Genomic DNA, 56,152 nt, shown 5'->3' with positions numbered 1-56,152 from the left:
GAGGCGGTGCTTGCAAGCGGCATCAAAACGAACATAATCGAACCGAACCACGATCAAGGCCCGCCATGTCGCAAACCTTCCGCCAGCCCGATATTCTCGAGATTGCCCGCGCCGAAGGCAAGGTCATGGTCGAGGACCTCGCCGAACGCTTCGCCGTCACCGTTCAGACCATCCGTCGCGACCTCACCGAACTGGCCAATGCCGGCAAGCTGGAGCGTGTGCACGGCGGCGCGATCCTGCCCTCAGGCGTCAGCAACATCCTCTACGAGGAACGCCGCCGCCTGAATGAGCCCGCCAAACAGGCCATCGCCCGCGCCTGCGCCTCTGCTATCCCGGATGACGCGTCGCTCTTTCTCGATATCGGCACCACGACCGAGGCGGTGGCGCGCGAATTGATGGATCACCGCAACCTGATGGTGGTCACCAACAACATGAACGTGGCGCAGATCCTGCTCGCCAATACCGATTGCGAGATCGTCGTCGCCGGTGGTGCGCTGCGGCGCTCTGACAATGGCCTTGTCGGCAACCTGACCGCGCGCACCATCGAGAATTTCAAGTTCGACTACGCGATTCTGGGCTGTTCGGCGATGGATGAAGACGGCGACATGCTCGATTTCGACATTCAGGAAGTGGTCGTCGGCCAGACCCTTCTCAATCGCTCGCGCGAGGTGTTTCTGGTCGCCGATCACTCCAAGTTCCAGCGCAGCGCGCCGGTGCGCATCGGCTCGCTGCGCGATGTCGACCAGATGTTCACAGACGCCACCCTGCCCGCCCGCCTGACCGAGAATTGCGTCGCGTGGGGCACGCAGGTGCATGTCGCGACGCCGAACCCCTGATCCCGGCTTCATCTTGCCAAAAATATTCCGGGGGAGTCGCGCTTTCGCGCGACGGGGGCAGCGCCCCCAACCCGGTCAGCCCCCCAGAAAACTGCCGAACGGGATATAGCGCACCGGATCGCCGGGCCGGATTTCCGCAGGCCCATCGGGCAGTTCCACCAACCCCTCGGCCCAACTCAGCCCGCTGATCCGGCCTGAGCCTTCGGATTTGAACACCTCGGCGCGACCATCCCGGATACGCGCGCGCAGGTATTCCCGCCGCCCCGGCTTCTTGCGCTTCTCGAAGCCCGCAGGCACGTCGAACCCCTGCGGCACATGCCAGCCTGCGCCCGACAACACCGCCATCGCAGGACGCGCAAAGATCAGCGTGCACACGAGGGCCGCCACCGGATTGCCCGGCAGACCAAAGACCGGCACACCGCCCCACATTCCCAATGCCAGAGGCCGCCCCGGCTTGAGCGCGATCCGCCATTCTGCCATCGCCCCCGCCTCGTTCAACAGTGCCGAGACGTGATCCTCATCCCCCGAGGACGCCCCGCCCGAGGTCAGGATCACATCCGCCTCCTTCGCCCCCCGGTCAAGCGCGTCGCGCAGGGCAGCGCGATCATCGGACACCCGCCCAAGATCGACCAGATCATAGCCCATCTGCTGCACCAACGCGCCGAGCATGGGCCGATTTGCATCGTAAATCTGCCCCGCGCGCGCCTGCGTTCCGGGCTCGATCAACTCATCCCCGGTCGAGATCACCGCCACGCGCAAACGCGCGAAGACCGGCAGATCGTCCAGCCCCACGGCCGCGCAAAGCGCCAGATCGGCAGGCGTCAGCACCCGCCCTGGCTCCAGCACGGTCGCGCCGGCCTCCACATCCTCACCCGCGCGCCTTGTATTGGCCCCGGACCTCACGCCTGCGCGAAACGCGATGCGCCCCTCGCCGACGGTCACATCCTCCTGCAGGATCACGGTATCCACGCCATCGGGCAGCGCCGCGCCGGTCAGCACCCGCACCGCATGCCCCGGCGGCACCGAACCGGGATACGGCACCCCCGCCGCCGCGCGCCCCTCGACCAGCGACAAGACCTGATCGCCCTTGGTCAATGACGCATAGGCAAACCCATACCCGTCCACCGCCGTGTTGGCCTCTGGCGGGTTCGCCCGCCGCGCCGTCACCGGCGCGGCCAGCACCCGTCCGGCGGCGTCACCAAGCGGCAGCACCTCCTGTCCAACCACCGCGCGCAGCCGCTCGCGCAGCAGCGCCAGCGCCTCCTCTACCGGCGTCCAGTCCACGCCCGCAGGCAGCGCGAAACAATCGTCGCGCAGCGGCGGCGGCGTCAGCGTGTCGTCGCAGGTCGCCATCAATTCCTCTTCATGCCCGAGGCCCAGGATCCAGCCTTCCTCGGGCGCATCCACCGCCAGCATCTCGGCCAGCCGGTCATCCGGCAATCGCGCCAGCGCACGCGCCAGCAGCCGCACCTGATGCGCATCGCGAATGCCGCCCTCGGCCTCGGCGCGTTTCACGGCGGCATTGATCAAGCCCGGCCAGATTTCGACCACCGCCACAGGCTTGTCCAGCACCTCGAACGGCCACACCGCCACCTGCCCGTAGAACATTCGCCGCAACCGGTTGAGCACCGGCAACCCGGTCAACACCTGCCCGCCGACCGCCCCGGCGCCGCCCATCTGCCAACAGGTAAAGGTGCCCGGCGCCTGTGCATCCGCCACGCGCCGCTCAGCCATGCCATGCCCCGCCCGCGTATCCTTGCGCGGCAGATCGGCGATCTCGCGCTGCAGCCCGTTGAACCAGAACGGCCCCACCCCGGGGAACCGCCCGTTGATCTCGCCCGCCACGTCAAAACGGTTATTGCCGTCCGGCGCGTCCTCGATCACCGTTTCCAGCCAGTCCCAGACCGCGAAAGGCGTGTCGGCGCCAGTCAGGGCCTCCGCAAAACCGGCCGGAAATCCGAACGGAAAATCCACCCCGATCAGCAGCCTGCGCCCCGCCGCGCCCTCTTCCTCGATCAGGCGTGCGAGCGCCGCCTCGGCCTCTGTCCGGTTGCGCAGGTAGCGCGGGGCCTCGTCCACCCCGTCGCGCGTGACCCCCAGCCAGATCGCATCCCGGCAGGGGGTTGGCCCGGTATCGTTGCCGCCCGACCAATCCAGCATCGCGAATGTATTAAATCCCGTCAAAGCCCCACCTCTGCCAATATGAAATCCGCGATCACGCCCGTGTCGTTCAGATCGAAAACCGGCCGGTCCAGATCGAGCGGCGCATCGCTTGCCACCGCGCGGATCGTCGGATCATCGGGGGCAATGAGCGCATTGCCCGTCTCGGAGCGGAATGCCTCGATCTTGGGGTGGCGGTCGCGCTTGTAGCCCTCGACCAGCACCAGATCGACCGGGCTCAGCTTTTGCAACAGCACCTCCAGCGTCGGCTCTGCCGCCTCGCGCAACTCGTGCATCAGGGCAAAGCGGTTGCGCGAGGCCAGCAGCACCTCGCGCGCCCCCGCCACCCTGTGGCGATGGCTGTCCTTGCCCGGATGATCCACGTCGAACGTGTGATGCGCGTGCTTGACCGTCGAGACGCTGTAGCCGCGCCCGGTGATCTCCGCCACCAGCCGCTCCATCAGCCCGGTCTTGCCCGCATTCTTCCAGCCGGTCACGCCGTATAATCTCATGCCGCCGCCCTCCGTTGTGCCTCGGCCAGATCCTCGGGCGTGTTGACGTTGAAAAACGCATCCGCCTCGTCAAAAAGCGCCTCACGCCCGCCATGTTTATCCGTCCAGAGCACGACCTTGCGCAGCCCGTCCTCCAGCGCGGCGCGCAGATCGTCGCGCAGCGCCACCGGCCAGAGGCCGAAGGTCGGATGCCGAACCTGCCCGCCACGGCTCATGGACTTGGTCTCTTCATCGCCGCGCGGCGTGGCGGCAAGGACCAGCGGATGCGCCATGCCCGCCGCTGCGCCTTGCAACGTCGCCACCAGATCACGCGGGAAGAACGGCGTGTCGGCGGCCACCGTCACGATCGCCTCGGCCCCCTCGCCCGCCGCCCAGTCGAGCCCGGCGAGAACGCCCGCCAGCGGCCCAGGATAATCGGCAATCGGGTCGGGCAGCACCGGCAGGCCGAACCCCGCGAACCGGTCCGGGGCGCCATTGGCATTGAGCGCCACCGCCCCCACCTGCGGGCCCAGCCTTGCCAGCACATGGTCGAGGATCACGCCATCGCCCAGCGCCAACAGCCCCTTGTCGCCGCCGCCCATCCGCGTCGCCTGCCCCCCGGCAAGGATCACCCCGAGCGGCGCACTCATGCCTCGCCCCCCTTGCGGCGATGCTTGGGGCTTTCCTCATCGACGCTCGCGGGGTCCGCGTCGCGCAGCACCCGCTCTTCGCCCGCGAGACAGACGAACCGCTTGCCCCGCATCCGGCCAATCAGCGTCAGCCCGACCTGCCGCGCGATCTCCACCCCCCAGGCGGTAAAGCCCGAGCGCGAGGCCAGCACCGGGATGCCCATCATCGCGGTCTTGATCACCATCTCCGAGGTCAGCCGCCCGGTGGTGTAGAGCGTCTTGTCGCCCGCGCTCACCCCCTCACTCAGCATCCAGCCCGCGATCTTGTCCACGGCATTGTGCCGGCCCACATCCTCCATGTAGACCAGCGGGCGCGCGCCCTGACACAGCACCGTGCCATGGATCGCCCCGGCCTCAAGATACAGCGACGGGGTGCGGTTGATCTTCGAGGCGAGCGCATAGAGATCCGAGGTCTTCACCTCCACCTCAGGCAGGCGCACACCCTCCAACCCCTCCATCATGTCGCCAAAGACCGTGCCCACGGCACAGCCGCTCGTCCGCGTCTTCTTCTTCAGCTTTTCCTCATAGGTGGTCTGCCCGTCGGTGCGCACCACGACCGTCTCGAGGTCCTCGTCGTAATCGACCCCGCACACCACCTCGCCCGTCGCCAGCATCCCCTGATTGCGCAGGAACCCAAGCGCCAGATATTCGGGATAATCCCCGATGGTCATCGCCGTCACGATTTCCTGCCCGTTTAGAAAGATCGTCAGCGGGCGTTCCTCTACCACCGAGATGCGAGACGGATTGCCCTCGTGGTCCACCCCCTCCACCACCCGCGTCAGGCGCGGCGCGGCAGGGTCCGGCGCGATCACATAGCCGGATAGGTCATCGCTCTGGGCCAATTGCATCTCCTCCTTGCATTGGATAGGCGGTGTCGGGACAGGCGGTCATTCAGGGGCGGACGGTGCCAACTCAAACCACCAAATCGATCTATTGGCAAGGCGTGCGCGACGGCGCACCCTTCATCCTCGTGATCGTGCCGTTCTCGCTGCTGTTCGGCGTGGTCGCCACAGAGGCCGGGCTCAACATACTGGAAACCATGAGCTTTTCCGTGCTGGTCATCGCAGGCGCCGCACAGTTCACCGCGCTTCAACTGCTGGGCGACGGCGCGCCCACCCTGATCGCGCTCATCTCGGCGCTCGCGGTCAACCTGCGCATGGCGATGTATTCGGCCTCGCTGACCCCGTGGATCGGCGAGGCCACGCTCGGCCAACGCGCGATTGCCGCCTATTTCACGGTGGATCAGAGCTATGCCTGCGCCATCACCGCCTTCGAGCAAAACCCGGGCTGGAGCATCGCGCAGCGTCTGGCCTATTTCTTCGGGGTGGTCACGCCGATCTGTCCGCTCTGGTATCTCTTCACATTTGTCGGCGCACTTGTGGGCACCTCGATCCCGCAGGGTCTGGCGCTCGATTTCGCGCTGCCGATCACGTTTCTGGCGATGATCGGCCCGATGCTGCGCACCCCGGCCCATGTGCTGGCGGCGCTGGTCTCGGTCGTCACCGCACTGTGCTTTGCCTTTCTGCCCTACAATCTCGGCCTGCTGGTCGCAGGCGTCGCGGGCATGATGACCGGCGCACAGGCCGAACTCTGGCTGGAGCGCCGCAAGGCGGCCCGCCAATGAATATCGAAACCGCAGACCTCTGGTTCGTGATCATCGGGCTTGGCCTCGGCAGCTTCGGGCTGCGCTTCGTCTTCACCGGGCTTGTCGGCAACCGTCCCTTGCCGCCCTGGCTGCTGCGCCACCTGCGCTACACGGCCGTGGCGGTCCTGCCCGGTCTTGTCGCGCCCCTCGTGGTCTGGCCCGCCGCCACCGGCGGCAGCCTTGATGCCCCGCGCATGGCCGCCGCCCTCGTCACCCTCGCTGTGGGCTATTTCCTGCGCAACGTGATCGTCGCCATCGTCCTCGGCGGGGTCACGCTCTATGGCGGTCTGGCCCTGCTCGGCTGACGGCTTCATCTTGCCATAAATATTCCGGGGGAGTCGCGCCCGGCGCGACGGGGGCAGCGCCCCCTACTCTTTCGGGGCCGCCGCGCGCCGCAGCCGGTCGTTGATCGCCCGCCCCAGCCCGGTCTCGGGGATGGGCGAGACGGCGATGCCCTCGGCGCCCATCCCGTCAAGCGCGTGCAGGTGATGAAAGAGATTGGCCGCAGCCTCGGTCAGATCGCCCGCCCGCGACAGGTTGAGATCGGCCTCGACCGGACCAAAGCCCAGCATCATCTCGCCCGGGCGCGGTGCCTCGGCCTCCAGCCGCACCTTTGCCCCCGGCGCGTAATGCGAGCGCATCTGCCCCGGCGCGCTCAGCGCCGCGCCTTCGGCGCGCCGGCCAATGGGCTGGCCAAGTGCTGCCTCCAACGCCTCGACCGGCACGCCGCCGGGGCGCAACAACACCGGCTCGTTCGCCAGCCCAAGGATGGTCGATTCCAGCCCCACCGGACAGGCCCCACCATCGACCACCGCCTCGATCCGTCCGGCAAGGCCCGCCATCACATGCGCCGCCTCGGTGGGGCTGATCCGGCCCGACGGGTTGGCCGAGGGGGCCGCCACCGGCCCGCCGAACGCCTGCAACAGCGCGCGCGCCACCGGATGCGCGGGCACCCTCACCGCCAGCGTCGGCAAATCGGCGGTGACCAGCGGCGACAGCCCTGCCCCCTCCCGCAATGGCAGAACCAGCGTCAGGGGCCCCGGCCAGAACGCGCTCGCCACGATCTCGGCCATGTCCGACCATTCGACAAAATCCCGCGCACGCGCCGCACTCTCCACATGCACGATCAACGGGTTGAAACGCGGCCGCCCCTTGGCCTCGAAAATCCGCGCCACCGCCAGATCGTCGCGCGCATCCGCGCCTAGCCCGTAAACCGTCTCGGTCGGAAAGGCCACGAGGCCACCGGTGCGCCAAATCTCCGCAGCGCGGTCAAATCCCGCAGCTTCGGCTTGCAATAGTTTGGTTGCATTTGGCATATACGTCCCCTGACCTGACGCCGCGTTTTGGTTGTCGTCCCGGCACCTTCGGCTACTCTAAGCCCTGCGCCGGGTTGATTACAGCCGTTCAGAACGGATGCCAAGACGCGCCAGAAACAGCAAAGGATGGATGGACATGCCCTATCGCGCGCCGGTCTCGGAGTATCAGTTCCTCTTCGATCACGTCATAGGCCTTCATCAGGTGACCGCGACCGAGCGTTTCGCCGAGGCTACCCCCGACATGACCGCCGCCATCCTCACCGAGGCGGGGCGCATGTGCGAGGAGGTGCTCTATCCCCTGCAGCGCGCCGGTGACCTGCATCCCGCGCGGCTGGAAAACGGCGTGGTGCGTACCCCGCCCGGCTTTGCCGAGGGCTACCGCGCGATTGCGACAGGCGGCTGGGTCTCGATCAGCGCACAGCCCGACCATGGCGGCATGGGCCTGCCGATGACCCTGACCACCGCCGTCAACGAGATGATGTCCTCGGCCTGCCTGTCGCTGCAACTCGCCCCGCTGATGACGCAGGGCCAGATCGAGGCGCTGGAGCATCACGCCAGCGACGAATTGAAGGCGCTCTACCTGCCCAGGCTGGTGAGCGGCGAATGGGCCGGCACGATGAACCTGACCGAGCCGCAGGCGGGCTCGGACGTGGGCGCGCTGCGCACCCGCGCCGAGGACAATGGCGACGGCAGCTATGCGATCACCGGGCAGAAGATCTACATCTCCTGGGGCGACAACGATTTCACCGAAAACGTCTGCCACCTCGTGCTCGCGCGCCTGCCCGACGGCGTGCCCGGCACCAAGGGGATCAGCCTCTTTCTGGTGCCGAAACTCATCCCCGACGAGAACGGCAATCCCGGCGCGCGCAACAGCCTCAATGTCGTGAGCCTTGAGCACAAGATGGGCCTGCATGGCAGCCCCACGGCGGTGATGCAATATGACGGGGCCACTGGCTGGCTGGTGGGCGAGGCGCATCAGGGCATGCGCGCGATGTTCACCATGATGAACAATGCCCGCCTCGGCGTCGGCGGTCAGGGCATCGGCGTGGCCGAAGGCGCGTTTCAGCACGCGCTCGCCTATGCGCAGGACCGCAAGCAGGGGCATACCCCCGACAAGGACAATCCCGACACGATCATCGGCCACGCCAATGTGCGCCGCATGCTGGCCGGCATGAAATCCGAGATCTTCGCCGCCCGCGCCATCGCCCTCGCCTGCGCGCAGGCCATCGACATGGAGACGGCGACGGGGGCCAAACACTGGGCCGCGCGCGCCGCCCTCCTGACGCCCATTGCCAAGGTCGGCGGCACCGAAACCGGCATCAATGTGGCCAATACCGGCGTGCAGCTGCATGGCGGCATGGGCTACATCGAGGAAACCGGGGCCGCGCAATACCTGCGCGATGTCCGCGTCACCGCGATCTATGAGGGCACCAACGGCATTCAGGCGATGGATCTGGTGGGCCGCAAGCTGATGGACGGGGGCGAGGCCGCCTTTGCCCTGATCGACGAGATGCAGGCGGCGGCAGAGGCGGCGCGCGGCGGTCTGCCCGATCTGGCCGAATCCGTCTGGCAGGCGACCGAGAGCCTGCGCGAGGCAACCGACTGGATGCTGGCGCAGGACGACATGACCCAGCGCTTTGCCGGGGCGATCCCTTACTTGCGCGGCTTTGCCCGCATCCTCGGCGCGCATTTCCACCTGATGGCCGCGCAGGCCGAAGGCGGCGATGGCGCGCGCACGCGGCTGGCCCGGTTCTTCATCACCCGCCTCTTGCCCGAGCATGCCGGGCATCTGGCGCATGCCACGGCGGGCGCTGCGGACCTCTACGCGCTCACGCCTTCGGATTTCGCAGCTTGATGGATGGCGGCGCGCATATCCGCCACCCGTGGGCAGAGCCGCCCGCCCAAGGCGAGGCGACCGAGGTCGCGCCGGGCGTGCTGTGGCTGCGCCTGCCGCTGCCGATGGTGCTCGATCACGTCAATGTCTACGCGCTCGACGAGGGCGACAGCTGGACGCTAGTAGACACCGGCATCCACTCCAAGCGCAGCGTCGCGCTGTGGGAGAGTATTCTGGCGGGGCCCCTTCAGGGCAAGCCGGTCAGTCGCGTGATCCTGACCCATCACCACCCCGACCATATCGGCATGGCGGGCTGGTTCATGGAACGCTTCGGCGCCGATCTCTGGGCCTCGCGCACAAGCTGGCTTCTGGCGCGTCTTCTGATCCTCGATGTCGAGGAGCGCCCCACCCCGCAGGCGCTCGCCTTTTCCCGCGCAGGCGGGATGGACCCGGAGATCTACGAACACCGCAGGCACGAGCGCCCCTATAATTTCGCCGATATCTGCGCGCCGATTCCGGTGGGCTATACAAAGATGCAGGAGGGCGACGTGATTCGCGCGGGCGGGCGCGACTGGGATGTGCGGATGGGCGGCGGGCATGCGCCTGAACATGTCACGCTCTGGTCACGCGACGACAATCTGGTCATCGCGGGCGATCAGATCCTGCCCGGCATCAGCCCCAATATCGGCGTCTACCCGACCGAACCGCTGGCCGATCCGCTATCGGACTGGCTGGCGGCCTGTGACCGGCTGGCGGTGCATGCGCGCGACGATCATCTGGTGCTGCCCGGCCACAAGCTGCCCTTCTCCGGCCTGCCCCTGCGCATGGCGCAACTCAGCGGCAATCACCACGCCGCCCTCGACCGGCTACGCGCGTTTCTCAAAGAACCGCACACCGCCGCCGACTGCTTTGCGCTCCTCTTCAAGCGCCGCATCGACCGGGGCACCTACGGGCTCGCGCTGGTCGAGGCCGTTGCGCATCTCAACCATTTGCTGCACGCTGGCGAGGTCACCCGCTGGCGCCGCGATGACGAGGCCTGGCTCTGGCAGATCAAGGACGCGTAGCCGGGAGGAGACCCCGATGGGTAACGAGATCGACACCAGCGCCGAACATGCTGAAGCCGCCGCGATGCCGCGTGCCCACGAGGTGCATTCCGACCCCGACCAGCCCTGTATCGAGACCGCCGCCAAGTCGCTGTCGCAAAAGCCGATGGACGGCAAGAGCGTCGCGCAATGGGCCTATGAACGGCTGATCCTCTATATCCAGAATTTCGAGAAGACCCTGGACGAGGAACACGAGGTCGCGATGGGGTTCGCCGGGGGCGATGCGGGCGTGATCCGGATCGAGGGGATGGGCTATTTCGATCCCGACATCATTACCTTTTACGGGCAGGATCAGATGGGCATGCGCACGCAGCTTGTCCAGCATGTCAGCCAACTCAACGTGATGCTGCGCGCCCTGCCGAAGAAGGCCCCGGCCGAGGCCCCGACGCGCATCGGCTTTCGCCTCGCGCAGGATCTCGAACAGGGCTGAGATATGTGACAGCTTGGGGCGTGACAGGCTGTGGCAAATGCAGTAATGACGAGCCGAAACATGGGTTCAGCGAACAAGGGAACACGCGACATGGCCGAGCACAAGCATGGTGAGATGAATACCGACGTTCAGGAAAAGACATTCGAGGGCTTCATCAAGGCCGTGACATGGTCGGCGGTTGTGATCGTCGGGCTCCTGCTGTTCATTGCGGCGGTCAACGGCTGATCCAGCCGCCCCCGAACGCGCGCGGGAGAGATGTGATGCGGTCATTGGTACTGGCGCTTGGCGCCATGGTGTGTCTTGCGGGCTGTGCGACAGAAACGGTCTGGGCGCCGGATGATGCGGTGGCGCGCGCCGCCTACCGGCATGACGGCCCGCCACGCCTGACTGTCTATACGATGATCAACAACAATTCCGGCGGGGGCGCGCATACCTCGCTGATGATCAACGGCTCGCAGCGGGTGATCTTCGACCCCGCAGGCAGTTTCAAGCACGACACCATCCCGGAGCGCAACGATGTGCTCTTCGGCATCACCCCGCCGGTCGAGGACGTCTATACCCGCTATCACGCGCGCAAGACCTATCATGTGCAGATCCAGCGGCTCGACGTGTCCCCGGAACTGGCCGAACGCGCGATCCAGCTTGTGAAGGCCAATGGCCCGGTGCCCTCGGCGCAATGCTCGCTGGCGACCTCGCGCATCCTCGGAGAGTTGTTCCCCGGCCAGATCCGCTCCTCATGGTTCCCGCGCAAGACCGCCGAGGATTTCGGCAAGATCCCCGGCGTGACCGAGGAAAAGCTCTATGAATACGACGGCGACGACAATTCCAACGTTCTCGCCGCATGGGACCCGGCCCGCGCCAAGGCGCAGTGAGGCAGGCCTCTCACGGCGCAAAAGATTGATCCGGAGCGGCGGACCGGCATTCTGGTGAGAATGGTCTTGAGCGAAACTCTAGTGTCAACTCGATGAGCCGCGCAGCGCCCGACCGCCGGGTGGGCGCAGCAACCTCGGTGGACCGCACTTTATGCCCGCCAAGCACTCCCGCGTTTTCAATGGCTTGATACGTTGCATAAGCGCCCGCCCGAGGGGGCGGTCGGGCGCTGCGCGGCGGTGCCTGCGGCACCTTGATTCCGCGCATTGGGGCTGTACCTGAACGGAAGCTCAAGGCTATTCCACCCCCCAAACCAAAACCCCGCCCGCGCAAGGCGGACGGGGTTTCGCATCTTTCAATCAAGCGCCGGTCACTCGGGCTGGTTGCCGCCCATCACCGACAATCCACGCAGGATATCCACGGCATAGGCCAGCTGGTAATCCTCCTCGCGCAGCTTGGCGGCCTCTTCGGCGCGCGCGCGGTCCTCTTCGATCTGCTTGATCTCGTCCTCGCTCAGGCTGTCATTGTTCAGACGGCCCCGCAGATCAGCCTCGGAGCGACCGGGACGGGTCTCCTCCTCTTCCGCCGTCTGCTCGCTGCGCGGCGGCTGCTGCACAAGGATATCGGGGCTGACCCCGAGCGCCTGAATGGACCGGCCCGACGGCGTGTAATAGCGCGACGTGGTCAGACGCATCGCGCCGTTGCCACGCAGCGGCATCACCGTCTGGACCGAACCCTTGCCGAAACTCTTGGTCCCGACCACGATGGCCCGGTGATGATCCTGCAAGGCCCCTGCGACGATCTCGGACGCGCTGGCGGAACCGCCATTGATCAGCACCACGATGGGCTTGCCGCCCGCCAAATCGCCCGGCGTCGCGTTGAAGCGCTCGCCGTCCTGCGGATCGCGCCCACGCGTGCTCACGATCTCGCCCTTGTCGAGAAACGCATCCGACACCTTGATCGCCTGCGTCAGCAGACCGCCGGGATTGTTGCGCAGATCAAGCACGATGCCGCTGACATTCTCCATGCCACCCAGCGCCTCGACCTGCTCTTTCAGACCGCTTTCGAGATTGGGAAAGGTGTTGTCGTTGAAGGTCGTGACCCGCAGCACCACGGCATCGCGCTCGGTGCGGGCGCGCACCGCCGTAAGCTCGATCGTGTCGCGAATGATCGACACGTCAAAGGGCTCGGGCTGGCCCTCGCGCACCACGGTGATCACGATCTCGCTGCCCACCGGGCCGCGCATCAGGTCGACCGCTTCGTTCAGGGTCAGGCCCAGCACGCTTTCGCCATCGACATGGGTGATGAAATCGCCCGACTCGATCCCGGCCTGATCGGCGGGGGTGCCGTCCATCGGCGAGACCACCTTGACGAAACCGTCCTCCTGCGTGACCTCGATGCCCAGACCGCCGAACTCGCCGCGCGTCTGCACCTGCATGTTCTCGGCATCATCCGGCGAGAGATAGCTGGAATGCGGATCGAGCGAGGTCAGCATGCCGTTGATCGCCGCCTCGATCAGCTCGTTGGTCTCAACCTCCTCGACATATTGCGCGCGAATGCGCTCGAAGATATCGCCGAAAAGATCAAGCTGCTCGTAGACATTGCTCGATTTCTCGCTCTCCTGCGCCAGAAGGGGGGCCGCCACCTGTGTCGTCGCGATCGCCCCTGTCAGGATGCCAACGGAGGCGGCCATCAGGAATTTTTTCATGTCTCACTCTTCCTTGTCGGTTCTGAACCACGTCAACGGGTCCACCGGTGAATTGTCTTGACGCACTTCGATATAGAGCGTCTGGCTTCTTTGGGCACCCGCCTGTGACATATCTGCGGCCAAAAGCAGATCGCCTTCCGCGCCCGCCCCACCCATAAGGCCCACCGGACTGCCCCCGGGCAGGACCTGACCGGTCTGACCATAAACAACATCAAGCCCGGCGAACACCAGAAGAATCCCGGCTTGCGGCTCCAGAATGATCACATTTCCGTAGTCGAGCAAGGGGCCGCGATAGCGCACCGTCGCAGGTGCCGGCGTGGTGACCAGGGCACGCGGGCGCGCCGCCACCACGATGCCGGGCCGGGTGATGCCCGCCGCGTCCGCCTCGCCTGCCCGGCGCAGGATCACCCCCCCGACCGGCAGCGCCAGATTGCCCTTGCGCGGGGTGATCTCGGGCAGGCTGCCGGGGGCCTCGTCCACCGCGATCTCACTCAGCCCGCTGGCAAAGCCCTCCAGCGTCTCGGTCGAGGCAATGAGCAGCGCGGTCTTGACCGGGTCCTCGGTGAAACGGCGCGGCAGGCTGGTGCGCTCGGCCATGGCCTCGCTCAGCGCGGTGCGCGCCGCCTGCACGCCCTCCAGCCCATCCTGCAACTTGTCCGCCGCGCTCTGCTGCAAGGCGCGCAGCACGCTCAGTTCCTGCACCTTGTCGCGCAGACCCATCGCGCGGGCATCGAGCGCCGGGGCCACCTCGGACAGGATCATGCCCGCCCGCGCCGTGCCCACCGGTCCCGCCGGGTGCATCATCAGCACCGGCACCGGGGCCGCGCCCATGGTCTGCAACACGCCCAGAAGCTGCGCAATCTCGTCGTCGCGCGCCTGCAATTCCGCACCCAGCGCCTGTTCGCGCAGTGCGGCCCGGCGCAGCCCCTCGCGCATCGCCTCCAGCCCGTCCTCATAGGCCCCGATCACCTGCGTTAGCGCCTTGACGCGGTTCTGCGCACCCTCGGCGCGTGCCAGTTGCTCGGCCGCCCGGTTCAGCTGATCCGCCGCCGCGCGCGCCGCGACCGATGGCTCTTCTGCCGCGACCGGCATCGCGGCCAGCGCAAACCCGATGACGCAGGCCAACAGCGCCCTCATGTCAAAAGGCTTTCGCCGGTCATCTCAGCGGGCTGCGGCAAGCCCATCAGCGCCAGCACGGTGGGGGCCAGATCGGCGAGCCTGCCGCCCTCGCGCAGATGCACGCCGCCGGGCCCGCCCACGAGGATCACCGGCACCGGGTTGAGCGTATGGGCGGTATGCGGCCCGCCGGTCTCGGGATCGACCATGAGCTCGCAATTGCCGTGATCGGCGGTCACGATCATCGCGCCGCCCGCCGCCTCCAGCGCCTCCAGCACCCGGCCAAGCCCCGCATCCACCGCCTCGCAGGCGGCCATCGCGGCCTTCAGGTCACCGGTATGGCCGACCATGTCCGGATTGGCATAGTTGACGACGATCAGGTCATAGCCATCCTCAATCGCCCCGACGAGGTGGTCGGTCACCTCCGCCGCCGACATCTCGGGTTTGAGATCGTATGTCGCCACATCCGGCGACGCCGCCATGTAGCGCGCCTCGCCCGCCTCGGGCTCTTCCTTACCGCCGTTGAGGAAAAAGGTCACATGCGGGTATTTCTCGGTCTCGGCGAGATGAAACTGCCGCAACCCGTGATCCGCCACCCAAGCCCCCAGCGTGTTGACGATATCGCGCGACGGAAACACCGTGTCGAGCCACGCATTATGCGCGTCGGAATATTCCACCATGCCCAGCGCCGCCGCCCATTCGGGCAACGCACCGCGCGCGAAGGCGTCGAAATCAGGATCGACCATCGCCTGCAATATCTCGCGCGCCCGGTCGGCGCGAAAGTTGAGACAGAACAGCCCGTCACCCGGGGCCACGCCGCGGAAATCGCCGATCACCGTGGCGGCGATGAACTCGTCACTCTCCGAGCGGGCATAGGCATTGGTCACGGCCATGCGCGGATCGGCGGCGCGCAGGCCCTGCCCCCGCACCATCGCCTCAAAGGCCTCCTGCACCCGCGACCAGCGATTGTCGCGATCAAGCGCGAAATAGCGCCCGGTGACGGTGGCGATACGCACCCCCTCGGGCAGGTCCTCGATCAGCCGCGCCAGATGACTGCGGGCCGAGCGCGGGGCAACGTCGCGCCCGTCGGTGATCGCATGCAGGATCACCGGCACGCCCGCCTCGCGGATCACCCGGGCGGCGGCCACGATGTGGCGCAGGTGCCCGTGCACCCCGCCATCCGACACCAGCCCCATCAGATGCGCCGTGCCGCCACTCTCCTGCAACTGCGCAATGAACCGCTGCAACGCATCGTTGCGCGCGAAACTGCCATCCTCGATGGCAAGGTCGATCTGCCCCAGGTCCATCGCCACAACGCGCCCCGCGCCGATATTGGTATGGCCGACCTCCGAATTGCCCATCTGCCCGCGCGGCAGGCCCACATCGGGGCCATGGGTGATCAGCGTGGCGGTGGGGCAGGTCTGCATCAGACGGTCGAAATTCGGCGTATGTGCGAGGTGCGGCGCATTGGCCTCGGCGCGCTCGCTCAGCCCCCAACCATCGAGGATGCACAGGACGACGGGTTCGGACATGCTCTCTCCTGCCTTGCTTTGGCAGCCTTCTAGCCTGTCGGGGCGTCAGGGTGAAGCGGGTTTGCGGTAACGGTGCCGTGGCCAGCAGCGATCAGCCGCGTGCGGCCCCGCCCGACCGCCTGCGCGCGCACCACAGGATCAGCTTGTCGAGGACAAAGCCCGTCACCAGCACCGCCAGAAACCCGAGCGTCGCCCAGATCACCATGAACACCCACAACAGGTTGACCGCCCCCATCACGAGGGCGGCATTGGTGTAATTCGGGGCCGCTTTCAGGTTTCCACGTCGCATGGGCGGAGTGTACCGCAAGAATCGCCCCTGTCAGGTGAAATTTTTTACTGCGACGCCGACGCGCAGCTATCCGCGCGCCTCGGCCAATGCCTCCGGCAACGCCTTGGCCAACACCGCCAGATCGTCGGCCCGCCCACAGCTGATACGGATGCAGCGATCCTGCGGGATGACAAAAGGCATGCGCACAAACACGCCGCGTGCCACCAGCGCCGCCAGCACGGCGCGCGCGAAATCTCCGTCGCGCCCGCAATCGACGGCGACGAAATTGGTGGCCGAGGGGATGGCGCGCAGCCCGTTTTCGCCCGCGATGCGCGCAATCTCGTCGCGCGCGCGGGCCACCTCGGCCTGCACATGCGCCAGCCAGTCGGCATCGTGCAGCGCCGCGAGCGCGCCGGCCTGCGCCATTCGGTTCATGCCAAAATGATTGCGGATCTTGTCGAAACTCTTGATCAGGTCCGCCGCCGCCACCGCATAGCCGATCCGCGCCCCGGCCATGCCGTAAGCCTTTGAAAAGGTGCGCATGCGGATCACGCGGGGGTCGTCTGCGGGCACCTCTGCCGCCGTGCCCTCGGGGGCGAACTCGACATAGGCCTCATCAAGGCAGAGCAGACAGCCCTCGGGCAGGTCGTCGAGCGCGGCCAGAACATCCGCGCCCCGCGCACATGTTCCCATCGGATTGTCGGGATTGGCGTAATAGATCAGCTTGGCATCCACCTCGCGCGCCCTCGAAATGAGCGCACCCAGATCCTCGCGATCGTCGCGATAAGGCACCTTTTGCAACGCGCCGCCAAAGCCCGCGACATGGTAGTTGAAGGTGGGATAGGCCCCGTCCGAGGTGACGACCGCATCGCCGGGCGCCACCAGCAGACGCACCAGATTGCCCAGAAGCCCGTCGATCCCCTCGCCCACCAGCACATTCTCAACCGCGACACCCATGTGATCCGCCAGCGCCGCGCGCAGGTCGTGGCTCGTCGGATCGCCGTATTTCCAGACCTCCTCCGCCTCGGCCCGAATCGCGGCAAGCGCCTTGGGCGAGGGGCCAAACAGGCTCTCATTCGCGCCCAGCCGCGCGGCGAAGGGCGCGCCGCGCGCGCGCTCCTGCTCCTCGGGGCCGACAAAGGGCACGTTGGCGGGCAGGCTCTCGACAAGGGATGTGTAACGGGGTCCGGTCATGGGGGCAGTTAACGGGATGGAGCGCGGCGCTGCAAGGGTCTGCCGCCACGTTCCGCTGGCCTGCGCCGCACGGCCCGTGTTTCATACGGCCAGAGGAGGACCCCCCATGCCCCGTGTCACCACCGAAATCCGCGATCACATCGCCCATGTCACCCTGACCCGCCCCGACAAACGCAACGCCGTCGATCCGGAGATGGCCGAGGCCATCGTTGCGGCCGGACAGGCGCTGACCGAGGCCGATATCCGCGCCGTCGTCCTCTCGGGCGAGGGGCAGTCGTTCTGCGCCGGGCTCGACGTGATGAGCTTTGCCGCGCTGGCCCGTGGCGATCCCGAAGCGCTGATCCTGCCGCGCAGCCACGGCAATACCAACCTCTTTCAGGAGGTGGCGATGGTCTGGCACCGCCTGCCCGTGCCGGTCATTGCTGCGTTGCAGGGGGCGGTCTATGGCGCGGGCTTCCAGCTTGCGCTCGGGGCCGATATCCGCATCGCGTCACCGGAGGCGCAACTGGCCATCATGGAGATGAAATGGGGGCTGATCCCCGACATGGGCGGCATGGCGCTCTTGCCGCATCTCACCCGTTCCGACGTGATCCGGCGGCTGACCTATACCGCAAGCCCGATCCCCGCCGCGCAGGCCGAGGCGTGGGGGCTTGTGACGGAGGTGTCCGACGATTCGCTGGGTGCCGCTCGTGATCTGGCACAGGAGATCGCCACCCGCAGCCCCTCCGCGATCCGCGCGGCCAAGCGGCTGATTGCCGTGGCCGAGAGCGGTGCGGGCGAGGATGCGGTGCTGATGGAGGAAAGCCGCGAACAGGCGGCGCTGATCGGGCAGCCCGACCAGATGGAACAGATCGCCGCCAACATGGCCGGGCGGGTGCCGGTGTTCGGCGGAAATGGGTGAGAGGCGCGGTGGGCGGTGGGGTGATTGGCCTTCAGCGAACATAAGCACCAACCGCGCGAAACGCACCGAAGGTGCCGCGCGATCGCCGGGCCGTCCCGCGGCCTGGCGATTTGGAATGGCGCGTAACGTGTTGAGTTTAGAATGACTTGGCTGGAATAAAGTGCGGGCAACAACCGTTGCATCGCCAGTCCCCGGCCCTGCGACCGCGCGGCACCTTCCACGGGTCATTCAACGACCGCTCCAGGCCAACCTTGTCAGGTCGCAAACCCCACAGCCTCACCCGCCGTAAACCGCGCTCCAGCGTTCGATCAACGCCTGTTGCAATTGCTTCGATCGCCGGTTCCAGCCGCGCGCACCGGGCGGGCGCTCGTCGCGCTTGGGGTCGATCCGGCTGCGCAGGCTGTCGCTTGCGGTGAAGATCGCAAAGGCCAGCTCGGCCCCCTGCGGCGTACGCACATAGCCCGCAAGGCTGCTCACGAAATAGAGCGTGCCGGTCTTGGCCACGACCTTGACCGGATGATTGCGCTGCTCGCGCCCGTTTGCGTCGCGCATCCGGTGCTCGCGCAAGAGCGGCCGCAGCAACCCCGCGTCATGCGCCCGCGCCAGCCCCTTGGCCATCGCCGCCGCGGTCAGCCGCGACCGGTCGCTCAGGCCCGAATGGTCGCGCAACGCCGTGCCGGTCATCCCGAGGCGCTGCGCCGCCCACTCGTTCATCGCCTGCGCCGACCGCTCCAGCGGCAAGGCACGGCCCTTCAGCTTTGCGGTGGTCATCAGACCCACCATCTCGGCGGTGAGATTGGTGGAATATTTCAGCATGTCGCGCAGGATATCCCGCAGCGGCGCGCTGTGATGGGTCACGACCACCCCGCCCTGCGGCGCGCTGTCCTGCAGCGCGGGCTTGCCAAGATCGATGCCGTGCGAGCGCGCGAAGGTGGCAAAGACCTCGGCCGCGTAAAGCTCGGGCTTGCGCACCGGCAGCCAGCGCGCACCGCCACTGCCCAGTGCGCCGCGCGCCACCGTCCAGTCATCGCGCCCGCCCGCATCGCGATAGGTATAGACCGGCCCGCTGCGATCGGCGATCTGCATCCGCGCCACGGTCACATCCGGGCGATAGCGCGCGGTGCGCGCATCCATCGAGACGGTATATTTTCCGCCCGCGCGCTTCCACTCGAAATGCACCCGGTTGTAATTGAGGTTCAGCCCCGAGATCGCGGGGTTATAACCGACATGCTCGGGCTGGCCCTCGTCGATGGCGCGCTTGAACGGCACCGCCCCGCCCCAGACGCGGAACTGCCCGCGCAGCTCGCGGACACCGGCCTTTTTGAGCCCCGCCGCCAGCGCAGCCAGCGCATCGGTGTCGAGCGTCGGATCACCGCCCCCTGCAAGCACCAGATCGCCCTTGAGCACGCCGCCCTCCAGTACGCCGGTGGCGAACAGCCGGGTCTCGAACCGGTAGCCGGGACCGAGCGTATCCAGCGCATAAAGCGCCGTCACCGCCTTGGTGACGCTGGCGGGCGGCAGGCCGGTCGCGCCGTCGCCCTCCTCCAGAACCTGGCCGCTCGCGGCATCGGCCACCGCATAGCCCACCTGACCCGATAGCTGCGCCTCGGCAACCAGCGCCTCGGCGCTTGGGGCCAGCCGCGCCGCGCCGCCACCGGGCCGCGCCACCGGGCGCAGCGAGACGGCAGGCGCCCCGCCAAGGGCCGCACCCGCCATGCCCGAGAGCGCCGCACCAAGGAACAGACGTCTGGTAAATGGATGTCTCATGAGCCCGAGTTAAACGCAGCACGCCGCGCGGTGCAATCGCGATTCGGCGCGCGCCGTATCACGTTTTACGACCCGCCTCAGAGCCCCCCTGCGCACGCAGCGCGGTCGAGGAAATATCCATCATCGGCACGTTGACGAAACACCAGGCCGGGGCCGTCGCCCGCCCCAGAAGACGGCTTGCCCGGGCGGGCAGAAAGGCATGGCGATAGATCCGCGCAGCGGGCGACATGCGCGCCGAAATACGCTCTCCGGGGCGGGCCAGCACGCCCACCGGCACGCTCTCGATGATGCTCTGCCAATCCTGCCAGCGATGAAACTGCGCCAGATTATCGGCCCCCATCAGCCACACGAACCGCACCCCCGGCGCGGCATGGCGCAGCGCGATCAGCGTCTGCGCGGTATAGCGCGTCCCGGCATGGGCCTCGACATCGGTGACGGCCATGCGCGGATGATCCACCATCGCGCGCGCCGCCGCCATACGCTCGGCCAAGGGTGCGGGCCCGTGCGGCTTGAGCGGGTTGCCCGGGCTCACCAGCCACCACAGCCGATCCAGCCCGAAGCGGCGCAGCGCCTCGCGGCTGATATGGAGATGGCCGGCATGCGGCGGATCGAACGACCCGCCCAGAAGGCCCACCACCTGACCGGCGCGGATATGTGGCAAGGCGTGTCTCATCCACCCCTCACTGCCACAGAGCGATGCGAAGTAAAGCGAAAACGGGACCGGGCTGACAGCCTCTCAATAGACGTCCTGCCAGTCATCCTCGTGAAAGGCCGCGCCAATCGCCAGCCAGCGCACCCGCACCCGCGCTACGCGCGTGTCCGACCATGTCCGGAACACCACGTCGAATCCCGTGCGCGTGATCTTTTCGGCGGTCACGTCGGCACGGGCATTGGTGGCGCTGTCCATGTCCCAGAGCGACATCGAGACATGCACGACCGGCTCGTCCTTGAACTCGGTCGCGAACGTAATCTTCTTGCGCCGCTCACGCGCGCCGGAACCGGTCCACATCGTGCCGCCATCCTCGTAATCCGAGAACAGCACGTCGTCCCCCTGATCCACGCCGATGGCCTGATTGATGAATACCTGCATGTCCGCGCCTTTGCTATCCTGCCTGAATTATTACGGATTTCTGGCAGAATTGAGAACCGAAAAAGAAAAAAGGGCCGCGATGCGCCAGCCCTTTGCAATAAATGATGCAGCGCGGAGCTGAGAGCCGTTCAGGGCAACACGATGACAAAGATCCAGCTTCCGAAGATTTCTTCGGGAGGTGGATGCGATGACTGTCGGCTGTGCGAGACGAAGCTGCTCTTGGTGAAAGTCGGGATCAAGGTCGGCCATTGGCGTGGAGCTGCCGTTAGATTGAGGCACCTGCGCGGAACAAGGCCGAAGGCCGCCGCGCATCGCCGGGCCGCCCCCCGGCACGGCGATTTGGCTGTAACCTGCGCATCGCGTGGATGTTTTCCTGACGTGGCAGAGATAAAGGCCTGCAGAACAGACGTTGGATCGCCGTACCGCGGCCCGTCGATGCGCGGCTCACGTCAACGGCAGCTCCCGGCCAATCCAAGCCGAGGTTCATTTCCAACGCAATCGACAGTCTGGGATCTCACCGGACCTTAGCCGCAAAGCGCCCCGATGACAGCTATGCGGGACTTTGCTGCCGTTGGCCTTCAGGCCACATTTGGATTCCGAGTGGCGTGATTGTAAATGAGCTAAATCGAAAAACGACCTTCCCCCACTACGCAGAAAGGGCGTTGTTCTGCCTCGCTCAGTTCAGTTTTCTTTGTTGCAGAATCTGCTTCTGCTTTTTTGAGCGCAAAGGCCAATTGTTCAGTCAAAAGCTGCAAAAAACCTTGAAGCGCTTCATGTGCTCGAGAAACCTGTAGGCAGTCGCCAAAAGCAAAGAGCGCAAGGTGGTCAAATGGCTTAGTGTTCACATCAATACCGTCGGCTGTTGGAATTTTGAACGACTTCAGCATTGGATCAACCGTAAAGATTTGGAGGCTGATCACGACTTCTTCGCCTTCGACTCGAGGATTGAAGGTCCACCTCACAAGTCCATTTATTGGTGAAAGGTATTGACTGTTAGCGAAGTTTTCGATCCGCTGCGCGATATGGTCTTTCGCGTTACGCAGATTTGAAACGGACGGTACGAAATTTGGCAGGTTAGATTTTTCGTAAGCAAAGCCCAACATGTCTGGTTCGCATCTACAAACCTTTTCGATGAAGTACAGAGTTGAGACAGTTGCCCATAGGGATGCCAACATCTCGTTGCGTTCAGTGATTGACAGTTCTTCATCGCCCTTCCCGGAATGCTCCTGCATGAACTTTCTCTGAAAGTAGTCTTGCGAAAGGACGTGATCTAAAAGGTGAGAAAGCGTCGAAAAAGCTATCTGCTGCTTGTGGTTAAGAACATATGGGAAGGACCGCAATAGTGAAATGGTGTACATGGGTCGGAGTCTTTTGATCGCCGAGGCCGACAGATTGCCTCATGGTTTGCCGTCAGAGTTAGAACACCGCGTCAGTTTCAGGTCTCCTTCATACACCACAGGCTGACTGGGAGGTAGCAAGGGCTCGAAGCGGTCATTGCGCTTCGAGCCCACTGCGGGTTCTCACGTGCCTCATTTACTGCAAGGGGCCGGCGCGATGCGGCCCTTTCACCTAGCGATTGCGGACCTGTGGCTCAGTTCGCCGAGAGCCCGATATGATCGCCGATCGCCACCATGTCCGACAGGAGCTTGGCCGCCTCGTCCACCGGGCCGGGCTCGTTGACATAGGTTTCCTGCGCGTTGGCCAGACGGTCGGTCGCCTCGGCGACCATCGCCTTGTAGGCCTCCTGCGTCATGTCATCACGGGCCACGGCACGTTCCGCGAGGATCGAGATGCTCTCGCCGTTGATCTCGGCAAAGCCGCCGGTGACGACATATTCGGTGTCGCCCTTGGGCCCCGACACCCGGACGATACCGGGGCGCAGCGTGGTGATGAGCGGCGAATGATTGGGCATCGCCGTCATGTCACCTTCGGCCCCGGGGATCTGCACCTCACGCGCCGCCACCGAGGTCAGAAGACGCTCGGGGCTCACGAGATCGAATTGCACTGTCTCAGCCATATTGGCCTCCTCTTGCAGTGAACGGCGGGGGACGCCCCCCACCCCACACTTACGCCGCGTCTGCCGCCATCTTCTCGGCCTTGGCGATCACATCATCGATCCCGCCGACCATGTAGAACGCCCCTTCGGGCAGGTGATCGTATTCACCGGCGACCACGGCCTTGAACGACTTGATCGTCTCTTCCAGAGGCACCTGAATGCCGTCGGAGCCGGTGAACACCTTGGCCACGTCGAAGGGCTGCGACAGGAAGCGCTGGATTTTCCGGGCACGGGCCACGGTCAGCTTGTCCTCTTCGGAGAGTTCGTCCATCCCGAGAATGGCGATGATGTCCTGAAGCGACTTGTAGCGCTGCAGAATACCCTGAACATCCCGCGCCACGGCGTAATGCTCTTCGCCCACGATCTGCGGGTCCATCAGGCGCGAGTTCGAGTCGAGCGGGTCCACGGCGGGGTAGATGCCAAGCTCGGAAATCGCACGGCTGAGAACGGTCGTGGCGTCGAGGTGGGCGAAGGTCGTGGCAGGTGCCGGGTCGGTCAGGTCGTCCGCAGGCACGTAGACGGCCTGAATCGAGGTGATCGAGCCCTGCTTGGTGGAGGTGATGCGTTCCTGCATCGCGCCCATGTCGGTGGCCAGCGTCGGCTGATAGCCCACAGCAGACGGAATACGACCCAACAGCGCCGACACCTCGGAACCCGCCTGCGTGAAGCGGAAGATGTTGTCGACGAAGAAGAGAACGTCCGAACCCGACTGATCGCGGAACTGCTCGGCCAGCGTCAGGCCGGTCAGGGCGACACGCGCACGCGCGCCCGGAGGCTCGTTCATCTGGCCGTAGACCAGCGCAACCTGGCTCTCTTCCAGATTGTCGGGCTTGATCACGTTCGATTCGATCATCTCGTGATAGAGGTCGTTGCCCTCACGGGTCCGCTCGCCGACACCGGCGAAGACCGAGTAGCCCGAGTGCACCTTGGCGATGTTGTTGATCAGCTCCATGATCAGAACGGTCTTGCCGACACCGGCACCGCCGAAGAGGCCGATCTTGCCGCCCTTGGCATAAGGGGCCAGCAGGTCCACCACCTTGATGCCAGTCTCGAGGATCTCGGAGGCGGTCGACTGCTCCGCGAATTCCGGCGCGGGCTGGTGGATCGAACGATATTCGCTCGCCTTGATCGGCGCACCCTCGTCCACCGGCTCGCCGATGACGTTGAGGATACGGCCCAGCGTGGCGTTGCCCACCGGGATCGAGATCGGCGAGCCACTGTCCTTGACGGCCTGACCGCGAACGAGACCTTCGGTCGCGTCCATCGCGATGGTGCGCACGGTGTTCTCACCCAGATGCTGCGCCACTTCGAGCACCAGCTTCTTGCCGTTATTGTCGGTTTCCAGCGCGTTCAGAATGGCTGGCAGATCGCCGTCAAAGTGAACGTCCACAACGGCGCCAATGACCTGTGTCACCTTGCCTTTTGCATTTGCCATGTTTCGTCTCCGGTTTTTCTTACAGCGCTTCCGCGCCGGAAATGATTTCAATCAGCTCGTTGGTGATCACGGCCTGACGCGAACGGTTGTATTCGATGGTCAGCTTGTCGATCATATCGCCCGCGTTGCGGGTGGCGTTGTCCATCGCGGACATCCGCGCCCCCTGTTCCGAGGCTCCGTTTTCCAACAGCGCACTGAAGATCTGCGTCGCCACGCCACGCGGCAGAAGATCGGCGAGGATCGCCGTCTCGTCGGGCTCATACTCGTAGAAGGTCTCGGTATCGGCCTCGTCCAGATCGCCCACGTCAGCAGGGATGATCTGCTGCTTGGTCGGGATTTGCGTCACCACGTTCTCGAACTGCGAGTAGAAGATCTTGGCCACATCGAACTCACCGGCGTCGAACCGGTTGAGCACATTGGCCGCCACCGCCTGCGCATCGGCATAGCCCACGCGCTTGACCTCCGTGAGATCGACGTGATCCACGAAATACTGGCCATAGTCGCGCTTCATCGCGTCCCGGCCCTTCTTGCCGACGGTGATGATCTTCACGGTCTTGCCCTTGCCCAGCAGGTCCGCCGCCTCGGCCTTGGCCAGCTTGGCGATATTGGCGTTGAAGCCACCGCAAAGGCCACGCTCGGCGGTCATCACCACCAGAAGATGCACCTTGTCTTCGCCCGTCCCGGCCAGAAGCCGCGGCGCGTTCTCGGCGTCACCCACCGAGGCCGCAAGTTTCTTCATCACCGCGTTGAAGCGTTCGGTGTAAGGCCGCGACATTTCCGCGGCCTCCTGAGCGCGGCGAAGCTTCGCCGCGGCGACCATCTGCATGGCCTTCGTGATCTTGCGGGTCGATTTGACCGACGAGATCCGGTTTTTCAGGTCCTTGAGATTCGGCATTGCCTTATCTCCCCCTTACGCGAAGTCAGCGGCGAATTCGTCCAGCGCGGCCTTGATCTTGTCTTCGGCCTCACCCTTGATCTTGGGATCTTCCTTGGTGATGTGATCCAGCAGATCCTGATGCTTGCCGCGCAGATGCTTGAGCAGACCCTGCTCATAGCGGCCCACATCGCCAACCTTGATCTTGTCCAGATAGCCCTTGGTACCCGCATAGATCACGCAGACGATCTCGGCGTTGGTCAGCGGCGAATACTGCGCCTGCTTCATCAACTCGGTCAGACGTGCGCCACGGTTCAGCAACTGCTGCGTCGCCGCGTCGAGGTCAGAGCCGAACTGTGCGAAGGCCGCCATTTCGCGATACTGCGCAAGCTCAAGCTTCACCGGACCGGCAACCGATTTCATCGCGTTGGTCTGCGCCGAGGAGCCCACACGAGACACCGACAGACCGGTGTTCACGGCGGGGCGGATGCCCTGATAGAACAGTTCGGTTTCAAGGAAGATCTGACCGTCGGTGATCGAGATCACGTTGGTCGGAATGAACGCCGAGACGTCACCGCCCTGGGTTTCGATGATCGGCAGCGCCGTCAGCGAGCCCGAGCCATTGTCCTCGTTGAGTTTGGCGGACCGCTCCAGCAGGCGGGAGTGGAGGTAGAACACGTCACCCGGATAGGCTTCGCGGCCGGGCGGACGACGCAGAAGCAGCGACATCTGGCGGTAGGCCACGGCCTGCTTCGAGAGGTCATCATAGACGATCAGCGCGTGACGGCCATTGTCGCGGAAATGCTCGGCCATCGCGGTCGCCGAATAGGGCGCGAGGAACTGCATCGGCGCGGGGTCGGATGCGGTGGCGGCCACGACGATGGAATATTCGATGGCGCCGCTCTCTTCGAGCTTTTTCACAAGCTGCGCCACGGTCGAGCGTTTCTGCCCCACAGCCACGTAGACGCAATAGAGCTTCTTGCTCTCGTCGTCGCCTGCGGCCTCGTTATAGATCTTCTGGTTGAGGATCGCGTCGAGCGCCACGGCGGTTTTGCCGGTCTGACGGTCGCCAATGATCAGCTCGCGCTGGCCACGGCCGATCGGGATCATCGCGTCCACCGACTTGAGGCCGGTCGCCATCGGCTCGTGCACCGATTTACGCGGGATGATGCCGGGGGCCTTTACGTCGGCCAGACCGCGGGTTTTCGTCTTGATCGGGCCCTTGCCGTCGAGCGGGTTGCCAAGACCGTCCACGACGCGGCCCAAGAGTTCGTCACCGATCGGCACGTCCACGATGGACTTGGTGCGCTTGACGGTGTCGCCTTCCTTGATGTCACGGTCGGACCCGAAGATCACGACACCAACATTGTCGGCCTCGAGGTTGAGCGCCATGCCCATGATCGAGCCCGGAAACTCGACAAGTTCACCCGCCTGGACATTGTCCAGACCATGAACCCGCGCGATACCGTCGCCCACGGACAGAACCCGACCGATCTCGGCAACTTCGGCCTCCTGGCCGAAATTCTTGATCTGGTCCTTCAGGATCGCAGAAATCTCTGCTGCTTGGATACCCATTTATCCGACCTCTTTCATTGCATTCTGGAGGGAATCGAGCCGCGAGCGGATCGAGGTGTCGATCATCTTCGAGCCCACTTTGACAACAAGACCGCCGATGAGGCTTTCATCAACGGTCGCATTCAGTTTCACATCGCGGCCGATCTGGGCCTTGAGGGTTTTCGCCAGCTTGTCGGACTGTGCCTTGGTCAACGCCTTGGCGCTGGTCACTTCGGCCTTCACCTCGCCCTTGTCCTCGGCGATCATCTCGTCAAGCTGGGCAATCAGTTGCGGCAGCACGAACAGGCGCCGCTTGGCGGCCATCAGCGCCATACCATTGCGCAGTTCGGGGACCAGCCCCATCTTGTCTGCAATCGCGGCAATCGCCCTGCCCTGCTCGTCACGGCTCAGCACCGGAGAGGCGATGACATCGCGCAGCTCAGCGCTTTCGCCAAGTGCTGCGGACAGGTCATTGAGGTTTGCTTCAAGCTTGGCCAGCGATTTGGCCTCTTTCGCAAGCTCGAAGATCGCAGTGGCATAGCGCGCGGCAATGCCGGAAGAAATCGAAGCTGGTTCGGACACGTCCACCCTTCCGATAATCTGGCCCCGGTTGAGCAGCTGTGACGGCGGGTCACATCCGGGGGCGTTGGCATACGATGAAACTTGCGAAACATCGAAATTCGGCTGGGGTGTAGCAGAGCCTTCCGTGTCGGGCAAGCCGCTTGAAATCAATTGTATACTATAGAATACCGCTTGCTTTCAAAGGCTTACCCCAAGTGCGACCGAATGCGCGCTTTTTACCCGGCAAAAAACATCACATTTTCTTACGAATTTGCGATTCCCGCACCCCGGACCCTGCCCAAACCCCCGGCAGACGTTTGCGCTATCAGCGCGAGAGGGGCGAAAACCGCCCCGCTCTTTGGTGTCACGACCGCTTGAGCAGCGCCAGCAACTGCTGCGACGGCAGCCCGTCCTGCGCCGCCCCCACCGACCGTTGAAAGGCCCGGATCGCGGCCACGGTATTGGGCCCGACGATGCCGTCGATCTTCTCCACGGCAAAGCCCTTGCGTCTGAGGCGGCGCTGCATCTCCTTGCGCTCGTCGAAACTCAGCGGATCATAGCCGCGCGGCCAGCTTGCCTGGATCGGCGGCCCGCCCGCGATCCGGTCCGACAGGTGCCCGACGCCCAAGGCATAGGCATCGGCGTTGTTGTAACGCTTGATCACGTCGAAATTGGCAAACACCATGAAGGACGCGCCCGCAGGCCCCGCCGGTTGCAGGATACGCGCCGAGCCGAAATCGCGCACCGGTCGCCCGTCAATGCCCACGACACCCCGCGCCGCCCAGTCCGATGGCATCCGGCTCGTGCCGCCGTAGGACGCGCCGCGCGGCACCCGCACCTCGACGCCCCAAGGCATGCCCTTGCGCCAGCCGAACCGCTTGAGATAGGCGGCGGTCGAGGCCAGCGCGTCAGTCGGATCATCCGACCACACGTCGCGCTTGCCGTCGCCGGTGAAATCCACCGCATAGGCCTCGTATGACGTGGGCATGAACTGCGTGTGCCCCATCGCCCCGGCCCAGGAGCCTTTCATCTTGTCGGGCGTCACATCGCCCGATTGCAGGATCTTCAGCGCCGCGATCAGTTGTTTCTCAAAGAACGCCCCGCGCCGCCCGTCATAGGCTAAGGTTGCCATCGAGCCGATCAGCGGCAGATCACCCAACCGCTCGCCATAGGTGCTCTCCATCCCCCAGACCGCCGTCACGATCTCTTTCTCGACACCGTAATGCGCCTCGATCCGCTCCAACGCGCGGCGCTGCTGACGCAATGCGCGCTGCCCGTTCTCGACCCGCACGGGCGACGCGGCACTGTCGAGATAATCCCAGATTTCGCGCTTGAATTCGGATTGGTTGCGATCCTTGGCCACGACCTCGGGATCGTAGCGCACGCCGCGAAAGGCGCTGTCAAAGACCCGCCTGCTGATCCCTTGCGCCGCCGCCCGGCCCCGAAACCCGGCGATCCAGCGGTCAAAGCCGGGGTTGGAGGTGATAGGGATGGCGCGCAGCCCATCGGGGCGCTGTTGCGGGCGCAACACGCGCACCGGCGCATCGTTCACCACAACCGCCGCCGCCGTGATCAGCCCCGACCCGGGCCGCAATTGCGGGCGCAGCGACTCCTCTACCGCACCCGCCGCCCATGACGGGCCGATCCCGGTCAAAAGAGCTGAAAGCCCCAACATCACTGCTCGCATCACCTGCCCCTTATTGCGTGGCTATTTGTTCTTGATGATACCCCGATTGTTTCCGAATCGAAAGCAATCTGACGTGTGCCTGCGGTGTATTGCCGATCCGATCCGCCGCCAAAGGCCGCACCACAGGCAGGCTACGCGCGCGCCGCCCTTTCGCGGAACGCCGTGATCATCTCCTGCGGGTCGCGGTCGGCGTCGATCGCCAGACGGCGCAGGCCGAAATGCACATGCGCCATATCCTGATAATATTGCGTATAGGCGTAATTCGTGGCCGCCCCGGCCGCCGCACCCAGCACCGGCACGGTCTGCGCCGCCAGCTTCTGCCCCAGCACCGCTGCCAGACGCGGGGCCACACGGGCAATGAGCGCGCGCATCGCCGAGCCGGTCAGCGTCACCCGCGTGCCGATGAACCCCAGATTGGCGCCGTCATCCTCCGACAGCGGCCCGGCGGCGCCGAACACCTCGATGGAGTCGAAGCGCACGGCAGGCTCTGACGGATCAAAGCCGTGCTCGCTCGCGACGTCCTGAATGGCGCGCAACAGGATGGTCGTGGTCGCGGGCAGTTCCGCCAGCGCGGTGGGCAACCCGCCAAAGCCGCCCGCGGCTCCCATCACGGTGGTCAGCGCCCGGATGCGCCAGGCTGGCCCCTCACCCATCACATCGCGCGAGCGATGCGCGGCCTCGGCGGCATGGCGCAGCGCCTCCTCAGTGGCGGAATTGAGCCGCATCCGCGTGGCGGCGGGCAGCCGATCAAGCAACCCCTCGGCCTGCCCGCCAATGAGGTTCAGCACATCCATCACCGAATTTCCGGCCCGCGCATTGCGCTGCACGAGCGCATCAAGCCGCGCCTGTGTCGTGGTCTCGTCAATCGGTCGGCCCAGAAGTTCCATCGCCCCGCCCTGTCAGCTCTTTACCCCGATCAAGCTGCGCATCGCCTGCGGAAAAATCAAGCCGCGCGCGTCACCTCTCCGCGCACACCCTCCCACGCGCCGGGCTGCAAGGCCAGCCCCAGCACGCGCTCGGGGTTGGTGGGCGGCGGCATCAGGACACCCGCCAGCCGGGCAAAGCCGAACCGCCCGTAATAGGGCGCATCCCCCACCAGCATCACGCGCAGCCAGCCCGCCGCCCGCGCACGCTCCACGCTGTCACGAATGAGCCACGCACCCAGCCCCTCGCCCTGATGGGTGGGATGCACCGCAACGGGGCCCAAGAGCAGCGCGCGCGCCGCGCCCACCCGCACCGGCCAATACCGGATCGCGCCCGCCACGATCCCGTCCTCGCACGCCACGAGGCACAGGTCGGCGACGGGCGGCACCCCGTCCCGCAGCCGGTAGGACGACAACGCCTCGCGCCCCGGCGCGAAACACAGGTCATAGAGCGCCTCGACCTCCCAATGATCCTCTGGCCCCTCGGGCCGCACATCCAACATGGCGCGCCACACCTTCGCGAATATCGACTGGCAAAGCGCGTAGCACGGCGTTACGGCTGGCACAAACCGGATCACCCCGAGAGGAGAGCGCGATGTTCTACAAACCCGAGGAGGGCCACGGCCTGCCGCATAATCCCTTCAACGCGATCGTCACCCCCCGCCCGATCGGCTGGATCTCGACCCGCGATGCACAAGGCCATGACAACCTCGCGCCCTACTCGTTCTTCAACGCGGTGGCCTATGTGCCGCCGCAGGTGATGTTCGCCTCGACCTCCGCCAAGCCCGACCGCGACGGCACCAAGGACAGCGTCGCCAATATCCGCGACACCGGAGTGTTCTGCGTCAATATCGTCAGCGAGGCGCTGCGCGACGCGATGAATCAAACGTCGGGGCCGTGGGGTCGCGAGGTCGACGAGTTCACCGATGCGGGGCTGGAGAAAGCGCCTTGCGACACCATCGACTGCGCCCGCGTGGCCGCGAGCCCCGCCAATCTCGAATGCAAGCTCACACAGATCGTGCAACTGCCCGGCGAGGCGAATTTCGTGGTCTTCGGCGAGGTCACCGGCGTGCATATGCGCGACGATTGCATGGTGGATGGCCTCTTCGACGTCACCCGCTTCACCCCGCTGACCCGGCTGGGCTATCAGGATTACTCGGTGATCCGCGAGACCTTCAGCCTGAAACGCCCGGAATAGGGCGCAGAAGCGGCTTGCAAGCCGCTTACCCGCGCTTGGTTGGCGGATCGAGACCCGATGGAGGACGGCGCGATTGACAGTGGTGGCAACGCAGGACCGCGACACCTCGCGCAAATCTCTCAGCCGGGGCCTGACCGTGCACGGTTTTGCGAAGCCGTTAGACTTCGGCACGCAGGTCGGGCGGTTTCGGCAGGATAAGGGCGGGCAGGACGCGGGCGTCCTGCAACGTGCCGCGCCCGTCCGCACCCGCCTGAAAAACCTCCCTATTCACAGCCCTTCCGTTTGCGCATATGTCACCCGCATGATCCGTCTCGCCCTCATCACGGTCCTCACCCTCGCCCCCGCCCTCGCGCGGGCCGATTGCGTCGTGCTGCTGCATGGGCTTGCCCGCAGCGATGCCTCGTTCCTCGTGATGCAGGAGGTGCTCGAGGCGCAGGGCTATGACGTCTTCAGCCCCGATTACCCCTCGACCGAAGAGGATATCGCCGAACTGGCCGAGGAAACCCTGCCCTTCGCGGTGCGGGTCTGCGGCGAGACCCGCATCCATTTCGTCACCCATTCCATGGGCGGCATCCTGCTGCGCGTCTGGCTGGCCGAAAACCGGCCCGACACCATGGGTCGCGTCGTCATGCTCGCCCCGCCCAATCACGGCAGTGAACTGGTGGACGAGCTGGGCGGGCTGGAGCTTTTCAGATGGCTCAACGGCCCGGCCGGGATTCAGCTTCAGACCGGGCCGGGCGGCGTGCCCGAAAACCTGCCGCCGGTGGATTTCGAACTGGGCGTGATCGCGGGCACCCGCTCGCTCAACCCCTATTACTCGTCGCTGATCGAGGGGCCAGACGATGGCAAGGTCTCGGTCGCCTCGACCATGGTCGACGGCATGGCCGATCACCTCACCCTGCCGGTGACGCATACCTTCCTGATGAACAATCCGCTGGTGATCGCGCAGGTCGAGGAATTTCTTGAACGTGGCCGGTTCGATCACGATCTCACGCTCGGCGACGTGCTCTTCGGGCGGCGCGGCGGATGAGCGCGGCCCTCACCCTGCAGGGCGCGCAGGTGCTCTGGCCCGAGGGGCCCGAGGTGCGTGATCTCACGATCGCCGATGGCCGTGTCACCGACGCGCCCACGGGGCGCGGCGTGGACCTCTCGGGCTACATGATCCTGCCCGGTATCGTCGATATCCACGGCGACGGGTTCGAGCGGCACCTCGCGCCCCGGCGCGGCGCGATGAAGGACGTGGATCAGGGCCTCATTGCCACCGAGGCGGAACTGGCCGCCAACGGCATCACCACCGCCACGCTGGCGCAATTCTACAGCTGGGAAGGCGGCATGCGCGGGCCGGAGTTTGCCGAGAAGGTCTTTGCCGGGCTCGCCACCATCCGCCCGCAGGTGGACACAGACCTGCTGGTGCAACTGCGGTTCGAGATCCCGATGCTCAACGATTACGCCGCCGTCGAGGAGATGATCGCCCGCCACGCGATCCCCTACGTGGTGTTCAACGATCACCTCCCGCATGAGGAGCTGAGCAAGGGCAAGCGCCCGCCCCGCCTGACCGGGCAGGCCCTGCGCATCGGGCGCAACCCCGAAAAGCACCTCGCCTTCATGCAAGACCTGCACGCCCGCATGCCCGAGGTGGAACCCGCGCTCGACGCGCTCAGCGCGCGGCTCATCGCGGCGGGGGTGCGCCTCGGCAGCCATGACGAGGCGACCGCAGCGGCACGCGCGAGGAACCGCGCGCGCGGCATCCACATCGCGGAATTCCCCGAAACGCTGGCGGCCGCCGAGGCCGCCCGCGCAGGCGGCGACAGCATCATCATGGGTGCCCCCAACCTGGTGCGCGGCGGCTCGCACAAGGGCAATGCAAGCGCGCTGGAGATGGCCGCCATGGGCCTGATCGACGCGCTCGCCTCGGATTACCATTACCCGTCGCTGAAGCGCGCGGCGTTCCTGCTGGCCGATGGCGGGGTCTGCGATCTGGCAGCGGCGTGGCGGCTGATCTCGCTCGGCCCGGCGCGCATTCTGGGCCTCGAGGATCGCGGCGAATTGCGCCCCGGACTGCGCGCCGACCTCACGGTGATCGACCCGGCAAGCCGCCGGATCATGGCCACGATGGCAGGCGGGCGGATCAGCTACATGAACGGCGCCGTGGCGGCGCGATTCATGGGGCTGTGATGGGCCTGTTTCTGCCGTTGCCGTGAGCCGCGCATCGCCGGGCCGCGGTGCGGCGATCCAACGCCAGTTTTGTAGGGCTTTATCCCCGCCAAGCCCGAAAAAGAACTGATCGCAGAACAGGTGGCAGCCAAATCGCCGTGCCGGGGGGCGGCCCGGCGATGCGCGGCGGCCTTCGGCCGCGTTTCGCGCCGGGTACTTCAATCAAATATCTGCTCAAGGACAATCGCCCGCCCCTCTGGACAACACCCCTTAGGCAGGGTCTACATCCCCGCATGACAGACCCGATCTACGCCATCCCCGATATCCACGGTCAGGACGCGCTGCTCGACGCCGCCCTCGATCTCGTCACGCAAGACGGCGGGGCGCAGGCCCGCATCGTCTTTCTCGGCGATCTCGTGGATCGCGGCCCCGATAGCCGCGCCGTGATCGACCGGCTGATGCAGGGTCAGGCCGACGGTCGCCCCTGGACCGTGCTCAAGGGCAATCACGATCAGCTTTTTCTCGATTTCATCGACACCGGCCAAATCCGCTCGCCCCAGGTCCGCTCCGGCCTCACCTGGCTCAACCCCCGGCTTGGCGGCGCGACGACGCTGGCCTCCTACGGCGTCAGCGCGTCCGAGGACGCCCCCGCATGGGACGCCGCCCGCGCCGCCGTGCCGCAGGCGCATCGCGACTGGCTGGCCCGGCTGCCCCTCTACAAGGAAACGGGCGGCTTGCTCTTCGTCCACGCGGGCATCCGCCCCGGCTTGCCCCTCGCGGACCAGAGCCCGACCGACCTGATGTGGATCCGCGACGGCTTTCTCGATCACGACGCGCCGCACCCCTGGCTCGTCGTGCATGGCCACACCGCGCTCGACCGGCCGCAGCATTTCGGCAACCGCATCGACCTCGACGGTGGCGCGGGCCAAGGCCGCCAACTCTGGCCCGCCGTGTTCGACGGCCCCAGCTGCCACCTGCTCACCGACACCGGACGGCAACCGCTCACGCCCACCGGATGAAGAATAAACCGCACGACCACCCGCTGAGTTTCACAAAACTCCGCCCTGACACCACGTCCGCGTTGCCTTTTGCCCTACACCGCCGCTAGGCTCTGCCCAACGCAAACCCCGGGTGGAGGATGACCCATGACCGATATCGTTATTCTGGATGGCTGCCGAACGGCCATTGGCACATTCGGCGGGGCCCTTGCGGGCACACCGCCCACCACCCTCGGGGCCACCGTCGCCCGCGAGGCGCTCGCACGCTCGGGTGTCGAGGGCGGGCAAATCGGCCATGTGGTCTTCGGCCATGTCATCAACACCGAACCGCGCGACATGTATGTCAGCCGCGTCGCCGCCATCGACGCAGGCATCCCCGACACCGCCCCCGCGATGAACGTCAACCGCCTCTGCGGCTCGGGCGCGCAGGCCATCGTGTCGGTCATTCAATCCCTGATGCTGGGCGACGCCGAGTTCGGCCTTGCAGGCGGGGCCGAGAACATGAGCCGCTCACCCTTCATCATCCCCGACCAACGCTGGGGCGCCAAGATGGGCGACGTGAAGACGCTCGACATGATGCTGGGCGCGCTCAACTGCCCGTTCGGCACCGGCCATATGGGCGTCACCGCCGAGAATGTCGCGGCCGAGCATGACATCAGCCGCACTGATCAGGATGCCTTTGCGCTCGAAAGCCAGCGCCGCGCCGCAGAGGCGATTGGCGAGGGCCGGTTCACATCGCAGATCGTGCCCATCGAGGTGCGCGTGAAACGCGACATGGTGGCATTCGACACCGACGAGCACCCCAAACCCACCACCGCCGAGGCCCTCGCCAGCCTGCGCACGGTGTTCCAGAAAGACGGCACCGTCACCGCCGGCAATGCCAGCGGCATCAATGACGGGGCCGCCGCCCTCGTGCTCGCCCGGGCCGAGGCGGCAGAGGCCGCAGGCCTCAAGCCGCGCGCCCGTGTTCTGGGCTACGCCCATGCCGGGGTGCGCCCCGAGGTGATGGGCATCGGCCCCATCCCGGCAGTGGAGAGCCTGCTGGAGAAAACCGGGCTCAGCGTGGCCGATTTCGACGTCGTGGAATCGAACGAAGCCTTTGCCGCGCAGGCCCTGGCCGTCAACAAGGGGCTTGGCCTCGACCCGGGCCGCGTCAATCCCAATGGCGGTGCCATCGCGCTCGGCCACCCGGTGGGCGCAACCGGCGCCATCCTCACCGTCAAGGCGCTTTACGAGTTGGAGCGGACCGGGGGCAAGCGCGCGCTGATCACCATGTGCATCGGCGGCGGTCAGGGCATCGCATTGGCGATCGAGGCGCTCTGAGCACATAATTCACAGGCTTTAACCGCTTGTTCACGACGATGCCGGATTGTGACCCGATCACATTCCGGCACGGCGGAGGACGGGCATGAGCCTTGCCAACAAGCTGGCAGAGGAGCGGCGCGCCCGTCTGGCCGCCGAACGTCTGCTGGAACAGAAACAGGCGGAACTGCACGCCGCCAACCGCAAACTGGGCAAGCATGCGCGCGCCCTCTCGCACGAGATACACGAGACCCGCGCCGAGGTGCAGACCGTCCGCGACGAAAACCTGCGCGTCAAATCGGACCTGAGCGAAGCGCATCAAAAGGTCGAGATCGCGGAACGCCGCCTCTGGCATTCGATCGCCACCATTCAGGACGGCTTTGCGTTCTTCGATGCCGACAGCCAGATGATCGCGGCCAATCACGCCTATCTCGCGGTTTTCGACGGGCTCGAGGCGGTGCAGCCCGGCATCAGCTATGTCGAAATCCTGCAATTCATCACCGAAGAGGGGATCGTCAACATCGGCGCACACGCCCCGCATATCTGGCGCGAACACATGCTCGACCGCTGGCAACAGGCCACGCCCGAGCCCGAGGTGATCCGCCTGTGGAACGGCCACTATATCAAGCTGATTGATCAGCGCGGCCCCGATGGCGATGTGGTCAGCCTTGCGCTCAACATCACCGACACGATCCGCTACGAGACGGAACTGAAAGAGGCCCGCCGCCGCGCCGAGACCGCCAATCGCGCCAAATCCACCTTCCTCGCCAACATGAGCCATGAGATCCGCACCCCGATGAACGGCGTCGTCGGCATGGCCGACCTGCTGATGGACAGCGACCTGACCGAGGAACAACGCCTCTATGCCTCAACCATCAAGCATTCCGGCGAGGCGCTTCTGGTGATCATCAACGACGTGCTGGATTACTCCAAGATCGAGGCCGAGAAACTCGTCCTCCACACGGCCCCGTTCGATCTCGAACGCTGCATCCACGAACTTGTGACGCTGATGCAGGCCAATGCACGAGACAAGGGGCTCGATCTGCTGGTCGATTACGACCTGTTCCTGCCGACGCGCTTCATCGGCGATACGGGCCGCATCCGGCAGATCCTGACCAACCTTCTGGGCAATGCCATCAAGTTCACCGAGACCGGCCATGTGCTGATCCGCGTGACCGGCGTGCCGCCCGCCGCAGACGAGGCGGCGATGATAAATGTCAGCATCGAGGATACCGGCATCGGCATCCCGCCCGACAAGGTCGATCACATCTTCGGCGAATTCAATCAGGTCGAGGATGACCGCAACCGCAAGTTCGAGGGCACCGGCCTCGGCCTCGCGATCTCGCAAAAGCTGATCAGGATGATGCAGGGCGATATCTGGGTCGAGTCGACCCCCGGAGAGGGGTCGAGTTTCGGCATCTCCCTCACCCTGCCGCTCGCCGCCCCCGAGGACGCGGCCGACCCGGTCCTGCCGCGATCAGCCGCGCGCGCCCTGATCGTCGAGCCGCAGGCGGCAAGCCGGGACATTCTGGAACGCCAACTCGCCGCGCTCGGGCTCGACGTGGTCAGTTGCGCCAGCGGGGCCGAGGCGCTGACGCTGGCCTGCCCCGAGATCGACATCGTGCTTTGCGATCACAACATGGCCGGGATGGACGGGCTTGAATTGGCCGAGGCACTGCGCGCGGCGGGCCATACCATACCGATTGCCCTGCTCAGCCAGAACACCGGCTATGCCGAGCAAGACCCCGGGCGCGCCCATGTGCAGGTGGTTCTGCAAAAACCGGCACCCCGCCGCGTCCTGATCGACACGCTCGCCGTCTTGCTGCCGTCCGACCAGACCATGCCCAAAGCCGCCCGCACCATGCGGGTGCTTGCGGCAGAGGACAACAAGACCAACCGGCTGGTCTTCTCCAAGATGCTCACCAGCCTCGACATAGAACTGCAATTCGCCGAGAACGGGCGCGAGGCGGTGGAGTTGTTCCACAGCTTCCGGCCCGACGTGATCTTCATGGACATCTCCATGCCCGAGATGGACGGCAAGGAAGCCACCCGCACCATCCGCGAGGCCGAAGACCCCGGCGCGCATGTGCCCATCGTCGCGATGACCGCCCACGCAATGCAGGGCGACGAGGCCGACATTCTCGCCGCCGGGCTGGATCACTACCTGACCAAGCCGCTGCGCAAGGCCGATATCATCGCCCGGATCACCGCCGCCTGCCCGCCCGACGCCCGCGCGCCACAGCCAGCACCCACAACGGCTCAGGCCGGGTAGTCGCGCAAAAACACCATGCTGTCGCCCTCCGACATCTCGGGATTGTAGCGATAGCCGCCGGTGTCGAAGTCTTTGAGCGCGTCCGGGTCGGTCAGCCGGTGCTGGATCACGAACCGCGCCATCGCCCCGCGCGCCTTCTTGGCGTAAAAGCTGACGATCTTGGGCGTGCCCGCCTTTTCTTCCATGAAGACCGGCGTGATCACCCGCAGATCGAGCGCCGCGCGGTCCACCGCCCCGAAATATTCCTGGCTCGCACAGTTGATCAGCGTGTCGGTGCCGATCTCGCGCGCCTGTGCGTTCAGCGCCCTGGAAATCCGGTCGCCCCAATAGTCATAGAGCGTGCGGCCCCGGTCCGTCGCCAGCCGACTGCCCATTTCCAGCCGGTAGGGCTCGATCGCATCAAGCGGGCGCAAGAGGCCGTAAAGCCCCGACAGGATGCGGAAATGATCCTGCGCCCAGTCCATCTCGTCCGCATCGAGCGATCCCGCCTCCAGCCCCTGGTAGGTGTCGCCTGCAAAGGCAAGTGCTGCGGGCTTTTCCTCCATCGTGCCGAACTCGGCAAAGCGGTCGGCATTGAGCCGGGCAAGGTTCTCGCTGATCTTCATCAGCTTTTGCAGATCCCCCACATCGAGGCCGCGCGCCACCTGCGCCAGATCCTCCGCCTCGGCGCGAAACGCAGGCCGCGTCGGCGTGACGCCTTCGACCGGGTTCATATCCATCTTCTTGGCGGGCGAGACGACAACCAGCATGCGCAAAATTCCTCTGTGACAGCGTTGCGGCAGACTTAGTCCGCCATGCGCAGAACGTCCAGAAAGGCCGGGCCGAAACGTTCGGCATATTTCTCGCCGATCAGCCGGGCAAGCGCATCGCTGTCGCGCGGCCGCTGGCTCGCCACCCGCGCCAGCAGCGAGGCCGAACAACTCAACGGCTTGTCGATGCCCTCGGGCCCGCGCGAGAGCCGCGCCTGCGCCTCGATCAACTGGTCATAGACCTCGCCCGCCGCGCGGCCCGCCAGCTTGCGTCGCGTGGGGTGAACCTCCTCCACGGCACCGTTGATCACCTCCAGAAAGTCCGCGCCATAGCGGTCCAGCTTGGTCGCCCCCACGCCGCCGACACGCGCCATCGCATCCAGATTGGCGGGCCGCGTCTCGGCCATCTCGATGAGCGTGCGGTCATTGAACACGATATAGGCAGGCACCCCCGCCGCCTCGGCCAGCGCGCGCCGCTTGGCCTTGAGCGCCGACAGAAGCGGCGCGTCCTCCTCCGACACCAGCGCCCGGGCGGCGGGGCGCGCCGTGCGCTGCGCCACCTCGCGGCGCAGACGGATCGGGGCTTCGGCGCGCAGGATCGGGCGCGCGGCCTCGGTCATCACCAAGGCACCATGCCGTTCGGGATCGGGGCGCACCAGATCATGCCCCATCATCTGCCGGAACACGCCCTGCCAGCCGCGCTTGTCCATGTCGCGGCCCACGCCAAACGTGGGCAGGGTGTCATGGCCGCGTGCGCGCACCTTGTCGGTCGCGTTGCCCAACAGGATGTCGATCAGATGCCCCGCGCCAAACCGTTCCTCGGTGCGCAGGATCGCCGACAGCGCCTTTTGCACCGCCTCGGTGCCGTCGAAGGTCTCGGGCGGCGTCTCGCACAGATCGCAATTCCCGCACCGCTCCGCCGCCTCGCCGAAATAGCCGAGCAGCGTCGCCCGGCGGCAGTCCAGCGCCTCGGCCAGCCCCAACAGCGCGTTCAATCGCCCGTGATCCGCCATACGCCGTTCCGGCGGGGCCAGCCCCTCGTCGATCTGGGCACGGCGCAGGCGGATATCGTCGGGACCAAACAGCGTCAGCGTCTCGGCAGGCGCGCCATCGCGACCCGCGCGGCCGATCTCCTGATAATAGGCCTCGATGCTCTTGGGCAGGTCGGCATGGGCGACCCAGCGGATATCGGGCTTGTCCACCCCCATCCCAAACGCCACCGTCGCCACCACGATCAGCCCGTCTTCGCTGTTGAACCGATGCTCCACATGGCGGCGCGCATCGGCCTCCATCCCACCGTGATAGGCGCAGGCATTGTGCCCGGCCTGTGACAGCGCCTGCGCCAAACTCTCGGTCCTGGCGCGGGTGCCGCAATAGACGATGCCCGACTGCCCTTTGCGCGCCCCGGCAAAACCCATGATCTGCTGGCGCGGCCCGTCCTTGGCGGCAAAAGTCAGGTGGATATTGGGCCGGTCGAACCCGTGCAGAAAGATCTGCGGTGGCTGCCCGTCAAAGAGCTTGGCCACGATCTCGTCGCGCGTCTCGGCATCGGCTGTGGCGGTGAACGCCGCGAGCGGCACATTGAGCGCGCGCCTGAGTTCCCCGATGCGCAGGTAATCGGGGCGGAAATCATGGCCCCATTGGCTCACGCAATGCGCCTCGTCCACGGCAATCAGGCTGACACCGATGCGCCGCAGCATCCCCAGCGCCGCCCCCGAGGCCAGCCGCTCTGGCGCCATGTAAAGCAGCTTGAGCCGCCCTTCCTCCAGCGCCGCCCAGACCTCTGCCGTTTCCTCTTCGGTATTGCCCGAGGTCAGCGCCCCCGCCTCGACCCCCGCCGCGCGCAAGCCCCGCACCTGATCACGCATCAACGCAATCAGCGGCGAGATGACCACCGTCACCCCGTCCCGCATCAGCGCAGGCAGTTGGAAACACAGGGATTTACCGCCCCCCGTGGGCATGATCGCAAGGGTGTTGCACCCGGTGGCGACGGTGTGCACGATCTCTTCCTGTCCGGGCCGAAACGCATCGAACCCGAAGACATCGCGCAAAAGCGTGGCAGCGCTCGGCATGGCAGTCCTGTAAGATTTTATATATCTGCTCTTACAGTCAGTGTTTCACACCAAGATTCGGTGAACAAGACCCCGGATCAGTAAAACGCTGCCGCATTGTTGATCAGGATGATCCGCAGCGCATAGACCGCCACCAGCACCACTAGGGGGGCCAGGTCGATGCCCGACATCGGCGGCAGGAATTGGCGCACCCGCGAATAGATCGGCTCCAGCAGGCGGTTGAGCCCGTACCAGATCTGCGCCACGAATTGCTGTTGCAGGTTCAGCACCTGGAAATTGATCAGCCAGGACATGATCACATGCGCAAGGATGAAGAACCACACGATATCGAGCAGCAGCATCAGGATCTGGAAAAGCGATTGCATGGGCAGTGGTCCTTTGGGTCTGAAACGCCTTCCCACCTAAGCAAGCCCGCCCCCGAGCGCAAGCCTGACGCGCGGTCGCAGTTGACTGCCATGCCCGAGGGTGGCAGGCGCGGGCCAAAGGAGACCCGCCCATGTATCCCGTCCTGCGCCTTGTCTGGCAACTCTACAAACATCGCAAATCCCCCGCCCTGCCGGTAACGGGGCTGCACGTGTCGCAGCATTATTGCCTGCCCTGGGATATCGACCTCTGGATGGAACTGAACAACGGGCGCACGCTCACGCTCTATGATCTGGGGCGGATTCCGCTGGCCGGTCGCGTCGGGCTGATCAAGGTGCTGCGCCGCAAGCGGTGGGGCCTGACCATCGCAGGCGCAAGCGTGCGCTATCGCCGCCGCATCCGCATGTTCGAACGCATCGAGATGCGCTCGCGGCTGGTCTGCTGGGACGAGAAATTCCTCTATCTCGAACAATCCATGTGGACGCCCGATGGCCAATGCGCCAACCACATCCTCTACCGCGCGGCGGTGACCGGCAAGGGCGGGATCGTGCCCCCCGCAACCGTCGAGGCCGAACTCGGGCACGACGCCGCCCAGCCACCGCACCCCGACTGGGTCCGCGCCTGGATCGAGGCCGATGCCACCCGCCCCTGGCCCCCGATGCAAGACCCCGCGCAGGAATAGCTTGCACCCACGCGCCTGCCGCGCTCATATCCCCAAAAGGGTGAGCGAGGCAGGTATGACGGGTATTTCCAAACGCAAACGCATCTGGGGCTGGTTCTTTTTCGACTGGGCCAGCCAGCCCTATCACACCCTGCTGATCACCTTCATCTTCGGCCCCTATTTCGCCTCCGTCGCCTCCGATCACTTCATGTCCACCGGGCTGAGCGAAGGCGTGGCCGACGCCCGCGCACAGACGCTCTGGTCCACCGGCCTGACCATCAGCGGGCTTATCATCGGCCTCGGCGCGCCGATCATGGGGGCCTTCGCCGACACCACCGGGCGGCGTCTGCCCTGGATCATCGTGTTCTCAGCGATGTACGTGACCGGCGCGGCGGCGATCTGGGGCGTGACGCCGGACGGGGCCAACCTGTGGTTCGGGCTCATCGCCTTCGGCATCGGCTTCATCGGCGCGGAATACGCGCTCATCTTCATCAACTCGCAACTGCCCTCGCTCGGCACCCAGGACGAGGTCGGCGCGATCTCGGGCTCGGGCTTTGCCTTCGGCTATGTCGCCGGGGTGGTCTCGCTGCTGATCATGCTGGCACTTTTCGTCGAACAGCCCAGCGGCAAGACCCTGATCGGCCTTGACCCGGCCTTCGGACTTGACGCCGCCACGCGTGAGGGCACGCGCTTCGTCGGGCCCTTCACCGCGGTCTGGTTCGCCGTGTTCATGATCCCCTATTTCCTCTGGGTCCGCGACACCGGCCCTGCGGGCACGGGGCGCGGCATCGGCGATGCGCTCGGGCTGCTGGTCAAGACGGTCAAAGGCCTGCGCCACCGCCTCAGCCTCAGCACCTATCTCGGCTCCTCGATGTTCTACCGCGACGCGCTCAACGGGCTTTATGGCTTCGGCGGGACCTATGCGATTCTCGTGCTCAACTGGTCGATCACCTCGGTCGGCATCTTCGGCATCATTGGCGCGATTTCCGCCGCACTTTTCAGCTGGGTCGGCGGCAGGCTCGACGCGCGCTTCGGCCCCAAACCGGTCATCGTCGCGGCGATCTGGGGCCTGATCGCGGTCTGCGTCATCGTCGTCGGCATGGATCGCAGCCAGATCTTCGGCATCCCGCTGGCCCCCGGCTCCACACTGCCCGATGCGATCTTCTTCGGCTGCGGCGTGCTGATCGGCGGTCTCGGTGGCACCCTTCAGGCCGCCAGCCGCACCCTCATGGTGCGCCATACCGACCCCGCGACCCCGACCGAAAACTTCGGCCTCTACGGCCTCTCGGGGCGGGCCACGGCATTTCTCGCCCCGGCGCTGATCGGCCTCGTGACCTCGCTCTCGGGCAGCGCACGGATCGGCATTTCACCGGTAATTTTCCTTTTCCTGATCGGCCTTGTGCTGCTACGCTGGGTCAAGGCGGAAGGGGACAGCGAACAATGGGCCGGATCGTCATAACAGCAGCACTTTGTCTGGGCCTCGCGGCCTGCACACAACCCGAGCCGGAGGCGCAGGCCCCCGGCATCGTCTCCAGCCAGAGCATCCCGGCCGCAATGCAGGGCGTGCAGGCCAAACAGCTTTTCGGCGCACAGGGACAAGGCTCCGAACACGCCCCCGCCGCCTATGGCAGCTACGCCAATGGCTGCATCGCGGGGGCCGTGGCCCTGCCTGAAACCGGGCCCACATGGCAGGCCATGCGCCTCAGCCGCAACCGCAACTGGGGCCACCCCGAGACCATCGACCTGCTGCAAGACCTCTCGCGCAAGGCCGCAGCGCAGCCGGGCTGGAACGGCATCTACGTCGGCGATATCAGCCAGCCGCGCGGCGGCCCGATGCTGTCGGGGCATCGCAGCCACCAGATGGGGCTCGACGCCGATATCTGGCTGCGCCCCGCCGACAACCTCACCCTCGACCGCACCGCGCGCGAAAACATCTCGTCGATTTCCATGCGCCGGGCCAATGGCGCCTATATCAACGGCAACTGGACCCGCGCGCATCACGAGATCGTCAAGGCCGCCGCGCAAGACCCGCGCACCGCGCGCATCTTCATCTTTCCCGGGGCCAAGACCCAGATGTGCAAAGAGGAAACCGGCGACCGCGCATGGCTGCGCAAGGTCCGGCCGTGGTGGGGGCATCACTACCATTTCCACGTCCGGCTGAATTGCCCCGACAATGCGAAGGGCTGCGTGGAACAGGCCGCGCCACCCCCCGGCGACGGCTGCGCCGAGGCCGAGCAGTGGGTGCGCAACATCCTCAACCCGCCGCCGCCCGACCCGGACGCACCACCGCCCAAACCCCGCCGCGAGCTGACGATGGAAGATCTTCCACGCCAATGCGTGGCCGTGTTGCAAGATCAATAAATCAGCATCCTGCGTCGCTTTTTTCGCCTACCACATGATTTTGTTTTGACAACTACGAAATTTATGTCAGGCTTGGGTCAGGTTCAACAATGCGAAAGGAGGTGGTCCAGTGTCTATAGAGGTATTGGAGCGAGGTGTCGGAACAGTTCGGGAGGCCGCCGTCTAGGGCAGCCCCGAGGCGAAAGCCGCCCGGATTGGTGCGCCTAACCGGCCCACCTCCGTAGCTTCTAGAGGGCCGTTCCCAGCCGGGGCGGCCCTTTTGAATTGCCACGCTTGTCATCGACCAACACGTCATCAACGGGACCGCCCCATGCTGAGGATCACCTATCAGATCGCCATCGAGGATTGGGAACTGACCGAGCAGTTCATCCGCGCCTCCGGCCCCGGCGGGCAGAACGTCAACAAGGTGGCGAGCGCGGTCGAGTTGCGCTTCGAGGCCGAGCGCTCGCCCAACCTGCCCGGCCCGGTCAAGGCCCGGCTCAAACGGCTCGCGGGCCGCCGCTGGACCAAGGAAGGCGCACTCGTCCTGCAATGCGACGAGACCCGCAGCCAGACCCGCAACCGCGACATCGTGCGCGACCGCCTGGCAGAATTGATCCGGCAGGCCCTGGTCAAACCCAAACGCCGCATCCCGACGCGCCCCACGCTGGGGGCCAAGAAACGCCGCCTCAAGGCCAAGAAGGTGCGCGGCGAGGTCAAGGCATTACGCGGCCGCGTGGACGGCGACGACTGACGCCGCCAGCGCCAATTGATCCGGATACCAATAATTGGTATACAGCGATCAAAGGAGCCTCCCCATGCCCCGCAACACCTCGGTCGTGCTCAGCGACCACTTCAACGACTTCATCGCCCGCGCCGTCGAAAGCGGCCGCTACGCCTCGACCAGCGACGTCCTGCGCGCGGGGCTGCGGATGCTGGAGCGTCAGGAGGCGGAACTGGAGTTCGACCGCCTGAAAGCCACCCTTGAGGAGGCCGACCGGCAAGCGGCGAACGGCGAAACCCTGGATGTCGATCTGGAAAGCTTCCTTGCCGCCAAGCGTAAAACCTCAGCGTGACGGAATTTCGGCTGACACGCACAGCGGTGGCCGACCTCGATGATATCTGGGATCATTCAAAGGTAACATGGGGCGAACAGCGGGCGGAAAGCTATGTCACGGAGATATTCGCCTGTTTCTCGCGCGCGGCCGCCGCTCCGGAAACAGGGCGCGACCGGTCCGTCTTCGTGCCGGGTGCGCGGTCACTGCCGGTCGGTCGACATCTTGTCTTCTACCGCATGGTCGGACCGGACGTCGTGATCTTGCGCGTGGTGCATGAGCGGCGCAACTGGGCGGCCCTCAGTTTCGCATACGATCAGGACTGACAAACACCCGCCCCGGCTTCTTCTTGGCCAAAATACTCAAACTCCGGGACGCAGCCCCGCCTCCCCCCGTAACGCAGCGTTCACGCGTGACAATCGAGCCCACCTGCGGCATCACTTGGATAAGCCAAGGGAGAGAGCCATGACCGATTATCCGCACCTTCTTGCCCCCCTCGATCTGGGCCATGTCACGCTCAAGAACCGCGTGCTCATGGGCTCCATGCATACCGGGCTGGAGGAGACGCGGGACTGGAACCGGGTGGCCGAATTCTACGCCGCCCGCGCGCGCGGCGGCGTCGGCCTCATGGTCACCGGCGGCATGGCCCCCAACCGCGAAGGCGGCGTCTTCCCCGGCGCGGCGGGTCTCTTCACCCCCGAGGATATCGCCAATCACCGTATCGTCACCGACCGGGTGCACGACGCGGGCGGGCTTATCGCCATGCAGATCCTGCACGCGGGCCGCTACGCCTATGGCAAGGAATGCGTCGCACCCTCCCCCGTCAAGTCGCCGATCTCGCCTTTTACCCCCACCGAACTCGACGAGGACGGCATCGAGAAACAGATCGCCGATATCGTCACCGCGGCAGAACGCGCCCGCGAGGCCGGCTATGACGGGGTCGAGATCATGGGGTCCGAGGGCTATTTCCTCAACCAGTTCCTCGTCACCCACACCAACAAGCGCACGGATCGCTGGGGCGGCTCCTACGAGAACCGGATGCGCCTGCCGCTCGAGGTCGTGCGCCGCACCCGCGAGGCCACAGGCCCCTATTTCATCCTGATCTACCGCTTGTCGATGATCGACCTCATCCCCGAGGGCAGCACCCATGATGAGGTGGTGCAACTCGCCCAGGCGGTCGAGGCGGCGGGGGCCACGATCCTCAACACCGGCATCGGCTGGCACGAGGCGCGCGTGCCCACCATCGCCACCTCCGTCCCGCGCGCGGGCTGGGCCTGGGTCACGCAGAAACTGATGGGCAAGGTCGGCATCCCCGTCATCACCTCGAACCGGATCAACACGCCGCAGGTCGGCGAAGACCTGATCGCGCAGGGCGCGGCCGACATGGTCTCGATGGCCCGCCCCTTCCTTGCCGATGCCGATTTCGTCAACAAGGCCGCAGCGGGCCGCGCGCAGACCATCGCCCCCTGCATCGCCTGCAATCAGGCCTGTCTCGATCACACCTTCTCGGGCAAGCTCACCTCCTGCCTCGTCAATCCGCGCGCCTGCCACGAGACCGAACTGACCATCGCGCCCGCCGACACACCAAAACGCATCGCCGTTGTCGGTGCCGGGCCTGCGGGCCTCGCGGCGGCGATCACGGCAGCAGAGCGCGGGCACAAGGTGACGCTTTTCGACCGCGCGGCAGAGCTTGGCGGCCAGCTCAACATGGCCCGCGTCATCCCCGGCAAGGAGGAATTCCACGGCCTCGTCGACTGGTTCGAGGTGATGGTCGAGGAAACCGGCGTCGAGGTCAGGCTGGGCGTTGAGGCGGGGCCGAATGACCTCGCAAGCTTCGACGAGGTGATCATCGCCACCGGGGTCATCCCGCGCGACCCGGGCATCGACGGGCAGGACGGCCCCAACGTGCTCAGCTATATCGACGTGCTGCGCGGCAAGGCAAACGTGGGCAAGCGCGTCGCCGTGGTCGGCGCGGGCGGCATCGGCTTTGACGTGTCCGAATTCCTCGTCCATGAGGGCGAGAGCCCGACCGAGAACCTGTCGCTCTGGCGCGAGGAATGGGGCGTGGGCGATCCTGCAGAGGTGCGCGGCGGGCTGGCCGCCACCGGCCCGCAGCCCGAACCGCCCGCCCGCGCCGTGACGCTGTTGCAGCGCAAGGCGGAACGCCCCGGCAAGCGGCTGGGCAAGACCACCGGCTGGATTCACCGCGCCGCGCTTCGGATGAAGGGCGTCGAGATGCTGAGCGGCGTCAATTACGAGCGTATCGACGCACACGGCCTGCACATCAGCTTTGGCGAGGCGCGCGAGACCCCCAAACTCATCGAGGCCGACACCATCGTGCTCTGCGCCGGACAGCTGAGCGAGCGCAGCTTGGCCTCCGCACTCGAGGCCACGGGCGTCACCTGCCACGTGATCGGCGGCGCGGATGTGGCCGCCGAGCTTGACGCGAAACGCGCGATTGATCAGGGCACGCGGCTGGCTGCCACGCTCTGAGGCGGGTTATTCCACGGTGATCGTGATCACCTCGGACGTCACCGGCGGATCGTGCGGCACATGGTTCATGTCGCCCAGAACCAGTTGCAGCGTGTGCGGACCGGGCTCCAGATCAAGGCTCACCTGCGTCTGACCGCCGCCGAAATGAATATGATTGTCGTCGGCGGGCAGGCTGGTGTTCAACTCCTCGGCCCCCTCCGGCCCCTCGCCGAGCGGCGGGCGGTCGACCAGCACATGGTGATGGCCGGTATTCTCCTTCTCGGTGCCCGCGGGCGCCACGCCCATGCCCTTGAGGCCAAAGACCACAGTGACCGGGGCGCTGACGCTATCGCCGTCCGAGAGATTGACAAAGTAGACCTCTGCCCCCTCGGGCGCGGGCGTGTCCCCGGCGAACGCGGGCGCGGCGACCGCCAGAAGAGCAGCGGTGACGAGTGTTGCAATGCGTGTCATGGTTCATCCTCCTGTCCAGATACTAGCATAGGTAGCGCGGCGACGCAGTGTTTCGACGCTCACGGGTCGGTGTTTCTGCGTTTCCCAGGCGGGAACGATAAAGGGAATATCAAGATATTGTCGGGCAAGCGCCCCAGTTGTGCCTGATTTCTTGGGCAGAACAGAGCCTGACACGCAAGAAGAGGTATCAGTATGGATCGCCTGACGGAAATGGAGGCCTTCGCCACGGTAGTGGACCAGGGAGGGTTCACCGACGCCGCGCGCAAGATGGGCATTTCGAAATCCGCCGTATCCAAGCATGTTTCGTCCCTTGAGGCCCGCTTGGGGGCCCGGCTGCTCAACCGCACGACACGCCGCGTCAGCCCAACCGAGATCGGTCTGGCCTATTACGACCGGGCGCTGCGGGTTCTCAATGACGCGGGCGAGGCCGATGCGCTGGTCAGTTCGATGCAGTCCGACCCTTCCGGCCTCTTGCGGATCTCGGTCGCCACCGATTTCGGGGTCAATCATCTCAGTCCGATTCTGGGGTCTTTCCTAGATGAATTCCCCGATATCACCGTCAACATGGTGCTCAACAACCGCTATGTGGAGCTGATTTCCGAAGGCTTCGACATGGCCATTCGCATCGGCGAACTTGAAGACAGCACGCTGCGCGCCCGCAAGCTCACCGAGACCACCAAGCGGATGATCGCCAGCCCCGCCTATTTCCAGAAATACGGACGCCCCCAGAAGATCGACGAGTTGAACGAGCACAAGCTGCTGCATTACTCCAGCCAGGCGGGCAACGCGGTCTGGAAGCTGACCGCCCCCTCGGGCGAAAAGCGGCAGGTGCGTACGGCGGGCGGTCTCAGCGTCAATGACGGGCAATCGCTGCTCAACGCCGCGATTTCCGGCCTCGGGATCGCCTATCTGCCCTCCTTCCTCTATGCACAGGCGATGGCCGACGGGCTGATCGAGGATGCGATGCCCGACCTGCCGGTCGAGATGCAGGGCATCTACGCGGTCTACCCGCCGGGCCGGTTCACCCAGCCCAAGGTCCGCGCCTTCATTGATTTCCTGGTCCACCAATTCGCCGAAAAAGGCCCTGTGGACTGGTAACAACGTCACCCTCGCCACGCCTATGGCAGATTTGATCCGGCCCGCGCCCGCGCGGGCCGGTTTCGTTTTTCCGGGCCCCTGAGGGATCGCACATCCGCTGTGCAGGCACCGGCAGTTGCCAAACGCCGGAACCCGACCCAGTTTGTGGCATAACATCGGTTCATTTCAGAAAGGTCGATACATGACACATCCCACACTCCTGCTTCTCTCCGGTTCGCTGCGCAAAGGCTCTTACAACCGGATGCTTCTGGCCCAGGCCGCAGAGGCCTTCGGCCCGGCCAACGTGATCGAGGGCGATCTCGACCTCCCGCTCTACAACGGCGATCTCGAAGAGGCCGAGGGCGTGCCCGAGAAGGTCAAGACCCTCGCGGCGCAGATCAAGGACGCGGATGCGGTGGTGGTCGGCTCGCCAGAATACAACAAGGGCATCACCGGGGTGCTCAAGAACGGGCTCGACTGGATCAGCCGTCTGCCGGGATGGCCGCTCAAGGACAAACCCACGGTGGTCGTCTCGGCCTCAGCCGGGCGCACCGGGGGTGAGACGGCGCAATTCATGACGCTGTCGTGCCTCACCCAGCATCAGGCCCGGCTCATCCCCGGCACCGCCGTCCTGATCGCAGGCGCGATGAACGCCTTTGATGACGACGGACGCCTCAAGGACGAGACCTCGCAAAAACTTCTGACCGAGCGGATGGAAGGACTGCGGGCAGAACTCGGATAGGCATGTGAGTAAGGGCGCGAATGGCCGGGATCTGCCGTTGCCGCGTCCCGCGCGAAATGCACCGAAGGTGCTGCGCGATCGCCGGGCCGTCCCGCGGCCTGGCGATATGATAGGGCGCGCTGCGTGTTGAGTTCAGAATGACTTGGCTGGGTTAAAGTGCCCGCCACGACCGTCGCATCGCCAGTCCCCGGCCCTGCGACCGCGCGGCACCTTCTGGCAGGGGGCTATGTCCGCTCCAAACCCACCCAACACGCCCCAAACACAAACGGGCCGCCCAATCCAAGGCGGCCCGTCTTTTCCGAGGGAACCCCGATCAGGCGTCGAGCCAGACCTTCTCGTAATGCATCTCGCGGAACTGATGCGCGCTCACATTCTTCACCTTGTCGGTGTGATGCAGCGCCTGATTGCGCCAGAACGGCTGAATGATCGCCCCGCTGTCCTGCAGCATGGTCTGAAGCTTGGCCGAATAGTCCCGCCGCTCATCGGCATCGAACACGCCCAATGCCTCATCCAGAAGCGCATCGAACTCCGGGTTCGAATGCCCGCTCTCGTTCCATGCCTCGCCCGAACGATAGGCCAGCGCCAGCACCTGCACCCCCAGAGGACGCGGACCCCAGTTGGTGGTCGAGAACGGATATTTCGTCCAGTCGTTCCAGAACGTGTTGCCCGGCATCACCGTGCGCTTGACCTTGAAACCCGCCTGCCGCAGCTGCGCGCCGATGGCATCCGTGGTGGTGGTCCGCCAGTCACCGTCGATCGAGATGATGTCGATCTCGGTCTCGGCATGGCCCGCCGCTGTGGCCATTTCCATGGCCTTTGCCGGATCGGGCGCGATTTTCGGCAGTTCGGCATATTCCGGGTGGAACGGCGCGACGTGGTGGTTTTCGGCCGGGATGCCTTCGTTGTTGATCGAGATCGCCAGCAGCACCTCGTTGTCACAGGCGAGCTGAATGGCGTTGCGCAGTTCCTTGCTGTCATAGGGCGGGGTGTCGGCGCGCATCCGCGCGACGATGGTATTGGCGGTGGGCTTGGAGGATTTGACCAGCCCGAGCGCATCATAGGCCTCGATGAAATCGGCGGTCGATTCGTCGTTGATGTCGATCTCATCGCCGTCAAAGGCCGCCACGATCGAGGCATTATCCGTGCCGAAATCGAGGAAGCGGACACCGTCGAGATAGACATCGCCGCCCCACCACTTGCCGTCCTCGCGGCGCTTGACCTCGGCCATGGTGCCGATCTCGATGGAAACCAGCTCGAACGGGCCGGTGCCGATGGGCGATTGTGCCAGATCGCTGTCATCGCCATGGCTGCGATGCACGCAGAGTGCGGGATAATCCGACATGCCCGCGATCAGCGTGATATCAGGACGCGGCAGGTTCAGCTGCACGGTGAAATCATCGACCTTCTCAATCGCGCCCTCGATCGCCTTGTTGGTGTCGGGGTCGATCAGCGTGCCCATGCGCGCGGCCATCGAATTGCCCTCGACCGCCTTGTCGCACCAGCGGTTGAGGTTGTGAATGATGTCATCGGCGTTGAATTCATCGCCGTTGGTCCAGACAGCACCCTGCCGCACCTTGAGCGTGTAGGTCTTGGCGTCATCGCTGACCTCCCAGCCCTCCAGAAGCATCGGCTGAAAGCTGAAATCCGACGCCCAGCGCACCATCGGCTCGCAGAACTGACGGCTGATATTGCCCGGCTCGGTCCAGGCAAACTTGCGCGGATCGGTGATCTCGAGCACGCGGCTCGCTACGCGCAGCACGCCGCCCTTCTTGCCGTCCTGCGCCTGCGCTTGGGTCGGCACGGCCAGGCCCAGGAGGCCATAGGCGGCAGCGGATGAGGCTCCGAAGGTCGAGGCGAGCGCGATGAATTCGCGGCGGTCCATCTTGCCGGCCTTGGTGTCCTCGGCCAGTTTGCGCACGATCGGGCGCACGTTCTCTTCGGGAAGTGAGTGGGTCATGGTGTTCCTCCGTGTTGGCCTTTGGCCGGGGCGACCGGTGTCGTTTTCCGACAGGTCCGGTGCCAGTGTTAGCAGGGATTACCCCCTGCGCCAGTGTTTTTTCAGGGTCGGACAGATGTCGTTTTTGCACCTTTTCGCGTCCGGTCCGAGGCCAGAGAGTATAGCGATTCCCCCGCCCATATCGCCTGTTTGCGACAAATGCCCGCCAAAATGGCTTGAGGCGGGCGCAGGCCACGGCTAGATGAGCGACAAAGGAGCCACGCGCATGAGCCTCAACACCTTCGGTCATCTTTTTCGGTTCACCACATGGGGCGAGAGCCACGGGCCCGCCCTTGGGGCCACGGTCGACGGCTGCCCGCCGGGCGTGCCGCTCGACGAGGGCGCGCTGCAGCACTGGCTCGACAAGCGCCGCCCCGGCCAGAACAAGAACACCACGCAGCGCCAAGAGGCCGACGCGGTACGCATCCTCTCGGGCGTCTACGAGGGCCAAACCACCGGCACGCCGATCCAGCTGATGATCGAGAACACTGACCAGCGCTCGCGAGATTACGGCGACATCGCCCGCACCTTCCGCCCCGGCCATGCCGATATCACCTACCACCTAAAATACGGGCATCGCGATCCGCGCGGCGGCGGGCGCTCCTCGGCCCGCGAGACGGCGGCGCGGGTGGCCGCAGGTGGCGTCGCGCGCGCGGCCCTGGCAGCCCTCGTTCCGGGGCTCGAGGTCAAGGGCTACATGGTCGCCATGGGCGAGATGCAACTCGACCGCGCCCGTTTCGATTGGGACGCCATCGACGGCAATGATTTCTGGCTGCCCGATGCCAGCGCCGCGCCCGAGTGGGAGGCCTACCTGCAAGCCCTGCGCAAGAACCACGATTCGGTGGGCGCGGTGATCGAGGTGGTGGCGCGCGGCGTGCCCGCCGGCCTCGGCGCGCCGGTCTATGGCAAGCTCGACACCGATCTGGCCTCGGCGATGATGTCGATCAACGCGGTCAAGGGCGTCGAGATCGGCGAGGGCATGGCCGCCGCCACCCTCACCGGCAGCGCCAATGCCGATGAGATTTTCATGGGCGAGACCGGCCCCGAATTCGCCTCGAATCACGCAGGCGGCATCCTCGGCGGCATCTCCACCGGGCAAGAGGTGGTGGTGCGCTTCGCCGTCAAGCCGACCTCCTCGATCCTCACGCCGCGCCGCTCGATCACCATGGGCGGCGACCCCATCGAGGTCGTCACCAAGGGCCGCCACGACCCGTGCGTCGGTATCCGCGCGGTACCGGTGGGCGAGGCGATGATGGCCTGCGTGCTGCTCGATCACCTGCTCCTGCATCGCGGACAGGTGGGCGATGGGCCGCGCGGCACCATCGGCTGACGCCGTTTTCTTGAAATGAAAACGATCCGGAATTTTTGAAAGATTCCGGTCGCTCAGACCCGGCGCTGCCGCGACAGCTGCACCGCCAGAATGCCGCCCATGATCACCGCCACCCCGATCAGGTCCTGCGGGCCAAGCCGCTCGCTCAGGACAAGGGCCGCGATCGCCACCCCGAGGAACGGGTTCAGAAAGTGAAACGTCGCGGCCTTGGTCGCCCCGATCCGGTTGACCAGCCAGAACCAGACCAGCGTCGCCGCCAGCCCCGGCACCAGCGTGGTATAAGCAAAGGCGGCGATCAACTGCCACGACCATGTGACCTCGATGGTCTCCATCGCCGCCGCCCCCACCGCGAGCCCCGCGCTGCCCACCAGCATCTGCAAGCCGACGATCATCAGGAAATTGCCACCTGACGTGGCCCCGCGCACCGCCAGCGTGGCAAAGGTCAGCGCGATCACACCCGCAACGCACAGCCCGAGACCGTAGAGGTCCACACCGCCCTGCAATCTTGCGCCCATGATGATCGCCACACCGATCACGCCTGCGACAAGGCCCAGCATCCCCATCCAGCCGATCCGCTCGCGAAAGATCAGCCAGCCCGCCAGCCCGACCATGAGCGGCATGGTCGAGGCGATGATCGCCGCAAGCCCCGCTTCGATGGTCTGCATGGCGACGAAGTTGAGCCCCAGATAGAGCGTGTTCTGGCACAGCCCGAAAATCACCGTGGCCCGCCATTGCCCGCGCGTCAGCTGCCAGCTTTGCCCTAGGGCACGGGCGATCAGCACCCCGAGAAGGCCGGAAATGAAGAACCGCAGGCTGAGCGCCGTCAGCGGCGGCGCCGAGGCCACGATGATCCGCGCCGAGGTGAAGGCCGAGGACCACATCACCGCAAAGGCCAGCCCCATCAGTATCGCGCGAATATCCATGCCCTGCCCCGTGCCATATGCCGCCGCGACCATTGTGGATTTCCCGGACAGGCGCAACCCGGCATCACCGGGCCTCACCGTGCCCCGGATACGCGAAAGGGCCGCCCGATGGGCGACCCTTTGCAAAAAACTCGAAAGAGCGGATCAGCCGTTGACGCTGTCCTTGAGCGCCTTGGCGATGGTCATCTTCACCACCTTGTCGGCCTCTTTCTTCATCTGCTCGCCGGTGGCGGGGTTGCGCACCATGCGCTCGGGGCGCTCGCGGCAGTAGATCTTGCCGACGCCCGGCAGGGTCACGGCACCGCCGCCGGACACTTCCTTGGTGATCACGTTGACCACGGCGTCTAGGGCCGCGCTTGCGGATTTCTTGTCACTGCCCATTTCCTCGGCCAGAGCGGCGACGAGCTGGGTTTTGGTCATTGGTTTTGCCATTTCTTGGTCTCCTTCAACTGCCCGTCTCTTGGGCCTCATGGGCGTGATTTAACGCTATGATGTGGCTAAACACAACGCCTAGTGGCCAAAAGCAAGCGTTTTCGGCGGATTTTGTGCGGATTTCTGTCGGTTCACAGGAATGCCGTCTCTTCAAAGCTACGCAATTTGCGACTGTGGATGCGAGAGAGCGGCATCTGGCGCAGTGATTCCATCGCGCGAATCCCGATCATCAGGTGCCGTGAGACCTGCGATTTGTAGAAATCCGAGGCCATGCCGGGCAGTTTCAACTCGCCCTGAAGGGGTTTGTCGGAAACGCAAAGCAACGTGCCATAGGGCACCCGGAAGCGAAATCCGTTGGCCGCGATCGTGGCACTTTCCATGTCGAGCGCGATGGCGCGCGACTGGCTCAGGCGCTGCACCGGGCCGGACTGGTCGCGCAACTCCCAGTTGCGATTGTCGACGCTCGCCACGGTGCCCGTGCGCATCACCCGCTTGAGGTCGAACCCGTCAAGCTGGGTCTCCTCCGCCACCGCCTCCTGCAACGCGATCTGGATTTCCGCCAGCGCCGGAATAGGCACCCAGGCGGGCAGATCGGCATCGAGCACGCGATCCTCGCGCAAATAGGCATGCGCCAGCACGAAGTCGCCCAGCGATTGCGAATTGCGCAGCCCCGCGCAATGCCCGACCATCACCCAGGCATGCGGGCGCAGCACCGCGATGTGATCGGTCGCTGTCTTGGCATTCGACGGGCCCACCCCGATATTGACCAGCGTGATCCCCGACCCGTCGGCGCGCTTGAGGTGATAGGTCGGCATCTGCGGCAGCCGGGCTGGCATCGGCAGGGCTGCATCGGGCGTGGTGATCTCGGCATTGCCGGTGCTGACAAAGGCGGTGTAGCCGCTTGTCTCATCGGCCAGCATCCGGCGCGCGAACCCCTCGAATTCCGAGACGTAGAACTGGTAGTTGGTGAACAGCACGTAATTCTGGAAATGCTCCGGGTCGGTCGCGGTGTAATGCGCCAGCCGCGCCAATGAGTAATCCACCCGTTGCGCGGTGAACGGCGCCAGCGGTGCAATGCCATCCGCCCCCCGCTCCCATGTGCCGTTGACGATATCGTCATTGGTGGTCGCCAGGTCCGGCACGTCGAAATAATCGCGCAAGGTGAACTCCGCCGCGCCTTCCTGTGGCACGGTCAGGGCGGCGTCATTGGCCACCGCGAAATGCACCGGCATCGGCGTGTCCGAAACGCCGATCGAGACCGGCACGCCGTGGTTCTCCATCAGCAATTCGATCTGCTGTTCCAGATAGGCGCGAAAGAGATCGGGCCGAGAGATCGTCGCACCATAGGTGCCGGGATAGGAGACATGGCCGAAACTCAACCGGCTGTCGATCTTGGCATAGGTGGTCGTGGTCAGGCGAATCTCGGGGTAAAACGCCCGCACCCGCCGCGCCGGGACATCACCCTTGAGGGCGCGCGCGAAAGCGTCGCACAAATGCCGCGTCGC

The 56,152-nt window shown here is 65.4% G+C and carries 55 protein-coding genes (1 of these 55 running past the window's edge); 25 read left to right on the top strand and 30 right to left on the bottom strand.

Going from position 1 to position 56,152, the window contains the following annotated elements; all coding sequences use genetic code 11:
- The first annotated feature begins 65 nt into the window (after positions 1–65).
- Positions 66–836 carry a DeoR/GlpR family DNA-binding transcription regulator gene (locus PVU19_RS05785; protein WP_050661049.1) on the top strand — a complete coding sequence of 257 codons (771 nt, stop codon included), beginning with the start codon at positions 66–68 and terminating at the stop codon, positions 834–836.
- A gap of 75 nt (positions 837–911) precedes the next feature.
- Here PVU19_RS05785 and PVU19_RS05780 read toward each other — a convergent pair whose 3' ends face one another.
- From PVU19_RS05780 to PVU19_RS05765, 4 genes are read right to left on the bottom strand one after another with little or no spacing between them, the layout of a single operon-like run.
- Positions 912–3,020 carry a molybdopterin-binding protein gene (locus tag PVU19_RS05780; RefSeq protein WP_200901831.1) on the bottom strand — a complete coding sequence of 703 codons (2,109 nt, stop codon included), beginning with the start codon at positions 3,018–3,020 and terminating at the stop codon, positions 912–914.
- Positions 3,017–3,508, bottom strand: coding sequence for a molybdopterin-guanine dinucleotide biosynthesis protein B (mobB, locus tag PVU19_RS05775; protein WP_050661047.1), 492 nt, complete (start codon positions 3,506–3,508; stop codon positions 3,017–3,019). Before mobB ends, PVU19_RS05780 begins: the two co-directional genes overlap by 4 nt.
- On the bottom strand, positions 3,505–4,137 hold the full coding sequence (gene mobA, locus PVU19_RS05770) for a molybdenum cofactor guanylyltransferase MobA (RefSeq protein WP_050661046.1): 633 nt from the start codon (positions 4,135–4,137) through the stop codon (positions 3,505–3,507). The genes mobB and mobA overlap by 4 nt, the downstream gene beginning before the upstream one ends.
- On the bottom strand, positions 4,134–5,024 hold the full coding sequence (locus tag PVU19_RS05765) for a formate dehydrogenase accessory sulfurtransferase FdhD (RefSeq protein WP_050661045.1): 891 nt from the start codon (positions 5,022–5,024) through the stop codon (positions 4,134–4,136). The genes mobA and PVU19_RS05765 overlap by 4 nt, the downstream gene beginning before the upstream one ends.
- A gap of 56 nt (positions 5,025–5,080) precedes the next feature.
- Between PVU19_RS05765 and PVU19_RS05760 the strand changes: the two genes are divergently transcribed.
- Both PVU19_RS05760 and PVU19_RS05755 read left to right on the top strand, forming a co-directional pair.
- Positions 5,081–5,800, top strand: coding sequence for an AzlC family ABC transporter permease (locus PVU19_RS05760; protein ID WP_050661154.1), 720 nt, complete (start codon positions 5,081–5,083; stop codon positions 5,798–5,800).
- On the top strand, positions 5,797–6,126 hold the full coding sequence (locus tag PVU19_RS05755) for an AzlD domain-containing protein (protein WP_050661044.1): 330 nt from the start codon (positions 5,797–5,799) through the stop codon (positions 6,124–6,126). The genes PVU19_RS05760 and PVU19_RS05755 overlap by 4 nt, the downstream gene beginning before the upstream one ends.
- 63 nt (positions 6,127–6,189) lie before the next feature.
- Here PVU19_RS05755 and PVU19_RS05750 read toward each other — a convergent pair whose 3' ends face one another.
- Positions 6,190–7,137, bottom strand: a complete 948-nt coding sequence (locus PVU19_RS05750) for an L-threonylcarbamoyladenylate synthase (protein ID WP_050661043.1) — start codon at positions 7,135–7,137, stop codon at positions 6,190–6,192.
- Positions 7,138–7,273: 136 nt separating this feature from the next.
- Between PVU19_RS05750 and PVU19_RS05745 the strand changes: the two genes are divergently transcribed.
- From PVU19_RS05745 to PVU19_RS05725, 5 genes are all read left to right on the top strand, one after another.
- Positions 7,274–8,992, top strand: a complete 1,719-nt coding sequence (locus PVU19_RS05745) for an acyl-CoA dehydrogenase (RefSeq protein ID WP_050661153.1) — start codon at positions 7,274–7,276, stop codon at positions 8,990–8,992.
- Positions 8,992–10,035: an MBL fold metallo-hydrolase gene (locus tag PVU19_RS05740; protein ID WP_050661042.1), complete on the top strand. Its 1,044-nt coding sequence runs from the start codon at positions 8,992–8,994 to the stop codon at positions 10,033–10,035. The genes PVU19_RS05745 and PVU19_RS05740 overlap by 1 nt, the downstream gene beginning before the upstream one ends.
- Positions 10,036–10,051: 16 nt before the next feature.
- Positions 10,052–10,504: a DUF6173 family protein gene (locus PVU19_RS05735; protein ID WP_050661041.1), complete on the top strand. Its 453-nt coding sequence runs from the start codon at positions 10,052–10,054 to the stop codon at positions 10,502–10,504.
- A gap of 90 nt (positions 10,505–10,594) precedes the next feature.
- Positions 10,595–10,729, top strand: coding sequence for an aa3-type cytochrome c oxidase subunit IV (locus tag PVU19_RS05730; protein WP_082237302.1), 135 nt, complete (start codon positions 10,595–10,597; stop codon positions 10,727–10,729).
- 35 nt (positions 10,730–10,764) lie between these two features.
- On the top strand, positions 10,765–11,376 hold the full coding sequence (locus PVU19_RS05725; protein WP_050661040.1) for a hypothetical protein: 612 nt from the start codon (positions 10,765–10,767) through the stop codon (positions 11,374–11,376).
- A gap of 368 nt (positions 11,377–11,744) precedes the next feature.
- Here the strand turns inward: PVU19_RS05725 and PVU19_RS05720 are convergent, their stop codons facing one another.
- The 5 genes from PVU19_RS05720 to PVU19_RS05700 form a co-directional block, all read right to left on the bottom strand.
- Positions 11,745–13,082 (bottom strand): S41 family peptidase, encoded by a 1,338-nt coding sequence (locus PVU19_RS05720; protein WP_050661039.1) that lies wholly within the window; start codon positions 13,080–13,082, stop codon positions 11,745–11,747.
- Positions 13,083–13,085: 3 nt separating this feature from the next.
- Positions 13,086–14,219: a murein hydrolase activator EnvC family protein gene (locus PVU19_RS05715; RefSeq protein WP_050661038.1), complete on the bottom strand. Its 1,134-nt coding sequence runs from the start codon at positions 14,217–14,219 to the stop codon at positions 13,086–13,088.
- The gene (gene gpmI, locus PVU19_RS05710; RefSeq protein WP_050661037.1) at positions 14,216–15,730 is read right to left on the bottom strand and encodes a 2,3-bisphosphoglycerate-independent phosphoglycerate mutase; all 1,515 of its coding nucleotides are present in this window, start codon (positions 15,728–15,730) and stop codon (positions 14,216–14,218) included. Before gpmI ends, PVU19_RS05715 begins: the two co-directional genes overlap by 4 nt.
- Before the next feature lie 91 nt (positions 15,731–15,821).
- Complete coding sequence (locus PVU19_RS05705; protein ID WP_050661036.1) at positions 15,822–16,019, bottom strand: hypothetical protein; 198 nt, start codon at positions 16,017–16,019, stop codon at positions 15,822–15,824.
- 66 nt (positions 16,020–16,085) lie between these two features.
- Positions 16,086–17,192, bottom strand: a complete 1,107-nt coding sequence (locus tag PVU19_RS05700; RefSeq protein ID WP_050661035.1) for a pyridoxal phosphate-dependent aminotransferase — start codon at positions 17,190–17,192, stop codon at positions 16,086–16,088.
- Positions 17,193–17,298: 106 nt separating this feature from the next.
- On the opposite strand from PVU19_RS05700, the gene PVU19_RS05695 reads away from it, so the two are divergent.
- Positions 17,299–18,093: a crotonase/enoyl-CoA hydratase family protein gene (locus PVU19_RS05695; RefSeq protein WP_050661034.1), complete on the top strand. Its 795-nt coding sequence runs from the start codon at positions 17,299–17,301 to the stop codon at positions 18,091–18,093.
- Between the two features lie 276 nt (positions 18,094–18,369).
- On the opposite strand, the gene dacB is transcribed toward PVU19_RS05695, so the two are convergent.
- The 12 genes from dacB to PVU19_RS05635 form a co-directional block, all read right to left on the bottom strand.
- On the bottom strand, positions 18,370–19,860 hold the full coding sequence (dacB, locus tag PVU19_RS05690; protein WP_050661033.1) for a D-alanyl-D-alanine carboxypeptidase/D-alanyl-D-alanine endopeptidase: 1,491 nt from the start codon (positions 19,858–19,860) through the stop codon (positions 18,370–18,372).
- Between the two features lie 58 nt (positions 19,861–19,918).
- Positions 19,919–20,533, bottom strand: coding sequence for a nicotinate-nucleotide adenylyltransferase (locus PVU19_RS05685; RefSeq protein ID WP_050661032.1), 615 nt, complete (start codon positions 20,531–20,533; stop codon positions 19,919–19,921).
- A gap of 63 nt (positions 20,534–20,596) precedes the next feature.
- Positions 20,597–20,950: an H-type lectin domain-containing protein gene (locus PVU19_RS05680; protein ID WP_050661031.1), complete on the bottom strand. Its 354-nt coding sequence runs from the start codon at positions 20,948–20,950 to the stop codon at positions 20,597–20,599.
- 620 nt (positions 20,951–21,570) lie between these two features.
- On the bottom strand, positions 21,571–22,182 hold the full coding sequence (locus tag PVU19_RS05675) for a hypothetical protein (RefSeq protein WP_152911559.1): 612 nt from the start codon (positions 22,180–22,182) through the stop codon (positions 21,571–21,573).
- A gap of 359 nt (positions 22,183–22,541) precedes the next feature.
- Positions 22,542–22,967: a F0F1 ATP synthase subunit epsilon gene (locus PVU19_RS05670; RefSeq protein WP_050661029.1), complete on the bottom strand. Its 426-nt coding sequence runs from the start codon at positions 22,965–22,967 to the stop codon at positions 22,542–22,544.
- Positions 22,968–23,016: 49 nt separating this feature from the next.
- Entirely contained in the window at positions 23,017–24,441 is a 1,425-nt protein-coding gene (atpD, locus tag PVU19_RS05665; RefSeq protein ID WP_050661028.1) for a F0F1 ATP synthase subunit beta, read from the bottom strand.
- A 19-nt stretch (positions 24,442–24,460) separates the two neighbouring features.
- Positions 24,461–25,336 (bottom strand): F0F1 ATP synthase subunit gamma, encoded by an 876-nt coding sequence (locus tag PVU19_RS05660; protein ID WP_050661027.1) that lies wholly within the window; start codon positions 25,334–25,336, stop codon positions 24,461–24,463.
- Positions 25,337–25,351: 15 nt separating this feature from the next.
- Positions 25,352–26,890, bottom strand: a complete 1,539-nt coding sequence (atpA, locus tag PVU19_RS05655; protein WP_050661026.1) for a F0F1 ATP synthase subunit alpha — start codon at positions 26,888–26,890, stop codon at positions 25,352–25,354.
- Positions 26,891–27,457: a F0F1 ATP synthase subunit delta gene (locus tag PVU19_RS05650; RefSeq protein ID WP_050661025.1), complete on the bottom strand. Its 567-nt coding sequence runs from the start codon at positions 27,455–27,457 to the stop codon at positions 26,891–26,893. It abuts the gene before it with no gap.
- A gap of 337 nt (positions 27,458–27,794) precedes the next feature.
- The gene (locus PVU19_RS05645; RefSeq protein ID WP_050661024.1) at positions 27,795–29,117 is read right to left on the bottom strand and encodes a lytic murein transglycosylase; all 1,323 of its coding nucleotides are present in this window, start codon (positions 29,115–29,117) and stop codon (positions 27,795–27,797) included.
- Between the two features lie 131 nt (positions 29,118–29,248).
- Entirely contained in the window at positions 29,249–30,004 is a 756-nt protein-coding gene (locus tag PVU19_RS05640) for an EcsC family protein (protein ID WP_050661023.1), read from the bottom strand.
- Between the two features lie 56 nt (positions 30,005–30,060).
- Positions 30,061–30,543, bottom strand: coding sequence for a GNAT family N-acetyltransferase (locus PVU19_RS05635; protein WP_050661022.1), 483 nt, complete (start codon positions 30,541–30,543; stop codon positions 30,061–30,063).
- Positions 30,544–30,635: 92 nt separating this feature from the next.
- On the opposite strand from PVU19_RS05635, the gene PVU19_RS05630 reads away from it, so the two are divergent.
- The 6 genes from PVU19_RS05630 (at position 30,636) to PVU19_RS05605 (ending at position 37,964) form a co-directional block, all read left to right on the top strand.
- Positions 30,636–31,238 carry a flavin reductase family protein gene (locus PVU19_RS05630; RefSeq protein WP_050661021.1) on the top strand — a complete coding sequence of 201 codons (603 nt, stop codon included), beginning with the start codon at positions 30,636–30,638 and terminating at the stop codon, positions 31,236–31,238.
- A gap of 301 nt (positions 31,239–31,539) precedes the next feature.
- Positions 31,540–32,268, top strand: coding sequence for an alpha/beta hydrolase (locus PVU19_RS05625; RefSeq protein ID WP_050661152.1), 729 nt, complete (start codon positions 31,540–31,542; stop codon positions 32,266–32,268).
- Complete coding sequence (locus PVU19_RS05620; protein ID WP_050661020.1) at positions 32,265–33,413, top strand: alpha-D-ribose 1-methylphosphonate 5-triphosphate diphosphatase; 1,149 nt, start codon at positions 32,265–32,267, stop codon at positions 33,411–33,413. Before PVU19_RS05625 ends, PVU19_RS05620 begins: the two co-directional genes overlap by 4 nt.
- 272 nt (positions 33,414–33,685) lie before the next feature.
- Positions 33,686–34,411, top strand: a complete 726-nt coding sequence (locus PVU19_RS05615; protein WP_050661019.1) for a metallophosphoesterase — start codon at positions 33,686–33,688, stop codon at positions 34,409–34,411.
- Between the two features lie 126 nt (positions 34,412–34,537).
- Positions 34,538–35,713, top strand: a complete 1,176-nt coding sequence (locus PVU19_RS05610) for an acetyl-CoA C-acyltransferase family protein (protein ID WP_050661018.1) — start codon at positions 34,538–34,540, stop codon at positions 35,711–35,713.
- An 85-nt stretch (positions 35,714–35,798) separates the two neighbouring features.
- A complete protein-coding gene (locus PVU19_RS05605) occupies positions 35,799–37,964 on the top strand; it encodes a response regulator (RefSeq protein WP_050661017.1) in 2,166 nt (721 codons plus the stop codon).
- Here PVU19_RS05605 and yaaA read toward each other — a convergent pair.
- The 3 genes from yaaA to PVU19_RS05590 all read right to left on the bottom strand — a co-directional run bounded on the left by yaaA (position 37,952) and on the right by PVU19_RS05590 (position 41,150).
- On the bottom strand, positions 37,952–38,713 hold the full coding sequence (gene yaaA / locus PVU19_RS05600) for a peroxide stress protein YaaA (protein WP_050661016.1): 762 nt from the start codon (positions 38,711–38,713) through the stop codon (positions 37,952–37,954). The genes PVU19_RS05605 and yaaA overlap by 13 nt on opposite strands.
- A gap of 35 nt (positions 38,714–38,748) precedes the next feature.
- On the bottom strand, positions 38,749–40,785 hold the full coding sequence (recQ, locus tag PVU19_RS05595) for a DNA helicase RecQ (protein WP_050661015.1): 2,037 nt from the start codon (positions 40,783–40,785) through the stop codon (positions 38,749–38,751).
- A 77-nt stretch (positions 40,786–40,862) separates the two neighbouring features.
- The gene (locus PVU19_RS05590; protein ID WP_050661014.1) at positions 40,863–41,150 is read right to left on the bottom strand and encodes a YggT family protein; all 288 of its coding nucleotides are present in this window, start codon (positions 41,148–41,150) and stop codon (positions 40,863–40,865) included.
- Positions 41,151–41,281: 131 nt separating this feature from the next.
- On the opposite strand from PVU19_RS05590, the gene PVU19_RS05585 reads away from it, so the two are divergent.
- From PVU19_RS05585 to PVU19_RS05555, 7 genes are all read left to right on the top strand, one after another.
- Positions 41,282–41,830 (top strand): acyl-CoA thioesterase, encoded by a 549-nt coding sequence (locus PVU19_RS05585; RefSeq protein ID WP_050661013.1) that lies wholly within the window; start codon positions 41,282–41,284, stop codon positions 41,828–41,830.
- 55 nt (positions 41,831–41,885) lie between these two features.
- A complete protein-coding gene (locus tag PVU19_RS05580) occupies positions 41,886–43,268 on the top strand; it encodes an MFS transporter (protein WP_050661012.1) in 1,383 nt (460 codons plus the stop codon).
- Positions 43,250–44,170, top strand: a complete 921-nt coding sequence (gene mepA, locus PVU19_RS05575; protein WP_050661011.1) for a penicillin-insensitive murein endopeptidase — start codon at positions 43,250–43,252, stop codon at positions 44,168–44,170. Before PVU19_RS05580 ends, mepA begins: the two co-directional genes overlap by 19 nt.
- 310 nt (positions 44,171–44,480) lie before the next feature.
- Positions 44,481–44,903, top strand: a complete 423-nt coding sequence (gene arfB / locus PVU19_RS05570) for an alternative ribosome rescue aminoacyl-tRNA hydrolase ArfB (RefSeq protein WP_050661010.1) — start codon at positions 44,481–44,483, stop codon at positions 44,901–44,903.
- A 64-nt stretch (positions 44,904–44,967) separates the two neighbouring features.
- Positions 44,968–45,225, top strand: coding sequence for a type II toxin-antitoxin system ParD family antitoxin (locus tag PVU19_RS05565; RefSeq protein WP_050661009.1), 258 nt, complete (start codon positions 44,968–44,970; stop codon positions 45,223–45,225).
- Entirely contained in the window at positions 45,222–45,530 is a 309-nt protein-coding gene (locus PVU19_RS05560) for a type II toxin-antitoxin system RelE/ParE family toxin (protein ID WP_050661008.1), read from the top strand. The genes PVU19_RS05565 and PVU19_RS05560 overlap by 4 nt, the downstream gene beginning before the upstream one ends.
- A 139-nt stretch (positions 45,531–45,669) precedes the next feature.
- Entirely contained in the window at positions 45,670–47,697 is a 2,028-nt protein-coding gene (locus PVU19_RS05555) for an NADPH-dependent 2,4-dienoyl-CoA reductase (protein WP_050661007.1), read from the top strand.
- A 6-nt stretch (positions 47,698–47,703) separates the two neighbouring features.
- Here PVU19_RS05555 and PVU19_RS05550 read toward each other — a convergent pair whose 3' ends face one another.
- Positions 47,704–48,147 (bottom strand): DUF4399 domain-containing protein, encoded by a 444-nt coding sequence (locus PVU19_RS05550; RefSeq protein WP_050661006.1) that lies wholly within the window; start codon positions 48,145–48,147, stop codon positions 47,704–47,706.
- A 192-nt stretch (positions 48,148–48,339) separates the two neighbouring features.
- Between PVU19_RS05550 and PVU19_RS05545 the strand changes: the two genes are divergently transcribed.
- Complete coding sequence (locus tag PVU19_RS05545) at positions 48,340–49,245, top strand: LysR family transcriptional regulator (RefSeq protein WP_050661005.1); 906 nt, start codon at positions 48,340–48,342, stop codon at positions 49,243–49,245.
- 181 nt (positions 49,246–49,426) lie between these two features.
- Positions 49,427–49,966 (top strand): NADPH-dependent FMN reductase, encoded by a 540-nt coding sequence (locus tag PVU19_RS05540; protein WP_050661004.1) that lies wholly within the window; start codon positions 49,427–49,429, stop codon positions 49,964–49,966.
- Between the two features lie 313 nt (positions 49,967–50,279).
- On the opposite strand, the gene PVU19_RS05535 is transcribed toward PVU19_RS05540, so the two are convergent.
- Positions 50,280–51,923: an ABC transporter substrate-binding protein gene (locus tag PVU19_RS05535; RefSeq protein ID WP_050661003.1), complete on the bottom strand. Its 1,644-nt coding sequence runs from the start codon at positions 51,921–51,923 to the stop codon at positions 50,280–50,282.
- 265 nt (positions 51,924–52,188) lie between these two features.
- On the opposite strand from PVU19_RS05535, the gene aroC reads away from it, so the two are divergent.
- Positions 52,189–53,292: a chorismate synthase gene (aroC, locus tag PVU19_RS05530; protein ID WP_050661151.1), complete on the top strand. Its 1,104-nt coding sequence runs from the start codon at positions 52,189–52,191 to the stop codon at positions 53,290–53,292.
- 53 nt (positions 53,293–53,345) lie between these two features.
- On the opposite strand, the gene PVU19_RS05525 is transcribed toward aroC, so the two are convergent.
- The 3 genes from PVU19_RS05525 to PVU19_RS05515 form a co-directional block, all read right to left on the bottom strand.
- Positions 53,346–54,215, bottom strand: coding sequence for a DMT family transporter (locus PVU19_RS05525; RefSeq protein WP_050661150.1), 870 nt, complete (start codon positions 54,213–54,215; stop codon positions 53,346–53,348).
- 144 nt (positions 54,216–54,359) lie between these two features.
- Positions 54,360–54,647: an HU family DNA-binding protein gene (locus tag PVU19_RS05520; protein ID WP_050661002.1), complete on the bottom strand. Its 288-nt coding sequence runs from the start codon at positions 54,645–54,647 to the stop codon at positions 54,360–54,362.
- 131 nt (positions 54,648–54,778) lie between these two features.
- A protein-coding gene (locus PVU19_RS05515; protein WP_050661001.1) for an AMP nucleosidase crosses the window boundary here: on the bottom strand, positions 54,779–56,152 show its 3' portion. 111 nt of this gene lie beyond the right edge of the window; the window shows 1,374 of its 1,485 coding nt (coding positions 112–1,485); its start codon lies beyond the right edge, outside the window — the gene reads right to left on this strand; the stop codon is at positions 54,779–54,781.

It is taken from the genome of Roseovarius tolerans, from assembly GCF_028885395.1.
Taxonomy (GTDB): Bacteria; Pseudomonadota; Alphaproteobacteria; order Rhodobacterales; family Rhodobacteraceae; genus Roseovarius; species Roseovarius tolerans.
Note: the sequence above shows the minus strand (reverse complement) of the source record. Positions and strands in the feature narration are given on the sequence as shown.

Bases quoted from the DNA above. Each gene is read 5' to 3' on its own strand.
- PVU19_RS05785 (WP_050661049.1), top strand. From the start codon at position 66: ATGTCGCAAACCTTCCGCCAGCCCGATATTCTCGAGATTGCCCGCGCC.
- mobB (WP_050661047.1), bottom strand. From the start codon at position 3,508: ATGAGATTATACGGCGTGACCGGCTGGAAGAATGCGGGCAAGACCGGG.
- mobA (WP_050661046.1), bottom strand. From the start codon at position 4,137: ATGAGTGCGCCGCTCGGGGTGATCCTTGCCGGGGGGCAGGCGACGCGG.
- PVU19_RS05765 (WP_050661045.1), bottom strand. From the start codon at position 5,024: ATGCAATTGGCCCAGAGCGATGACCTATCCGGCTATGTGATCGCGCCG.
- PVU19_RS05755 (WP_050661044.1), top strand. From the start codon at position 5,797: ATGAATATCGAAACCGCAGACCTCTGGTTCGTGATCATCGGGCTTGGC.
- PVU19_RS05750 (WP_050661043.1), bottom strand. From the start codon at position 7,137: ATGCCAAATGCAACCAAACTATTGCAAGCCGAAGCTGCGGGATTTGAC.
- PVU19_RS05745 (WP_050661153.1), top strand. From the start codon at position 7,274: ATGCCCTATCGCGCGCCGGTCTCGGAGTATCAGTTCCTCTTCGATCAC.
- PVU19_RS05740 (WP_050661042.1), top strand. From the start codon at position 8,992: ATGGATGGCGGCGCGCATATCCGCCACCCGTGGGCAGAGCCGCCCGCC.
- PVU19_RS05735 (WP_050661041.1), top strand. From the start codon at position 10,052: ATGGGTAACGAGATCGACACCAGCGCCGAACATGCTGAAGCCGCCGCG.
- PVU19_RS05730 (WP_082237302.1), top strand. From the start codon at position 10,595: ATGGCCGAGCACAAGCATGGTGAGATGAATACCGACGTTCAGGAAAAG.
- PVU19_RS05725 (WP_050661040.1), top strand. From the start codon at position 10,765: ATGCGGTCATTGGTACTGGCGCTTGGCGCCATGGTGTGTCTTGCGGGC.
- PVU19_RS05720 (WP_050661039.1), bottom strand. From the start codon at position 13,082: ATGAAAAAATTCCTGATGGCCGCCTCCGTTGGCATCCTGACAGGGGCG.
- PVU19_RS05715 (WP_050661038.1), bottom strand. From the start codon at position 14,219: ATGAGGGCGCTGTTGGCCTGCGTCATCGGGTTTGCGCTGGCCGCGATG.
- gpmI (WP_050661037.1), bottom strand. From the start codon at position 15,730: ATGTCCGAACCCGTCGTCCTGTGCATCCTCGATGGTTGGGGGCTGAGC.
- PVU19_RS05705 (WP_050661036.1), bottom strand. From the start codon at position 16,019: ATGCGACGTGGAAACCTGAAAGCGGCCCCGAATTACACCAATGCCGCC.
- PVU19_RS05700 (WP_050661035.1), bottom strand. From the start codon at position 17,192: ATGACCGGACCCCGTTACACATCCCTTGTCGAGAGCCTGCCCGCCAAC.
- PVU19_RS05695 (WP_050661034.1), top strand. From the start codon at position 17,299: ATGCCCCGTGTCACCACCGAAATCCGCGATCACATCGCCCATGTCACC.
- dacB (WP_050661033.1), bottom strand. From the start codon at position 19,860: ATGAGACATCCATTTACCAGACGTCTGTTCCTTGGTGCGGCGCTCTCG.
- PVU19_RS05685 (WP_050661032.1), bottom strand. From the start codon at position 20,533: ATGAGACACGCCTTGCCACATATCCGCGCCGGTCAGGTGGTGGGCCTT.
- PVU19_RS05680 (WP_050661031.1), bottom strand. From the start codon at position 20,950: ATGCAGGTATTCATCAATCAGGCCATCGGCGTGGATCAGGGGGACGAC.
- PVU19_RS05675 (WP_152911559.1), bottom strand. From the start codon at position 22,182: ATGCAGGAGCATTCCGGGAAGGGCGATGAAGAACTGTCAATCACTGAA.
- PVU19_RS05670 (WP_050661029.1), bottom strand. From the start codon at position 22,967: ATGGCTGAGACAGTGCAATTCGATCTCGTGAGCCCCGAGCGTCTTCTG.
- atpD (WP_050661028.1), bottom strand. From the start codon at position 24,441: ATGGCAAATGCAAAAGGCAAGGTGACACAGGTCATTGGCGCCGTTGTG.
- PVU19_RS05660 (WP_050661027.1), bottom strand. From the start codon at position 25,336: ATGCCGAATCTCAAGGACCTGAAAAACCGGATCTCGTCGGTCAAATCG.
- atpA (WP_050661026.1), bottom strand. From the start codon at position 26,890: ATGGGTATCCAAGCAGCAGAGATTTCTGCGATCCTGAAGGACCAGATC.
- PVU19_RS05645 (WP_050661024.1), bottom strand. From the start codon at position 29,117: ATGCGAGCAGTGATGTTGGGGCTTTCAGCTCTTTTGACCGGGATCGGC.
- PVU19_RS05640 (WP_050661023.1), bottom strand. From the start codon at position 30,004: ATGGAACTTCTGGGCCGACCGATTGACGAGACCACGACACAGGCGCGG.
- PVU19_RS05635 (WP_050661022.1), bottom strand. From the start codon at position 30,543: ATGTTGGATGTGCGGCCCGAGGGGCCAGAGGATCATTGGGAGGTCGAG.
- PVU19_RS05630 (WP_050661021.1), top strand. From the start codon at position 30,636: ATGTTCTACAAACCCGAGGAGGGCCACGGCCTGCCGCATAATCCCTTC.
- PVU19_RS05625 (WP_050661152.1), top strand. From the start codon at position 31,540: ATGATCCGTCTCGCCCTCATCACGGTCCTCACCCTCGCCCCCGCCCTC.
- PVU19_RS05620 (WP_050661020.1), top strand. From the start codon at position 32,265: ATGAGCGCGGCCCTCACCCTGCAGGGCGCGCAGGTGCTCTGGCCCGAG.
- PVU19_RS05615 (WP_050661019.1), top strand. From the start codon at position 33,686: ATGACAGACCCGATCTACGCCATCCCCGATATCCACGGTCAGGACGCG.
- PVU19_RS05610 (WP_050661018.1), top strand. From the start codon at position 34,538: ATGACCGATATCGTTATTCTGGATGGCTGCCGAACGGCCATTGGCACA.
- PVU19_RS05605 (WP_050661017.1), top strand. From the start codon at position 35,799: ATGAGCCTTGCCAACAAGCTGGCAGAGGAGCGGCGCGCCCGTCTGGCC.
- yaaA (WP_050661016.1), bottom strand. From the start codon at position 38,713: ATGCTGGTTGTCGTCTCGCCCGCCAAGAAGATGGATATGAACCCGGTC.
- recQ (WP_050661015.1), bottom strand. From the start codon at position 40,785: ATGCCGAGCGCTGCCACGCTTTTGCGCGATGTCTTCGGGTTCGATGCG.
- PVU19_RS05590 (WP_050661014.1), bottom strand. From the start codon at position 41,150: ATGCAATCGCTTTTCCAGATCCTGATGCTGCTGCTCGATATCGTGTGG.
- PVU19_RS05585 (WP_050661013.1), top strand. From the start codon at position 41,282: ATGTATCCCGTCCTGCGCCTTGTCTGGCAACTCTACAAACATCGCAAA.
- PVU19_RS05580 (WP_050661012.1), top strand. From the start codon at position 41,886: ATGACGGGTATTTCCAAACGCAAACGCATCTGGGGCTGGTTCTTTTTC.
- mepA (WP_050661011.1), top strand. From the start codon at position 43,250: ATGGGCCGGATCGTCATAACAGCAGCACTTTGTCTGGGCCTCGCGGCC.
- arfB (WP_050661010.1), top strand. From the start codon at position 44,481: ATGCTGAGGATCACCTATCAGATCGCCATCGAGGATTGGGAACTGACC.
- PVU19_RS05565 (WP_050661009.1), top strand. From the start codon at position 44,968: ATGCCCCGCAACACCTCGGTCGTGCTCAGCGACCACTTCAACGACTTC.
- PVU19_RS05555 (WP_050661007.1), top strand. From the start codon at position 45,670: ATGACCGATTATCCGCACCTTCTTGCCCCCCTCGATCTGGGCCATGTC.
- PVU19_RS05550 (WP_050661006.1), bottom strand. From the start codon at position 48,147: ATGACACGCATTGCAACACTCGTCACCGCTGCTCTTCTGGCGGTCGCC.
- PVU19_RS05545 (WP_050661005.1), top strand. From the start codon at position 48,340: ATGGATCGCCTGACGGAAATGGAGGCCTTCGCCACGGTAGTGGACCAG.
- PVU19_RS05540 (WP_050661004.1), top strand. From the start codon at position 49,427: ATGACACATCCCACACTCCTGCTTCTCTCCGGTTCGCTGCGCAAAGGC.
- PVU19_RS05535 (WP_050661003.1), bottom strand. From the start codon at position 51,923: ATGACCCACTCACTTCCCGAAGAGAACGTGCGCCCGATCGTGCGCAAA.
- aroC (WP_050661151.1), top strand. From the start codon at position 52,189: ATGAGCCTCAACACCTTCGGTCATCTTTTTCGGTTCACCACATGGGGC.
- PVU19_RS05525 (WP_050661150.1), bottom strand. From the start codon at position 54,215: ATGGATATTCGCGCGATACTGATGGGGCTGGCCTTTGCGGTGATGTGG.
- PVU19_RS05520 (WP_050661002.1), bottom strand. From the start codon at position 54,647: ATGGCAAAACCAATGACCAAAACCCAGCTCGTCGCCGCTCTGGCCGAG.